The organism is Permianibacter fluminis (genome assembly GCF_013179735.1).
Lineage (GTDB): Bacteria > Pseudomonadota > Gammaproteobacteria > Enterobacterales > Permianibacteraceae > Permianibacter > Permianibacter fluminis.
The window spans coordinates 1-56,332 of the sequence record NZ_JABMEG010000001.1 but is presented as its reverse complement, the minus strand read 5'-3'; the positions used below and the strand labels follow the sequence as shown (position 1 = coordinate 56,332).

Here is a 56,332-nt window from a genome sequence, read left to right as displayed (position 1 = left end):
GCAGCGGTCGGCACAGGCGGCGTTGATCAGCGTGGTGACATCGCGATCCTTGGCCGAACCGAACAGCCACACCTGCCAGCCCTGATCCAGATAATGGTTGGCGACAGCCGCGTAATGCCGATCCGGCCAGCGCTTGGCGGGGCCAAATTCGGCGCCGGGGCACAGTGCCAGCACCGGCGTTGTTGGGCGGTCAATCTGCATGGCGGCCAAGGCGCTGTCGATGTCATCGGCACGCACGCTGAATTGCGGCCACGGCAGTTTGTCCGGCAGCGCGCTGTCACGGGCAAAGGCCAGCGCGGCAAAGCGCTCGATCATCAATGGATAACGGGTTTTGTCGAGCGGACGAAGATCGTTGAGCAGGCCATAACGCATTTCACCGCGCCAACCGGTCCGCTGCGGAATATCGGCGAAGTAGGAAACGAGTCCGGATTTCCAGGAGTTCGGCAGCACAATCGCCTGATCGTAGCCGGTATCGGCCAGTTGTTTGCCGAGTGCGCGGCGTTTGCCAAAAGCAAATTCGCCGTGGCCAAACGGCAGATCGATTGCGCGGCGAACTTCCGGCATGCGGACCAGAATCGGCCGGCTCCAGGTCGGTGCCAGCACATCGATGCCGGCATCCGGATGTTGCTGCCGCAGCAATTTGAACAGCACCTGCGCCATCACCATGTCGCCGACCCAGGACGGACCGACAATCAGGATCTGTTTTGCTGCCGCTGTGGCGTCGGTGAGCGGTTGGCGCAAATCAGCCGACCAGCTTGTATTGCGCGCCGCAGTACGGGCAGGCAGCGTGACCGGTTCTTTCGATCGGCAGATAGACTTTCGGGTGCATGTTCCACAGCGTCATGAACTTGCCCGGGCAGGACAGCGGCAGATCGCTTTTGGTCACTTCATAGGTCTTGACGGCGGGGTTGCTGCTGGCAGAGGAAGAGTGCGACACGGCGGGCCTCGGTTGGCAATGGGTGGGTGTCAGTGATCAGTATTCAGTTGTGAGCGTTCGGTGTTAAGCGTGCAGTTTTCAGCGTGCTGCTGCCAGCGGTCAGTTGGCAACGTGGCCGCACGGCGCTCCGGGCCGCAATTATACCAGCCCGCCGGCGCTCCGTGCCGCGCTCTCAGCTCGGCGTGGTCAACGCCGCCGGCCGGTTGCTGCCGAGGTGGCGCTGCCAGATGGCGCTGACCGTGGCACGCTCCTCCGGATAACTGTCGGCTGCGGCACGCGCCGGCCGATCCTGCAGTGCCAGCCGGTTCACGTCTTCCCGATAACGACGATAAATCTGGCGCAACTGCGCCGATTCCTGCTCGCTGATCTGATCCCGCTCGGCCAGCGCCTGCAACAGGCTGGCGCTGTGGCTGTGCTGCAAGGCCCGGCCGAGCCCGGCACCGGCGGCCAGCACCCAGTACTGGACCAGAAACTCGATGTCGACGATGCCGCCGGCGCCGTGTTTCAGATCCCATTCGGTGGCGGTGCTTTTGTCGAGCACTTGCCGCATGCGCTGCCGCATGTTGCCGACCTCGGCGGCCAGCAGCGCGACATCCCGCGGTCGGCGCAGCACCTGCTCGCGCAACGCGGCATACGTGCGCATCAGCGCCGCCGAGCCGGCCACGGCGCGGGCGCGCACCAGCGCCTGATGTTCCCAGACCCAGGCTTCACCGTCCTGGTATTGCTGGTAGGCCTCCAGCGTGCAAACCAGCAAACCGGAATTGCCCGATGGCCGCAAACGGGTGTCGACCTCGTACAGCACGCCGCTGCCGGTGCGCGTGCTCAGCATATGGACAATGCGCTGCGCCAGCCGGCTGTAGAACTGATCGACGCCGATGGCTTTGTCGCCATCGGTCTGGCTATGCAGATCGCCGGTGTAGATGAAAACCAGATCCAGATCGGAGCTGAAACTGAGCTCACTGCCGCCAAACTTGCCGTAACCGACGATCAGGAATTGCTTGTCGGTCAAGGTATCGGGCGGCCGGCCGTGCTTGGCTACTAAGTGCTCCCAGGCCAGCTCCAGCACTTCGTTCAAAATGGCTTCGGCCAACGCCGTCAGATGGGTGCTGACCTTGCCGACATCGAGCGCGCCGGCCAGCGTCGCGGCCGCAATGCGCAGCATGTGGCTGTGGCGGAATTCGCGCAGGGCATCCAGCAATTGTTCCTGATCGGTGCGTTCGATGCGGAGCAGCGCCAGCTGCAATTCGGCACGCAGCGATTCCGGTGCCGGCGGCGTGTACAGGGTTTTGGCGTCGAGCAGATCATCGAGCAGTATTGGATACTGGCTGAGCTGTTCGGCAATGAACCGGCTATCGGCCATCAAGCGGGTCAGCTGGCCGAGCGTGGCCGGATTTTCCGCCAGCAATTCCAGATAGGCCGTGCGCTTGCAGACCGCCCGCAGCAGTTGCAGTACGCGCCGCAGCGTTTCATCCGGATTGGTCTGCACCTTTTCGGCTTTGTGATCGCCGCCAACGGCATCGGCACAGCGCTCCAGCAGCAAGGGCATCAGAATATCCAGCCGCAAGCGACCGCGCTCGCTCAGGCTTTTGACGGTGCCGGCATCGCGAAACTGATGCAGAAACGCCAGCGTGCCAGCGGCATCGGTGAAGCCGTGCTGCTGCAACAAGCCAAGGCTTTCCTCGTCGCTCAGTTGGCGCAGCCACAAGGCCCGGAATGGCGATGGCGGCGGCGCCGCTTCGGTCAGTGGCGTCGGTTCACCGAACACCGAACGGAACAGGGCGTGAACGCCGTCGCGGTGATGATCAAGCTGTGCCTTGAATGCGTGGTAATCGGTAAAGCCGAGTGCTGCTGCCAATTGATTGCGCCGTTCCGGTTCCGTCGGCAGCGACTGTGTTTGTTCGTCGCGCTGGGCCTGCAGCACGTTTTCGGTTTTGCGCAAAAAGAAATAACTGTCGCGCAGCTGGCCGGCCTCGGCTTCGCTGAGCAGGCCAAGTCCCGGCAGCGCCGCAAGCGTTTGCAACAAACTGCGGCCACGCAGGCTGGCTTCGCGGCCGCCGCGGATCAGCTGAAACGCTTGGACAATGAATTCGACTTCGCGAATGCCACCGGCACCGAGCTTGATGTTGTCGCTCTGCTGTTTGCGGCGCTGGTCTTGATTGATTAGCGCTTTCAAGCGCCGAATCGCTTCGAGCACGCCGTAGTCGATGTAGCGGCGGAACACGAACGGTTTGATCAGCGCTTCCATGCGGGCGCGGGCGCGGGCATCGCCGTGCAGCACGCGCGCCTTGACCATGGCAAAGCGTTCCCATTCGCGGCCCTGATCCTGGTAATAATCTTCCAGCGCATCCAGCGACAGCACCAGCGGACCGCTGTCACCATAGGGCCGCAAACGCATGTCGGTACGGAACACAAAACCGTCTTCGGTCGCGGCGGAGAGCAAATGGATCAGCCGCTGGCCGAGCCGGGTGAAGTATTCGACGTACTCGAGTTTGCGCGGCCCCGCTGTTTCATGGCTGCCGTTGCCATCGTCGCCGTAGGCAAAGATCAAATCGATGTCGGAGGAAAAATTCAGTTCGCCACCACCGAGTTTGCCCATGCCGAGCACCAGCATCTGCTGCGGCTCGGCCTGTCCGGCGCCGGTAGCGTTGCTGTCGGGGTAAACCGGTGTGCCAAACCGTTTGCCAAAATCGCGCTCAAGAAAATGCAGCGCGCTGCTGACGCTGGCGTCAGCCAGCGCAGTCAAATGGCGCAGGGTTTCTTCGACTTCGGCCAGACCGCAGAGATCGCGCCAGGCAATGGCCAGCATCACACTGGTGCGCAGGCGGCGCAGCCGGGCCATGAACTCGGCTTCATTGTCGGTGTCGGCGGCGGTCATGAATGCCGCCTGGATCGCGGCCACCCGGTCGGCGCTGCGCAGCACGCCGCTGTCGTGCAGCTCGTGCAACCAGAGCGGTCGACGCAGCAGCTGGTCGGCGACAAAATCGCTCAGTGCCAATGCGGTAACAGCTTGTGTCCGCAGCATGCTGTCGAACGGCGGTTCCTGCTGCGCGCACAGCGCCTGCCAATGGCGCTCGCCGCGCGCCAGCAGGCTGTCATCAAGGCTGGGGCTGAAATGACCGGGATTCATGATGGACGGGCAAACTCAATACGCTCTGATACAAACGCAACTATAGCAGCGCTTGCACTCCTGCCGGTCTTTCCCTTTAATGCCAGCAGTCGTTCCCTCGTGGACGTCGTCGGCTGACTGTCAGCCGTACCGTCTTTGCAACAGCCTCAAGGAGTGTGCTTCATGACGACCTGGATTGTGCTCGCCATTATCGCCGTGGTGGTGGTGTGGGCCATCGGCATCTACAACAGTCTGGTTGCGTTGCGGAACCGGTTCAAGAACAGCTATGCCCAGATCGACGTGCAGCTGAACCGTCGCTACGACCTGATCCCGAATCTGGTCGAAACCGCCAAGGCCTATCTGAAGCACGAGCGGGAAACGCTCGAAGCCGTGGTTGCCGCCCGCAACTCGGCGCTGTCGGCCAGCAAGCTTGCAGCCGCCCATCCGGAAGATGCCGGTGCGGTGCAGAACGTCATGCAGGCCGATGGTGCACTGACCGGCGCGCTGACCAAGTTTTTCGCCGTCGCGGAAAGCTATCCGGATCTGAAAGCCAACAGCACCATGAACACGGTGATGGAAGAGCTGAGCTCCACCGAAAACAAAGTGGCGTTCGCCCGTCAGGCATACAACGACGCGGTCATGGGCTACAACACCTACCGTGAGCAGTTCCCGAAAAATCTGATCGCGAACAATTTCGGCTTCCAGGCGGCGGCGTTGTTCGAAGTTGACAACCCGGAAGTGCGCAAGGCCGTGAAGGTGTCGTTCAGCTGAGATTGTTGCGGCACACGCGTCGTGCAACGTTGCTGGTTTGGGCGTTGAACGGAGTGGCCTCGTTCGCTGCGCGAACCCGGATTACGCCTACGGCTAATCCGGGCTACGTTTTTTCAATGGCAGGGTAACGCTCGGATGGATTTCTTCGGTCGTCAGGACTGGGCTCGGCGGCGCAGCAAATGGCTGGTGGGCTATTTCATATTGGCCGTGGTGATGATCGTCGTCGCCGTCAATGCCGCGACCTATTTTGCCTTTCGCATTTCCGGCGTCACCAAATTGCCACCGGCCGAATGGTTTGGCTCGGCGGCGTTTGGCTGGTTATCACTGATTACCCTGATCGTGATCGCGCTGGGCAGTCTGCTGAAAATGGCCCAGCTGTCTGGTGGCGGGCAGGCGGTCGCCGACATGGTCGGCGCCCGTCGGGTGTTGCCGGAAACCAGTGATCCGCTTGAGCGGCGACTGATCAATGTGGTCGAGGAAATGGCGATCGCCTCCGGTACACCGCTGCCGCGCATTTATGTCATGGATGAAGAGCAGGGCATCAATGCTTTTGTCGCCGGGCTGAAAGCGGAAGAAACCGTGCTGGTGGTGACCCGCGGCGCATTGCAGCAACTGAATCGACAGGAGTTGCAGGGCGTGATTGGCCACGAATACAGCCACATCATGCACAGCGACATGCGCCTCAATGTCAAATTGATGGGCGTACTGGCCGGCATTCTGCTGCTCGGCCAGTTCGGCGAATTTCTGCTGCGCAGCCTGCGCCATGTCGGTGGTGGCCGGTCAAAAAAAGACAGCGGCAATATAGTACTGGCGATGATCATTCTGGCGATCGCGCTGCTGGTCATCGGTTACGTCGGGCTGTTTTTCGGTCGCCTGATCAAATCAGCAATTTCCCGTCAGCGCGAATTTCTGGCCGATGCCAGCTCGGTGCAATACACCCGTGACAACAGCGGCATTGCCGGTGCGCTGACCAAGATCAAGCTGGCCAGCGGCAGCTCGTTGCTGCAAAGCGCGCACGCGGAAGAAATGAGCCATATGTGTTTTGGCGAATCGGTGCATGTCGCGATGTCGGGACTGCTGTCGACCCATCCCCCGCTGGACGATCGCATCAGCGCGCTGGGCTTTACGCCAGCGGTGCTGGCGCGCCGGGTCAGTCAGGCTGCGAGCAATGTTGTTGCGGGGAACGATGTTGCAGGCAACGAGGTGGCGGTTGAATCCGCAGCAAGCAGTGCGCTTGCCAGCGCCGGCGTCAGTGCGCTGAGCGGCCACGCGGCCGCGCGCCAGGCTGTGGCCAGTGTTGGTACCGTGACGCCATCGCATCTGGATTACGCCCAGCAATTGCTGGAGCGCTTGCCGGCGCCGCTGCGCGAAGCGAGTCATGATCGGCAGCGGGCCGGTGCCCTGATGCTGGCGCTGATGCTGACCGAAAGTGCCGGACAGCAAGTGGCCGCGCTGAACCTGATCGAACAGCAACGCGGCCCGGCCGAACGGGCGCAAGTCACGGCGCTGCTGTTCGCGGCCCGGGCACTGCCGGCTGACGGTCGGCTGGCGCTCATCACCAGCGCCCGACCGGCGCTGGAAATGCTGCGCGAGCCTGAACGCCAGCAACTGCTGAGCACCCTGTTGGCCCTGGCCCGGCTCGACCAGACCATCACGCCATTCGAATACGTGCTCAGCGCCCTGCTCCGGCACTGGCTGCAACCGGCCGCCAGCCGCTCGGCCACGACTGCCATCACCCGGTTTGCCGCCGTCGCGGACGAGCTGGCGCTGGTGATTGGGTTGGTGACGCAGGCATCCGGCAGTCGCGCCGACGAAATGAGTGCTCACTACAAGCAGACGCTCAGCAGTTTCGGCATCAGCGCGGCCGATTTACCGGTGGAGTTTGATGCGGTCAAACTGGATCAGGCGCTGCTGACGCTGGATCGGCTGACCCCGTTGCTGAAAAAACCACTGCTCAGCACGCTGGCCGAGCTGGCGCTTGCCGACCAGGAAGTCACCGTCAACGAACGGGAATTGCTGCGAGTGATCGCCGAGCGGCTGAACTGTCCGATGCCGCCGCTGCTGGCTCGCTGAGCCCGGCAGTGTGGCTTGTGCGCCCGTCCGGCCGCGCGGGTGCGCGGGTGCGCGGCGCGCCAGCAGATATTTTCGTGCGCTGACCGCGGTGCCATCTTGCCAGCGCCGGTCGCTGCACTCACACTCTTCCGGCCCCGATTTCAGGGAGGAGGCGACAAACATGAAAGCAATTTGGGTAATGACTGCATTGGTGATGGCCGGCGCCGCACAAGCCGACGTTACGGTCTGCAAAATGGGTGACTCTGTGCGCAAGGTGTCCGTGGTGCACATGGACAATGACAGCAGCAAACCCTGCGACGTTCAGTACAGCAAAGATACCGAACAACCGGGTGAGCCGGCCAAAACACTGTGGCATTACGGTGTTGAAGTCGACCAGTGCGCGATCAAGGCCCAAGGCTTTGTCGAGAAGCTGAGTGGCATGGGCTGGAGCTGCGCCAAAGAAGGTGCTGACGCAGCGCCGGAAGCGGCCAGCAACTAAGCCGCACGTCCGCAGTAAAAACAACAACGCCCCGACTTCGGGGCGTTGTTGTTTTATCGGCTGCTTGCTTTTGATGAAGCGAGTGTTGCGCCAAATCACAGCAGTTAAACGATTGCGTTTTGCCGCCGCCGAATCACTTACTCATTCAATCTTTCAATCTTTCAATCTTTCAATCTTTCAATCACTCAATCACTCAATCACTCAATCACTCAATCACTCAATCACTCAATCACTCAATCACTCAATCACTCAATCACTCAATCACTCAATCACAAATCCCGCAGCCGATTTGCCGTGCGGCCCCGGTCAACCGTTTTCCAGCGTTTCCGGTTCGGCGCGCAAGGCGAATTCGCGGGTCATTTGCAGGGCGCTCCACAGCGTTTCGCGTTGGGCAAACAGCCAGCCGGTGAAATCACGGTATTCCGCATCGGACAATTCCCGGCCCAGGTGATCCAGGCTGGCGAGAGTCTGGTTGTCCTGAATGCCGGCCAGCAGATCGCGGCAGGGGTTGATGAACAGCGCGCGCTGACGGTCGTCGAACAGTTCGCCGAAGATCAGACAGGACCACAGCGCCCGGCGCAGCAGCCGTTTTTGCCGGTCATAAAAACCGAAGTCCTGCGAATGGGGCGCGCTGTCCCAGATTTTTTGCAACGCCTCCCATTGCCGGATCACCAGCTCGGTGGCGCGTTCATCGGCAGGCAGCAACAAGGCCGGCGCAATATCGCTCGGCGCCTGCGCCAGAAACTGGCCCATGTTGATGGCAAACAGCGCGTAGCGACGGCTGTCGAGCAGATTTTCCACGGCAATGATGCCGCTGGCAAAATCGCGCTCATCCGGCAGCAGCTCGACCAATTCATCGTGATGCGGCAGAAAATTTTCGCCTTGGCTGGACCAGACGATATCGTCGGCGGCGAGCTGGGCACGCGCCGTGCCGACCCAGCGAAACGCTTTCAGCATGTGGGTCAGTTGCCGGCGCCAGCCGTGCATGGCGAGCGGTAGCGGCAGACCGCTGTAACAGACCAGAGCATGTCGAAACAGACCGAGCGCGCGGCGCATTTGTTCGGCGGCAGCAACCGACGGTTTGCTGACAAATTCCTTTTCGTAAAGCTGCCAGTGCGACCAAGCGTTGGTGACGGTGTCGAACAGAATCTGCCAGAGCGTGGCGCCTTCCTTGATCAGAATCGGTTGCAGTCGCGTAGTCGGCATGTCGTGCCAGCCGAGCAGCCGGTAGCCGCGTTCGGCTTTGCTGCGACTGTCCGGGTGCAGCGGATGGTGGGCGATGAGTTGGCGCGCCAGTTCGAACAGCGGCTCGATGTCGCCAGCCAGCAGTTCCATTTCCACTTCGCTGATCGGATCGTGTTCTTCATCGGCGTGAACGGCGCCGTGGTCCAGCGCAAATTCAATTACGGTACCGCTGTCGTGACGCAGTTCGCGTGAGCGCCGCTCAAAATCGGTGCTGAACACGGTCAGCAATTTTTGCTGGCGCCACAAGCTGGTCAGCCACGGTGTCCATTCGGTTTCCGGCAAGCGCACCGGATCGAGTTCGGGACCGGCGACATTGACGTTCCATTCGTTGCGCCGGTGCAGGCCACCGACACTGCTGCCGGCGGTCTTGATGGTCTGGGTGAATTGCTCGTTGGCCTGGCGCAGCCGCAGGCCGATACCGCGATCGCGCAGCTCGTGATCGTCGGTGTCGTAATAGCGATTGCCGAGCCGCTGCGTCTGCCAGGGGCCGGCTTGCCAGCCGGCTGGCAACCGGGTCGCCACCAGCGCGGCGAGGGTGTCCGGGTCGGTGGCCAGTTTCAATTCAAGTTCGCGGGCCATGGCAGGGGCGGGATCCGGTGAGCGCATCGAGGTCGGCATTGTAGTGGATGGCTGGCGCCTGCGAGCAAGCAATCGGCAAACTGCCAGTGTCCGCAGTGGCGCTGTTACAATTGGTCGGCGGACTCAGACGCTCACAGATGCTCGCAGATGCTTGCAGAAGAACGACAACAACGCAGGAGGAGTGCAACGGTGGCAGTAATCCAACAGGGACTGGGCTTGCTGATGGCCCTCAGTGTTGCCAGCGCGGTGCTGGCCGCTGAACCGGCGCCGACGCCGACACCGAGCCATTACATCACCGACCAGCTGACGGCCTCGCTGCGTGCCGGCGCCGCCAAGGAACAAAAAGCTATCAACCAGATCCGGGCCGGCGAGCCGGTGCAGATCATGGAAAAAGCGCCGGGCACCGGCTTTGTCCGGGTCCGCGCCGCGAGCGGGCCGGAGGGCTGGATTGAAGCGGAACGGGTGGTCACCACGCCGCCGGCCGTCGCCCGTTTTGCCGAACTGGAAACCCGGTTCAATGCCGCGGTCAGCGAGCTTGAAGGCATGAAAGCCTCTTTGCCCGAACGCGAAGTGTTGCAGCGGCAAAGTCACGAACTGCAGGTGCGGGTGGTCGAGCTGGAAAACCAGCTGGAAACACTGACCGAACAAAACGCGGTGCTGGAGCGCCGTTTTCAGAGCGAGGTGATGTACGCCGGCGCGCTGATCGTGCTGGTGGGGCTGGTGCTCGGCTGGGGTGTCAGTGCCATGCGCGGCCGTCGCCGCGATGGCTGGCACTGAGTTGTCCGCCAGGAGTCCGGTGATGACCACCACCAACGTGCAGTGGCAGTGCCGCCGCTTTGCCGAACTGGATACCGCGACGCTGCACGCCATATTGCAGCTGCGTCAGCAGGTGTTCGTGATCGAGCAAATGTGTCCTTATCCGGACATCGATGGTCGCGATCCGGATTGTCTGCACGTTTACGCGCAGGACGCGGACGGTTTGCTGGCCTATCTGCGGGTGGTGCCGGCAGCGCGCACCGATTCCGGCTGCCCGGCGCTTGGCCGTGTCTGCACGGCAGCGCGTGCGCGTAGCGGCGGCTTTGGCCGCGAGCTGGTCAACCGCGGATTGCAGGCGCTGGCCCAGCACTATCCCGGTCAGGCCTGCGTAATTGGCGCGCAGGCCTATCTGCGCCGGTTCTATGAAGGCTGCGGTTTTGCCGTGTTTGATCAACCCTATCAGGAAGATGGCATTCCGCATTTCCATATGCGCCGGCCAGCCGATTGATGCCGCGGAAAAAAAAAGAGAGTGGCAGATAGTTGCCAACGTGATCGACAGGAGTAATCCATGAGTTTTCAGCGCATCAGTGCCGAGCAGGCGCAACAGCAATTGGCGGCGGGCGCCACCCTGGTCGACATTCGCGATCCGGTTGCCTTCGCCGCTGGTCATGTTGATGGTGCGATCCGAGTCGGCAATGAAAATCTGGCCGAGTTTCTGGCCAAGGCCAATCCGGACGCGCCGCTGCTGGTGATGTGCTATCACGGCCACAGCTCGCAGAACGCCGCGCAATTTTTTGCCAGTCAGGGCTTTCAGTCCGTTGCCAGTGTCGACGGTGGTTTTGAAGGCTGGAAACGGCAGTTGCCGTTTGTCAGCGGCTGAGGCCGGCGGCTGGCATCGCAATCATCGTCGCGGCAAACCGCATACCAGCAACGGCTTTGCTGACGGTCATGATAAAAATGGCCGACAAAAAAAGGCTATCTGCCCCATCATTATTAGTGCCGCCTAAAATCGTCGCCAGGTGAACGCCTTGGCAACAATGTCCGTATCAGTGGCGAAGGCAATAACGCCAACGGATGCGGGGAACTGTCATGGCGAATATTTTGGTGATCGGCGGAAGCCGGGGCATCGGTCGGGCGCTGGTTGAGCAGTTGCTGCTGCAACATCACGCCGTCTGGCTGGCCTGTCGCGAGCCGGAACATGCCAATGATTTGCATGCGGCCGTGCGCTTTCGCTGGGATGCCTTGACCGAACCGTTTCCGCGGGAGCAACTGCCGGAGCGTTTGCACGGTCTGGCTTACTGCCCGGGCAGCATCAATCTGAAACCATTCAGCCGACTCAATGAACAAGATTTTTTACGTGACTGGGAATTGAATTGCCTCGGCGCGGTGCGGGCGGTGCAGGCGTGTTTGCCGGCGCTGAAAGCGGCCGATCAGGCCGCGATTGTTTTTTTCAGTTCTGTTGCGGCTCAAACCGGGTTGCCTTTTCATGCCTCGATCGCGGCGGCAAAAGGCGCCATCGAAGGACTGACGCGCGCGCTGGCCGCCGAGCTGGCGCCAGCGATCACAGTCAATGCGATCGCGCCGGCACTGATCGACACGCCGCTGGCGCAGCCGTTGCTCAGCAGCGATAGCAAACGGCAACAGATTGCGGATCGCAATCCGATGAAAACCATTGGCGCCGCCGCGACCGTGGCGGCGCTGGCCAGCGGATTGTTGACCGCAGCGCAGCCATTCATGACCGGCCAGGTGCTGGCGCTGGATGGTGGCCTGTCGCGGCTGCGTTGACCGGCACCAGCCTGTGCTGACCTGTGTAGGTGTAGGTGAGGTGAGGTTGAACCTGTTTGCGTGGGCAAAAAAAATGCGACCGGTGGTCGCATTTTTTTCATCAGGGCCTGCTCACTGCCAGACATATTTCGTAAACAGCACGTCCTGAATGATTTCTTTTTGCTTGGTTTCGGCTTCGAGCCGGGTTTGCAGTTCGGTCAGTGTTTGTTGCCGCAGGGTCTCACGCTGGGCCAAATCCTTGACCGCCGTTTCGCTCTGGGCCCGCAACAGCCAGACCACCGCATCCTGCATCAACGGCAAATGCTGTTTGACCAACTCCACGCCGGCGCTGCCTTTGATTTTCAGTTGAATGCCAACTGAGAGGAAGCCGAGCTTGCCATCGGCTTTCTGATAATTGGTCACCAGATTCGGGTACAACTCAAAATACTTGGTGCCTTCTGGATCGGCATCCGCGCCGCCACCACTATTGGCAGTGGCCGGTTGGTTCAGCAGCAACAGGCCGATCAAGGCGACTGCTAGTTTCATTACCGCAAGAGCCTTCATCACTGCCAGCCGGTTGCGGATTTGCTGCGCCATGACACCACTCCTGAATTGCCGAGCGGGGATGCGGCCGCGCTCGGTTGAGGACAAGGTCAAAAGTATAGTCAGCGGCGTTGCGGCTGCCAGTCAGGCTCAGTCGACTTCGACCATTTCAAAATCGGCCTTGCCAATGCCGCAATCGGGGCACAGCCAGTCCGCGGGAACGTCAGCCCAGGCGGTACCCGCCGCGATGCCATCTTCCGGCCAGCCTTGCGCCTCGTCATAAACCAGGCCGCAGACCAGACATTGCCACTTCTTCATCATTTCACCTGCAGGACAGCTACGCGGCTGTCGCTCGTTACGGTTGCACCCATCGGAACCGGCCTGGCCGGTCGCGGCGACGTTATAGCGGTACGAGCAGTCGCCGGCAAGTCCGGCTGCGTATAATGTCGGCTTCTTTGTACCGTGATCCAAGACCTGCACGTGATGCCTTCATTCACTTTGCTGGCCAAGTCGGCTCAGCCACTTTGCGCGCCAAACAACGGCCGGCGGTCGCAATCATGCAACTGAACTGGCGCGAACAGGCGCCGGGCTGGCCGCCAGCATTGCAGCAACTGATGACCGAAACCGGTTCGTTCACCGAGGCGTTGATCGCGCGGCTCGGACCCATTACGGTTCGGCCTTTGCTGCAGCATTGGCAAACCGTTCGTGGCGAAGAGGCAAGCGCGCTGGGTTTCAACGCACCACAGCCTTGCTACGTGCGCGAAGTGGTGTTGTGCCGTGACGAACTGGCCGTCATTTTTGCGCGCACCGTGATCCCCGCCCGCAGCCTGCTCGGGCCCAATCGCGAACTGACCCAGCTTGGTGGTCGCGCCCTGGGCGCGCTACTGTTTGCCGGCGATGGCGTGCGCGAGACCTTGCAGTATCGCAGCCTCGATGGCCGCGAATTGCTGGCGCGCCGCCTGTTGCAATTGCAGCTGCCGTGGCAGCGCGGCATCCCGGCGCGGCGCTCGCGGTTTCTGCTGCGTGGTGCACCGTTGCTGGTGCATGAAGTGGCATTGCCGGCGCTGGCACGCTTGCTGTAGTTTTTTTGTGGTGGTTGTCGCAGTGTGTCGTGACCATCGCACGGCCTTGCTGTGGTGACGCGCTGCCATCTCGTGAACGCTTACGTTTGATCAGCGCCAAAAACCAACGACGTGGACATAGAGGTACGGATGACTGCTCCCGAACAGGATACCGCTGCCAGCGAGCTGCCAGCGAGGGCGATCGACAAAACCGTCGACACAGCCGTCGACAAGGCTGCTGACAATACCAACAGCAAGCCGAACAACAGCAGGCCTATCAACAGCAAAAGCAGCAAACAGTCGTCATCGGCCAGTTTGCTCAGTCAACTGCGGCCGTATATCGAGTTGATGCGCTGGCACAAACCGGTTGGCATTTTTCTGTTGCTGTGGCCGACGCTGTGGGCCTTGTGGCTTGCTGCCGGTGGCGTACCGCCGCTCGGCACCTTGTTGGTGTTTGTGCTCGGCACCGCGCTGATGCGCGCCTGCGGCTGTGTGATCAACGATTACGCTGATCGCAAATTTGATGGCGCCGTCGAGCGCACCAAAGGCCGGCCGCTGGCGACCGGCAAGGTCAGCGCCAAACAAGCGCTGCAATTGTTTCTGGTGCTGGCGCTGCTGAGCTTTGCCCTGGTGCTGAGCCAGAATCGTTTCACCGTGATGCTGTCGTTCGCGGCCATTGCCATTGCCAGTGTCTATCCGTTCATGAAACGGTACAGCTATTTCCCGCAGGTGGTGCTGGGTGCGGCGTTTGCGTGGGCGATTCCGATGGCGTTTGCCGCGGTCAAGAACGAACTGCCGACCATTACCTGGCTGCTGTACATGAGCACGCTGATGTGGGTGCTGGCCTACGACACGCTGTATGGCATGGTCGATCGCGACGACGACCGCAAAATTGGTATCAAATCGACCGCCATTTTGTTCGGCGATGCCGACATTCTGCTGGTCAGCCTGATTCACGGCTTTGCCTTGCTGGGCTTGTTCATGCTGGGACTGCGGGCGGAACTGGGCGCGCCGTATTTCGCCGGTTGGACGCTGGCAGCGCTGCTGGTGCTGGTGCAAATGCTGATCGCGCGAAGCCGCAAACCGGCGGATTGCTTCCGGGCTTTCCAGTTGAACAATCTGTATGGTTTGGTGCTGACGGCGGGGCTGGTTGCCGATTACAGCTTGCGCTGAACCCTAGCTGTGCCGATCAGCTGCTGCGCTGCGCCGGCACCTGATCGGGCTCGTTGCGACGGGCCAGTTCAACCCGGTTGCGGCCGCTTTCCTTGGCCCGGTACAGGGCGTTGTCCGCCTGATGGGACAGCTGCGAAATGTCGTCGAAACTGTTGTCCCATTCGCAGACGCCGAGACTTATGGTGACGTGCAGATCCGGATGCAGGTCGCGGCAATCAATTTCGTCAACCGCTTGCCGTAGCCGCTCAGCAACATCCATCGCGGCTACCGCTTTGGTGCCGGGCAAAATCACCAGAAACTCTTCGCCACCGGTGCGACCGAGCTTGTCGCCTTCGCGCAGCGCGGCATTGCAAACGTCCGAAATGCGCTGCAGCACCTTGTCGCCGGTCAGATGGCCGTAGCTGTCGTTGATGCGCTTGAAATAATCGACATCGAACACCAGCACGCTGAGCGCCGATTTGTTGTCGCGCGCCAGCGCAATCTGATCATTGGCATAAGTCAGGATATGACGCCGGTTCGGTAGCCGGGTCAGTTCATCGGTCAGCGCCAGCGCCTGCATGCGGCGAGTGGCTTTGACTTGTTTGTAGGCCAGATAGCCAATCACCACCAGCAGCAGTGCAGCCAGGCCAATTGCCACCGATTGCAACCAGCGGATGTGGTCGGCATCGGACAGCGCCTTGTCGGTCATGGCTTTTTCTTTTTGCAGCAGCCGGTTCTCCTGCTCCTTTTTTTCACTGTCGAATTGCACCCGCATCCGCGCGGTTTGCTCTTCGCGCAGTTGGCTATCCAACTCCAGATGGGTTTTCAGAAAGCCGTCCAGCGCCGTGTAGGCCTCGGGCCATTGCTTGTTGCTGGCCAGCAGTTGGGTGCGGGCTTTTTCGGCATCGGCGAGATAGCGCAGCATTTGATGTTCACGCAGTACCGGCACGGCGGCATCAAACTCGGCCAGCGCCTCGCGTTCGCGATGCAGACCTTGCAAGGCCTGACCGCGATAGACTTTGGTCAACGCAATCTGAATCGGATCGCCAATCTTCTGGTAGCGCGCGATCGAATCATCGAGCAGCGGCAGCGCCAGCTCAGGATGATTCAGCTCGACCTGACAGGCGCCCATCGATTGCTGCAACACGGCCAGCTGACCCGGAAAGTTCAGACCCTTGAAAATGTCCCAGGCTTGCTGGTAACGCTCCAGCGCCTGTTTCGGTTCGTGTTTGCGGCTGAGCGCATGACCAATGTTGATCAGCGTCGCGCCGATCACCGGCGGCTCGCCGGAGGCCTCCGCTGCCGTCAGCAACTGCTGAAAATATTCCAGCGCCCGCTCATGCTCACCGAGCCGGGAATACAGATTGGCGATGCCGCCGAGGACATAACGAATGTTGCGCGGCCGGTTGATTTCCAGAAACAGTGGATAGGATTCCTGATAGTCCGCCAGCGCCTTGGCAAAATTGCCGCGCAATGAATACAGATCGGCGCGTGAGCTGAGCGCATCGGACAGCAATTCGTGATTGTCGAGTCGGCGGCCTTCGCTGATGGCGAATTCGTAATCAGCGAGGGCTTCGTCATAGCGACTCTGACTTTCAAAGGCAAAGCCGCGACACATCTGCAGATCGGCATACCAGCGATCTTGTTTGGCGTCGCGGGCGAAGGCCATGCCGGCTTCGGCGAGCCGCATGGCGGCCGCAGCATCCTGCTCGCTGAAGGCCAGCCAGCACTCATAAGACAGCAAGTGCGCTTCGGCATCTTTTGCCGGTTGGCTGCGCACCAACGCCCGGGCCTGATCGGCCAGCGCTTTGGCTTTGGCTTTATCGAGGGAGTAGCTGTCGGATGCCTGGTCCAGCAGCGGTTTGATCTGCTGCTCAGTGGGCGAGGGTGACTCGGCGGCCCGCGCCAAGCCGGTCAGCGCTACGCCAGCCAGCACTACGCGGACAATCAGCCACAGCAGATACAGAGACTGGCGCAAGATGCCTCGGTGTCGACGAAAAGATGCGTAAGGCAAAAGTAGGTGCCAGCGTGCCAAAGCGCAACCGGCAACGACACGCGCCCTGACCGGGCGATCAGGGCGCGGTTCGTTGCTGCCGAAGCGGCGTGGTCTCAATCGTCCAGATGAAATTCCAGCGTCACGGTTTGGCTGATCGCGGCGCTGCCATGGGCGCGGTAACGCCATTTGCTGACCGCTTGCCGCGCGGCGGCCTCGAATGCTCCGCGTGGCGTGGCATTGACGACCCGGACATCGCTGACCGAGCCATCCGCCTGCACCAGAAATTGCAGTGTGACCTGGCCTTCGATGCCTTGTGCAGCTTGGGCGCGTGGGTAGAGCGGCTGAATTTGGCTCAGCGGAATCAACCCTTCGCTGGCCATGGCTTGGTCAAGGTCAGGGCCGACACGACCCGGAACGGGCTTGTCACCCGGCCAGCCGGGGTTGCCCTCGGGCACAAATGGCGGCAGCGCATCGCCTTTCCCGTCCACGTCCGGTGGCAGCCGGTCGATGCGGGGCCCGGACTGCTGGGCTGCCTGCTGCTGCGGCGCCTTTGGCAGAGTCCGTGGCCGCCGCTGCTTCTCGGTACTGGCCGGCAACAGCGCGGGTTCTGCCCAGATCGGCGCGCTGTGCGAGACGACCGGCGTCACTGCTGGGTCAACCAGTCGGGCCATCAGCGCCAGCAAGGCAAAACTGACCGTCATGGCCAGCAACAGCGTCAGTCCGGTGTGGCCGAGATCGGCACCGACGGTTTCGGTTCTGAGCATTTGGACAGACATCGTGGTTCTCCCTCCGGCCCTCAAGCGGGGCCTGCAGGCTCAGCATCGCGGCCGGCCGTACCGGACCCCAGTGCCATTTTTCGGGTTTTTCCTGTGCACAAATGCCGTTCCGGCCTACCCTGATTGCGGCCAAACTGCTGGAATCGCCCGGGTCCGTTTCATTCCGAAACGCGCTTTGTCGCACTGCAGCAAGGTCGTTATAATGCGCGCCCTTTTCCGGGTCAGCCGCCAGTGCTGGCCTTCCGTCTGCAGCAAGTCGCCAAAGCAGGTAACGACATGGCCCTGAAAGAAGTCCCGGCCGGCAAGAAAGTGCCGGACGAAATCAACGTCATCATCGAGATCTCGGCCCATTCCGAGCCGATCAAATACGAAGTGGACAAAGAAACCGGCGCCATTTTCGTCGACCGTTTCATGGCCACCGCCATGCACTATCCCTGCAACTACGGTTACATTCCCGGCACCATTTCCGATGACGGTGATCCGGCCGACGTGCTGGTGGTGACGCCGTTTGCGCTGCAAGCCGGCGTCGTGATCCGCTGCCGTCCGGTCGGCGTGCTGAAAATGGACGACGAAGCCGGTGGCGACGCCAAGTTGCTGGCGGTGCCGGTGTCGAAACTGACCCCGCTGTATGACGACGTCAAATCGCATGAAGATTTGCCGCTGTTGCTGCGCCAGCAAATCCAGCACTTCTTTGAGCACTACAAGGATCTGGAAAAAGGCAAATGGGTCAAGGTCACCGGCTGGGAAGGCGCCGACGCCGCCCGCGCCGAAATCGTCGCCAGCCTGAAGCGTTTTCAAGACAGCGAGAAGTAAAAAGCGCTGAGCATGGCCAAGCAACGCCAAGCAAAAACGCGGCAGTGAAAAAAGAGACAATAAAAAACGCGGCCACTGGCCGCGTTTTTTATTGGCAACTTGCTGACAGCAAGCCGGTTGCGCCCATCCGCTCAGTCCTGCTCGAACGCGGCGATTTCATCCAGAGTCGCTTTGGCCCGGTTCAGGCTGCGACCGGCGGCCGAGCGTTCGATACGGTTCGCCCAGCTCGGTCGCCGCATGGCCCAGCGATGGAGCAGCAGGGTCGCGACCAGACCCAGCACGCCCACCAGCAGCATCCAGTTGATCGCGCTGGGCATACGGGCATAGAAGTCGACGCCGGTAGCGGCCGCGCTGATCACCATCATGAACGGGATCCAGAGCAGCCACCACGGCAGGCCGACGCTCATGCCAGCCAGCACATAAAAGCGCCGCGCTTTCGCCAGCCGTTTCTGGTTGGTCAGCACCGATTCGCCGCGATCAAATTCACTGAGCAAACCCTGCATGATGCCGCCGGTCACGATCAGCATGACGCCGTAGACATGCATCACGATCCCGGCCCAGAACAGCGCGCTGCCATCGCGTAGCGACGACCACACCGTTACTGATGGCAAGATCAACGCGACGCCAAACAACATCTGCAGCGCCTGGCCAAAGCGCAGCGGCAGCAAGCGCCGGCGCAGGGTCTTGAACTGCGATTCGCGAGCCTGCAGCAACAGCAGACCGTTTTGCTGTTCCAGCTTGCGATCCATGGCCTGCCAGGCCGCTTTCAAATCATCCAGTTCCATCGGGTTGCTCATGTTCTGTCTCCCAGTGTTGCGGCTGGCTCAGGCCAGTTCGCTACGAATGCGTTGCTTCAAACGGCTCAGCTTGGTCGAGACATTGGTCTCGCTCAGGCCAAGCACTTCGCCAATTTCCCGGTTGCTGTATTCATCGAGATACAACAGCATCAGCGCCCGGTTCAGCGGATCGAGTGCGGCAATCACCCGGTGCAGCGTGCTCAGTTGTTGCGCCAGTTCCGGATCGCGGGCGTTGGGGTCGGCGGTGTCATGCAAGTCGGTATCCAGCGCTACCGTATTGGCGCGCCGCTCGCTGTGCTCACGGACGTAAGAAATGGCTACGTTCAGTGCAATGCGATACATCCAGGTCGAGAAGCGCCGGCTGGCATCGTAGTTGGGGTAGGCGCGCCACAGCTGCAAGGCAATTTCCTGCGCCAGCTCGGCGCGATCGTCTGGTTGCCAGGCATAACTATTGGCCACCTTGAAGACAATCTTGCGATGGCGCTCCAGCAGCGCGGCAAACGCCTGACGGGTATCAAGGCTCATCGTGGCACTGACTTCCGACATGATCGGGTTCCGGTAACGAGGGGATTCCACTCATGATTCGCTGGCTGCGGGGATTCGTCACAGGGACAGGTCATTTTTTTATCATCGCGCCAGACTTTGACGGGCTGCCAAGTGCGCTCGCTGTGTGCGAGTCTGCGGAAAGGACGAGATGTTGCCGCCGGTTTGGCAACGATAAACCTATTTACCGCTGCCGCGGTCTTGGTCCGGCAGCAATTTTTGTCGAGCCAAAAAGGCCCAGATTGCTTGGTAGGCGTTCGTTACCGCCTCGTTGGAAAACTCACCGTGATTGGCGCCGGGCACGGTGATCAATTGCTCGGTGACACCGAGTTTGCGCAGCGCTTCGTGCAGTCGCAGGCTGTGACTGTACGGCACCACGGTATCGGCATCGCCATGGATGCTCAGGGTTGGTGGCACATCCTTGCGTAGGTAGCTCAGCGGCGAAACTTTTTTGGCCAGCGCAACCGGGTCCGGCGGATTGCCGATCCACTGCACTGCGTAGGCGTGCTGGTGCGGGCCGCTGAGCAAGTCGGCGACATCGGTGATGCCATACCAGTTGATCACTGCGGCCACTTTCGGCCCGTCGCCGTTCCAGCATTGTCGATCAAACAGTCCGCTGTCGGTGGCATAGCCCGTCATCAGCGCCAGATGGCCGCCAGCGGAATGGCCGGAGACGACGATACGGTTCAGATCAAAATGAAAGCGGTCGGCATTGAGCGCGATCCAGTTCAGCGCGCAGCGGGCATCGTCGACCGCGCCGGGGGCTGTGGCGACATCGACTTTGCGGTAATCGGCATTGACCACCGCAAACCCTTCGGCGAGCCAGGGCAGCAGCCACATGTCGGCGTGGTTTTTATTGTTGTAGGCCCAGCCGCCGCCATGAAAGAACAACAAGACCGGGCGGGCGCGGTTGTCGTCGGGGCGGGTGACATCGAGCAGCAGCTCTTGGTGGTTGACGGTGTTGAAGACCAGATCGGGCTGGTGCAGGTAACGGAAGGCGGCAACGGTATCGAAAGCAGAATCGAACGACGCCGGCTCGGCGGCGCTGGCCGTTGCATTGAACAGTGATGCGATCAGCAAACAGACAACCGAACTGATAACCCCGGCAGCGTTGCGCATGCCCGACTCCTTTTTCGTTGACGACGGCGTTCGACCAGTCGGCAACGAAAAAGTGTAGCTCGAGGTGAAAATGTTGATTGAGGTGAAACTGTTGTTCGATGGAAAACGGTTGTTAGATGGAAAAATACGGCCGAGCGAAAGCAGTCCCGGCTTAGCTGGCGGTCTCACCAATGCTGCTGAGCAGACGCGGCAGCAGACGCAGCAGCGTCAGCGACCAGAGCTGGTATTCGGCATCGAGGTTTTCGAACTTGTCGCCACTGAACTGGCTGTCGAGTTCGCCGCTGAGTCGCTCGGACAGTTTCATGTTGGCGAGCCGGGCATCCGGCAGCAAGGTAAAGCTCAGCGAGTCTTCGAAGGTCAGCGCCAGCTTGCGCACTTCCCGGCCGAGTTCCAGATGCTTGCGGATTTCGTCGCTGACCAGATCGATGCCCTTGCAGCGCACGGTGCCTTCTTCATCGGCAATTTCGCAGGCGTCTTCCAAGGTGAAACCGGCCGGCATTTCGCGCTCGCCTTGCAGCCAGGCAGTCAAAAAGGCCGGGATCGGCGCCGAGAACGCCGGCCGCGCCACCGGCAACGAGCCCAGCGCCAGCCGCAATGCGTTCAGCAGCAATTCGCCTTTGGTCAGGCTGCCGGCGCCGACCAGAATCAGCCCGGCTTCCGGCGCGATCAAGGCCAGCGTGTCGCCGGTCTTGGTGAACGCGCGTGGCAGCAGCGTGAACATCAGCTCGTCTTTGAGCCGGACAATTTCTTTCTTGCCGAGCTTGCGACCTTCCTTGTCCTGAATCTGCCGCACCTGATCTTCCAGCTGCTCGCGGATCACCCCGGCCGGCAGCAGCCGGCGCTGTTCGCGCAGCCGGACCAGCCAGGTGCCAGTACCGCTGCCGCTGTGGACGTAGGCGGTGCTTTCGTCATCCAGTGCCGGTACCCAGCCGACCCGCTGCGGCTCGGTCGCGCCACACGGGGCAAACGGCTGCTCGCGCAGCGCCGCCTCCAGGGTTTCCAGATTCGGCAGGGCTTCGGGGCGGATGCGATACAGGCAGAGGTGGCGGAACTGCATGGGACGGACGACCGGCAACAGAAAAAGGGCGCGCATGGTAGCACTGCTGAGCGGCCGATCGGAGACCGGCGAAAGCCGGCTGATGACAGCCACCGCCAGCGCTCACTGGCTGCCAACGGGGTCCGGCGTGCCGGTTGTACGTGGGCGATACCGGAGGACGCTCGCGGTCCCGCGCGCCATGGCTGGTCTTGGCCGGGCGGGTCCAGCCAGGCGGGTCTAGCCCGAACCACCGCATGACCGGCAGTGACGGCCCTGCTCAGCTAGAATGCCCGGCCCTGCGGCGCCGTCGGCGCCGGATTCGGATGCCCAGCAATGACCAGCCTGACAGACAGCGACCGCCAGCGCGCCCAGCGCGAACGCCGGCGCGGCATCATCGCCATGCTGTGTGCGATTGCCCTGTTTTCCGGCATGGATGCGTTCCTGAAAATGCTGGTCGTGCATTACCCGCCGATGCAAGTCAGCGCCCTGCGCGGGCTGACCGCGACGCCGTTTGTCCTGCTGTCACTGCTATGGCGGCAACGCTGGTCGGCGATGTGGCCGGCGCGGCTTCCTTTGCATGCGCTGCGCGCCGGGATTGGCGTGCTGATGCTGGCGGCGTTCATTTACGGCGTGCATTCGCTCAGCCTGACCGATGCCTATTCGATCTTTTTCGTCGCGCCACTGCTGATCACGGCTTTCTCGGTGCCGCTGCTGAAAGAGCATGTCGAATGGCAGCGCTGGCTGGCGATTGTGATCGGTTTTATCGGCGTGCTGATCATGCTGCGGCCGAGCGGCACCGGCTTTTTCAGTCTGGGTGCGCTGGCGGTGTTGTTCGCCGCTGCCTGTTACGCGTTCTCGGCCATTCTGACCCGCATCATCGGTCGCACCGACAGCACCGCCGCGATGATGTTCTGGTTCACCATTTTTCTGTCGCTCGGCGCGACCAGTCTGGCGGCACCAAACTGGACGCCGATCAACTGGCAGCACTGGCCGTGGTTCATCGGCGTTGGCCTGACCGGCGCACTCGGTCAATATTTCATTACCGAAGCGTTTCGCCGGGCGCCGGCCGGTGTGGTGGCGCCGTTTGAATACACCGCCATCATCTGGGGCGTGCTGCTCGATTTTCTGGTCTGGCAGGCCGTGCCGCGCGCCAGCATGCTGGCCGGCGCGTCGGTGGTGATCGCCTGCGGTCTGTATCTGCTGTACCGCGAGCAGCAACTGCACCGGGCGCCGTAACCGCAGCGGCCAAACGCCGCTGCCGGCTGCCGCTCCCGCGTGATGCTGATTACTGCGGCAAGCTCAGCGCCTGCACGGTCGCGACGATCACCGCCGCGATGCGGGCGCTCGACTGGATCGCCAGTTTGCTGGCGCCTTGCTTGCTGACCTCATGCACGTGTGACTCGATGCACATGCCGCAGCCATTGACGGCCGATACCGCCAGCGCCATCAATTCAAAATCAAGTTTGGCAATACCGTGATTGGCCAAACCGTTCATCCGCAGCCGGGCCGGCAATTTGCTCAGCTCGCTGTCACCGGCAAGATGCAGAAAACGGTAGTAGACATTGTTCATCGCCATCACCGTGGCAGCGGTGCGGGCGGCATTGACGTGCACGTCATCGAGATGCAAACGGGCGTCGGCCTCGACGGCGGTGGCAACGCGATCATGCTTGGTTGAGTAGGCAACGGCGAGCGCAATGCTCCAGATCTGCTGGTCGTTCAGATCCGGCGCGCCGTCGGTGGTCAGCACCGTGCCGAGGTTCAGTTTGATGTCGCGCGCCGAGTCAGGCAGGGCGGCGCGCAGCGTTTCAATGGCGGAAGTGCCGGCGACATTTTCGGTGGACATGACTCGCTCCTGCGCACGTGGTTCACACGCGCGCTCGATAAGGGTTCAGTGAAATATTCAGTGTGGTTCGCAGCGGCTCGGTCACGAGCCGCTGCGACCAGTTCAGATCCGATCAGGCTCAGGCGACTTTCAGCGTGTCCTGGCCTTTTTGCCAGTTGCACGGGCACAGTTCGTCGGTTTGCAGTGCATCGAGCACCCGCAGCACTTCCTTGACGTTACGGCCGACATTCAGATCGGTCACCATGACAAACCGAATCACGCCTTCCGGATCAACGATGAAGGTCGCGCGCTGGGCAACGCCTTCTTCGGCATCGAGAATGCCAAGCGCATCCGACAACTCGCGCTTGATGTCGGCCAGCATCGGGAACGGCAGCTTGTTCAGCTCTTCCTTGTGCTGGCGCCAGGCCAGGTGGACAAACTCCGAGTCAGTCGACAGACCCAGCACTTGCGCACCGCGATCGGCAAATTCGCCATTCAATTTGCCAAACTCGGCAATCTCGGTCGGGCAGACAAAGGTGAAATCCTTCGGCCAGGCAAACAGCACCAGCCATTTGCCAGCAAATTGATCGTTGCGGACATCAACGAAGGCGGTGTTGATGTCGCTGCTGACGACGGCTTTCAGGTTAAACGCTGGCAGTTTTTTACCTACGGACAACATGGGTGCAACTCCTGCTAAGGGAAAAAATGTATTCGGTTAATTCAGACCCGCGTCACGCTAGCGGCGCTGAGACGGCGCAAGCGGGCGATGTGTTCAGTGCCTGCTGTGGTTGCCAGCCCGGCGGTTGCCAAAACACGACCATCATCGGCAATGGCGTATCACTGCTGACGATGGTGTCTTCGTTTTGGCGACGCCATCTTCGGGGAAAGCGCTTGCCAAGCCCATTCGAATGGTTTAATCAGTCTGATAGGCATTGCCTATGATTGCGCCGGCCGGTGGCCGCGGCGCGCATGGCTGGAGAACCCGCAATGAATTTGCGTGATTTGCAGTACCTGGTAGCGGTGGCGGAATACAAGCATTTCGGCAAGGCGGCCGAGGCCTGCCATGTCTCGCAGCCGACCTTGAGTCAGCAGCTGAAAAAGCTGGAGGAATATCTGGGCGCGCAGTTGATTGAACGCGACAGCCGGCGAGTGCAATTGACCACGCTCGGCGCCGACATTGCCGCGCGTGCGCGCCGGGTCGTCTCGGAAGCCGATGCGCTGGTGCAGCTGGCGCGCTCGGCGTCGGATCCGCTGGTCGGCGAATTGCGGCTGGGCGCCTTTCCGACGCTGGCGCCGTATTACCTGCCACAGGTGCTGCCATTGCTGCGGCAGAAATTGCCGGATCTGAAATTGTTTCTGGTCGAAGACAAAACGCCGCATCTGGTGCAATTGGTGCTGCGTGGTGAGCTCGATGCTGCGCTGCTGGCTCTGCCGGTTCCGCATGAGGGCCTGGAAGCCATTTCGCTGTTTCATGAGCCATTCATGCTGGCGGTGCCAAAGCAACATGCGCTGGCCAAACGCAAGCAGGTCGAGCTGGAGGATTTGCAGGGCCAGTCGCTGCTGCTGCTCGAAGACGGCCACTGCCTGCGTGATCAGGCGCTGGAAGTCTGTCATCTGGCCGGCGCCGGCGAGAACGCCACCTTTCGCGCCAGCAGTCTGGAAACGCTGCGGCAGATGGTGGCCGGTGGCATCGGCATTACCCTGATGCCGAAAATGGCGGTGCGCGAGCAGGAGGACGGCGTCCGTTATTTGCCGCTGAAAGCCAGCACCGAGCGCAATGTCGGGCTGGTGTTTCGGGCCAGCACCTCGCGGCGGCGGACGTTGATCCATTTGGTGCAGTTGCTGCGCGCGCACCAGGGCCTGCCGACCGCCGGCAAGGCCATGCGAGCGGCGCATTGAGGCGACATTACAACGACTACGTGGCGTGTAGATGAGCCGTCAGGCGGGCACGCCAGCGCTGACCCGACGATCTCGGGTCGGCATCATGGACTAGACTTCAGCCAGTTCAGCTGGGCAGACACAGTGATGGTGGGGCCGGGAATGGCAAAAATGGGACGGGTTCTGGTTGTCGATGACAACAGCACCAATCTGGCGGTAGTGGGTGAGATGCTGGAGCGACAGGGCTTTGATGTGTTCGCCGCCAACAGCGGTGAAATGGCCTTGCAGATTGCACCGCAGGCGACGCCGGAAATCATTTTGCTGGATGTCATGATGCCCGGTGGCATGGATGGTTACGAAGCTTGCACCCGGCTGCGCTTGCTGCCGGGTCTGGGCAAAGTCCCGGTGCTGTTCTTGTCGGCGGACAGCACACCGCAAAGCAAGATCCGCGGCTTTCAGGTCGGCGGCATGGATTACGTCAGCAAGCCGTTTCAGGCCGATGAATTGCTGGCCCGGCTGAACACGCATCTGGAGCTGTATCGGCTGCGCGAGCATCTGGAAGACGAGGTCGATCGCAAGACCAAGACCGTGCACATGCTGGTCGACGAGTTGAATGATTCCTACGAGCAAGCACTGGCGTTGTTGGCGCGGGCCGGTGAATTTCGCGACCGCGATACCGGCAACCACACCCGCCGGATCGGTGAATACGCCAGCCGATTGGCCCAGCTGGCCGGTTGTGACGCCGATTTTTGCCGGCGCATTCATCACGCAGCGCCGTTGCACGACATCGGCAAGGTGTCGATTCCGGATCGCATCCTGCTCAAGGCCGGGCCGCTTGACGATGACGAATGGGTAATCATGCGCACCCATGCCGAAGCCGGCGCAAAAATCCTGCGCAAATATTCCCAACCGCTGTTTCAGATGGCAGCCGAAATCGCCAGCTGCCACCACGAGCGTTTTGATGGCAGCGGCTATCCCAATGGTCTGCGCGGTGAAGACATTCCGCTGGCCGCCCGGATCACGACCGTGGTCGACACTTATGACGCGCTGCGTTCGCGGCGGCCGTACAAGCAACCGATTGCGCACGAACAAACCATCCGCATTTTGCTCGAAGGTGATGGCCGCACCCGGCCGGAACATTTCGATCCGAATCTGCTGCAATTGCTGGTCCGCAATCAGGAATTGCTGCGGCCGGTATTTGATCTCGACAGTCACCATGCAGCGGCCAACGAGGTGTTGTCATGACGCAAGCGGCAACGCGTCGGGTTCGGTTGCAGTGGCAGCTGTTTGTTCGGGTCGCCGTGCTGGTGCTGGTGCTGATCCCGCTGTTCGGCTACATCCGTTTCCAGTCGATGAAATCGACCTACGAGCAGGAATTCGATCAACGCATGGCCGGGGCGACCGAGGTGCTGTCGGTGGCGCTGCGCGAGCCACTCTGGGAATTCGATGAAAGCCAGATCGCCGAAGCGGTCAAGGCGCTGTCGTACCTCGATGAACTGGCCAGCGTTCGGGTCACCGATCTGAGCGCAGCCCGCTATGAGTGGTGGTTTGATCGGCGCGGCAACAGCAAGCTGCTGGAGCAGGCGGAAATGCCGGCGCAGCTCGATTCCGGCGGCGTTATCGAACGCAAGTTCACCATTCAGACCCGCGGTGCCGAACTGGCCGCCGTCAGTCTGCGGTTCAACGACAGTGAGCTGCGCAATCTGCTGAGCGAATCGCTGGTCAGCATGGTCACGCTGGTCGGCGGCTTTACCCTGGCGGTGCTGCTGCTGATGTATATCCTGGTGGAGCGCTACGTTGGCCGACCGCTGTGTGATTTGCAGGATGCCTTGATCGACACCGGCAATGTCGAAGCGCTGCCGAAAGTCGTCGCCGAATTGCCACCCAACGAATTGCAGGCGCTGGCCCAGCGTTACCTGGAAGTGTTCAGCGAGTTGCGTACGCACCAGCAGCATCTGACCGAAATGGTCGACCAGCGCACGCACGCACTCAGTGACACCAATCAGCAGTTGGAAGCCGAAATTCTGCGCCGCAACAGCATCGAGCAGGAGCTCATTGCGGCGCGCGAACAAGCTGAACAGGCGAACGAAGCCAAGACCTATTTTCTGGCGCACATGAGCCATGAATTGCGGACGCCGTTGAACGGCATCATCGGTTACGCCCAGCTGCTCAGTCACGGCACCCGTGATGAAAGCGAAGCCCGTGAATTTGTCGCCAACATCAACCGCTGTGCTGATCATTTGCTGGAACTCATCAACCGCATTCTGGATCTGTCCAAAATCGAACAGGGCCGGATGGAGCGTCTGGACGCGCCGTTTGCCTTGATCCGGTTGATCGATGATGTGCTGACCGTGGTGCGGCCGCGCGCCGAGGCCAAAGGCCTGCAGTTGCTCAGCATCCGCGAGCCCGGCTTGCCCTTGGCGGTGGTTGGCGATTCGGCGAAATTGAAACAGGTGCTGATCAATCTGCTCGGCAATGCGGTCAAATTTACCGAGCGTGGCCAGATCGAATTGTCGGTGCGCTATGTCCAGCCGGGGCAACTGCAATTTGCCGTGCGCGATACCGGTGTCGGCATTTCCGAACGCGATCAGGCCCGCATTTTCGAGCCGTTCCAACAGGCCGGCACCACTGCCCAGCAATGGCGTCAGGAAGGCACCGGACTGGGCCTGTCGATCGCCCGCCGGCTGGTCGAAATGCTCGGCGGCGAATTGAAAGTGGAAAGCGTACCGAACCAGGGTTCCTGTTTCCGCTTTACCGTCGCCATGCCGATCAGCGATGCCCCGGTGGAAGATGGTGTGGTCGCGACGCCGCTGGCCTTGCTCGACAGCACGCCGCCGAGCTTGCTGATCGTCGATGATGTCGCCCACAACCGCGACACCCTGGCGCTGCAGTTGCGCCAGATTGGTTTTCGGGTCAGCACCGTCGAGTCGGCCGAGGCGGCGCTGGCCAGTATTGCCGCAGCGCGTCCGGATCTGGTGTTCATGGATATCCGGATGCCGGGCATGGACGGCATTGAGTGCGCGCGTCGGCTGCGCCGTGACTATCCGGGTCTGCCGGTGCTGGCGTTCACCGCCAGCGTATTCGACGCCCAGGTCAATGCTGACATTCGTGACTATTTCGACGGGCTGGTATTGAAACCGGTCGATCTGGCGCAGACCTGCGCGACCATCGCCAAATGCCTGCCGGTGCAATACCGCTACAGCCATTCCGCGCCGACGCCGGTGCCGGAATTGCTGTCGCTCAGTGAAACGCTGTCCGCCAGCGAGCTGGCGCATTTGCGGGCTTGGCTGACCGCTGGTGCGCTGGCCCGGATCCGCGACTTTGGCACCGAGCTGCTCGACCGCGAACCGGAGCAGGCCAAGCTGGGCGAGCAGCTGCAACGTTATGCCCGGGCCTACGATATCGATGCCCTGCGCCGGCTGATTGGCTAGCGGCGCGGGCCGCAGCGGCGGAATGGGCCGGCGCCGACACCACCCCGATGCCGGCTGACGGGTTGGCTGACACCATCGGTCGGATCGCTGGCACTGCGGTTCCGCTGCAGCCTGCTACCATAAGCAACATTATTGGCTGTTTGATTCAGACGAGGGCCTTATGCGGCAGCTGCTGTGCCTGTCGTTAGTATTGTTGGCGGCCTGCCAACCAACTGTCGACAACAGCGACACGGACGCGCTGGCTGAAAGTGTGGGCGAAATGGCCGAGTCGCGCCCGGCCGCCGATCGGGCGGTCTTGGCCGATGCGCTCGCGGTCATTGCGCTGTCGGAAACCGGCTATCTCGGTACCCCGCCGACCGATCCGGTCGAAATTGCCAAGGACGCCACGCTCGGCCCGGCCCTGCTCGGCGTGCTGGACGGCGATGATTACGAAGACATCATTGAAAAGGCGGCGGTACTGCGCAAGAGCCGGGAAGAACGCGCGGTCCAGGCGGCGCAGCTGGCGCAGCAGGAAGTCAAAGCCAAGCTCGAGCAAGCCAAGGCCGAGCTGGCCCAGCTGCGCGATGTCGGTATCCAGAATGCCCAATACAGCTGGACCACCGGCGATTACATGCCGCAGGCGGTGGTCGAGTTTGAATTGATCAACCGCACCGATCAGGCCGTTACCGGCGTCAAGCTGCGCGGCACCCTGGTCAGCTCGGAACGCAGTGAGCCGTGGGTGCATGAAGTGCTGACCCACGAACTGATCCGGCCGTTGCCGGGCCAGAGTCTGGAACATTACCGCTTGGTGCCGAACCAATTCTCGGCCTGGGGCAATCGCCAGCTGCAGCGCCGCCGCGATTTGCGGCTCAGCTTTGAAGTGATCAATGTTCGCAAGGGTGACGACTGGCTGGTCTCGGCCGATCCGGAACAGCTGGCCGCGGAACTGCGCCACTATGAAGACGCCGAATTGCAGGCCCGGGCCGCGTTGACGGCCATCAAGGGGCAGCAGCTGGAGAAATGACGGCCGCAGCGAAATAAAAAAACGGCGGACCGAAGTCCGCCGTTTTTTTTTGCTCATTGCCAGTCCGGGTAGGGCACGAGGGGGCGCGCCTGCGGCGTGGCAATCCGCCGAAAAGAGAACAGGGCGCAGTTGCCTGCGCCCTGGACAGACCCGACGTGAGGAACCCTCATTACCCACATCGGATTTGCTCGTCTAGCAAACGCGATTCCGTCCGCAATTGCAGTGCACAATTACCCTTGTCAGGGCCCTGCAATTACCCGCCGACAGTTGTCATCACGGTCGCCGGTTCGCGCCTTACCAGTCGCCCAGAATCGCGCCGATCACGATGCCGGCAGCAATGGCGTCACCAAAGTGGTGGTAATGGCAACCGGCGTGAATATGCACACCGCCGTGGAAATAGAACGGGTCGTAAAAGTGGCTGTAATAATCGCCGCGCAGCCGGTAGTGACGGTAATGGCCGTAGCCGTCATTGAAGTAAATCACCCGGCGCGGTGCTGACGAGTAGTAGTAATAGGTGTCGCGGCTGTCGTAGTCGCGGTAGTGGTGGTGATCGCGATCGTTCCAGTCGCGGTTGTCACGCCAGTCCCGGCGATCATCCCAGTCGCGGCCGCGGTGATCATGATCGGCATGGCGATCCCGGTCATTGCGCTCCCGGCTGTTGCTGTCGCGCCAGTTGCGCTGATCGGCATCGGTGTCGCGCCAATTGCCCAAGGCATCACGACCGCGGTCGCGGTTATCGCTGTAGTTGTGATCGTTATTGCGGTCACCTGTGCGGTCACCACTGTCGCGGCGGCCGTCGTCCCGGTATTGCCGGTCCGAGGCGCCGCTGTTGCGGCCTTGTTCGCTATAGACGGCATTGCCACGACCGCGCTCATCTTGCCGGTCGCGGGCGTCAGCGAGGCCGGCGTTGACCAGCAGCAGGGCGGCCAGTGTCAGGGTCAGGGTGCGCATGATTCAGACTCCTTGTGATTGCCGGGCGAACCTGAGTTCGCACCGTTGCCGCCATGCTGAGCCCGGGCAACTGAATCCGGCCTGAATCGTGCCGCACCGGCCAAGGCGCTATTTCTTCCAGTCCTTCAGCCCGTATTTGCCGAGAATCGTGGCCAGCTTGCCGCTGCTGCGCAGTTGCCGGATGCCGTCAGTCAGCAGCTTGGCGTAATCCTTGGAGCTGGGCTTGGCCGGGCTGCAGGCGATGTACATTTCAGTCGGTTCGCCAAACAGGCCGGCTTGCTCGATTTGGCCGGTCAGGCCCATTTCCTTGATTTTGGCTTCGGCCACATAGACCGACTCCAGTGTGGTCACGGCGCGCCCGGCCAGCAGTTTCTTCAGATTCTGCTCCAGCGCATTGTCGCCGCTGACCGACTGAATACCGGTCGGATTGGCTTTGGCAAAGGCTTCGAACTCGTCGCCATAGGCATACCCGCCGATGACCGCAACGCTGGTGCCCTTGAGGCTGTCGAGACTGCCGCCGTAATGCCAGGCCTGACCTTTCTTGACGAAAAAGGCCTGCACATCCATGCCGTAGGGCTCATCGGGGAAAACAAAGTCCGGGGTGTCGTCTTTGTAGGCACCAATCACGCAGTCAAATTTGCCGGCCCGGGTTTCTGCCACCGCCCGCTCCCAGGGCAGGGTCTGGTAGTTGACGGTGTGGCCGCCGGCTTTCAGTGCCTCTTGGGCGATTTCGACCATGAAGCCGGGGTTGGCGGCGCCCGGCTCACCGTTCATCGGATACCAGACATCGGCGCGCAAGCTGACCTCGGCGGCGTGACTGGCCCCGGCCAGCGCCACCGCGGACAGGAAAATGACAAGACGAGACATGGGCAAACTCCTGACGTTCAGGGAGAGCCTTAAGCGTAGTCGGGCTGACGTCGACGGCAAGTGCGGAGTGTTAAACCCGGGCGGCGGCGGCTGCTACAATCCCGGGCCATTGTTCAAGCTCTGCAGGAGAAGCTGGTAGTGGAACGTTTGATTGAGCGCAGCATGTATGCCAGTCGCTGGTTGCTGGCACCGATCTATCTGGGCCTGTCGCTGGCGTTGATAGCGCTGGCCGTGAAATTTTTTCAGGAGCTGATCCACGTCGCCCCGGAACTGCTGAGCAAAAGCGAAAGTGATCTGGTGCTGATTGTCCTGGCCCTGGTCGACATGGCGCTGATTGGCGGCTTGCTGGTCATGGTGATGTTTTCCGGATATGAGAATTTTGTTTCGAAGCTCGAAACCGAAGGCTCGGAGAAGCTGGAATGGATGGGCAAGCTCGATGCCAGCACGCTGAAGCAGAAAGTGGCGGCCTCCATTGTGGCGATTTCCTCCATTCATCTGCTGCAGAAATTTATCGGCGTTGAAAGTGTCTATGCCCAGCGGGTCAAATCGCTGCGCGACCAAGGCATCGAACTGACGCCTGAAATCCTCAAACAAGCCTCCGAGCAATCCAGCGACATGCTGATGTGGTTTGTCATCATCCACATGACCTTTGTGGCGTCGGCTTTCGGTATGGGTTATCTGGACAAGATGACCAAATCGGCACATTGAGCTGGCGGCAGTGGATGGGGCATCGGGGTTGTTGCCCGCTACGGACAGATTCGATGTGCATCACCGTATCATCGCATCACAGCATGGCAGGCCGTACTGATACGGCCTGCCGCAGTTTTCGTTAAACCGTTTTCGTTGCTGCTCTTCATGAGCGTTGCTCCAGCCTGACAACCGTCTGACCTGAAAACAGATCAGCCTGAGAACAGGAGTTGCCATCGTGGAACACACGCTCATCGCGACCATTGCGCTCAGCTTTCTGTTCGCTTTTGTTGCCGGTCTGCTGGCAGTACGGATCGGTTTGCCGCCATTGGTCGGTTATCTACTGGCCGGGGTCGCGGTCGGTCCGCACACGCCTGGCTTTGTTGCCGACATTTCGCTGGCCCAGCAATTGTCCGAAATTGGCGTCATCCTGCTGATGTTCGGCGTTGGCCTGCATTTCTCTTTTCGCGATCTGCTGAAGATGCGTCACATCGCGCTGCCGGGCGCGGTGCTGCAAATCCTGGCGGCAACGGCAATGGGCGCGGCCTTGGCGCATTGGTGGGGCTGGGATACGCCGGCGGCCATCTTGTTCGGTTTGTCGCTGTCGGTGGCCAGCACGGTGGTGCTGCTGCGCGGGCTGGAAGAGCACAAAGTTCTCAACACGGTGCACGGCCGCATCGCGGTCGGTTGGCTGGTGGTTGAAGATCTGGTCATGGTGCTGGCGCTGGTGATGTTGCCGGCGCTCGATGCGCTGAAAGGTGGCGACAATCTGCTCAGCAACAGCGGCTTCTGGTTGTCGCTGGGTTTGGTGCTGGTCAAGGTCAGCGTCTTTTCGGCCGTGATGATCGTCGCTGGCGCCAAGGTGGTGCCGTGGCTGTTGCAACTGGTGGTCAAAACCGATTCGCGCGAATTGTTCACGCTGGCGGTCATCGCGGTCGCGCTCGGCATTGCCTACGCGGCCGCAACGCTGTTTGGGGTGTCATTCGCGCTGGGGGCGTTTCTGGCCGGCGTTGTGATCAACGGTTCGCACATCAGTCACCGTGCTGCGGCCAACGCCTTGCCGTTTCAGGATGCCTTCGCGGTGTTGTTCTTTGTTGCTGTCGGCATGCTGTTCGACCCCAGCGTGCTGCTGAACAGTCCCTGGCATGTGCTGGCGGCAGTGGCCATCATTCTGATCGGCAAGTCGCTGGTGGCGTTTGTGATTGTGCTGGCGTTCAAATATCCGCTGGTTACCGCGTTGACGGTGTCGGCGGGTCTGGCCCAGATCGGCGAGTTTTCGTTCATACTCGCCAGCCTTGGCATGCTGCATGGATTGCTGCCGGTTGAAGGCCAGAACATCATTCTGGCCAGCGCGCTGATTTCCATCACACTCAATCCGCTGACCTTCCGTTCGATCAAACCGATTCTGGCCGTGATCGAAAAAAATCCGCGCTGGGCAGCGCGCTTCAATCGCAATCAGGACAAGCTTGCTGCACCCGCCACCGAACTCGGCCAGCAGCACATGCATGATCATGTGGTGCTGATTGGCTTTGGCCGGGTTGGTCGGCGCATCGGCGCCCAGCTCGATGCGATGCAGTTGCCGTATCTGGTCATCGAACACGACCGTCATTTTGTCGAGACGCTGCGCAAACGGCAGCTGCCGGTCATTTACGGTGACGCTTCGTTGCCAGGCATACTCGAACATGCCGAATTATCCCAAGCCCGCATTCTGGTGATTACCACGCCGGAGCGGTTCCAGACCCGGCGGGTGATTGAGCTGGCCCGGCAACTGAATCCGGACATCGACATCATTGTCCGGACGCACCATGACGACGAGTATCAGCACCTGAAAGACATGGGCATCGACAGCGTGGTGATGGGCGAGCGCGAACTGGCACAGCGAATGGGCGAAGAGATCGGCCGGCGTTTGCACGTCTTGCCAACGGCGAGTGCTGAGCAAATGAGTGAATCGGCTTAAGCGCAGTGGCCAGGTGTTGAGAGAAGAGTTGAGAGAGCCGTTGAGCTAGCCGTTGAGAAAGACACGGTGCGGCGTTGAACAGCCAACTCAACCATCGGCTTGGCAGCTGTCCCGAATGGCGTCACACTGCACGCGCAGCATGCTGATTTGGCCGGCAAAGTAACTGTCGCCGCCAAACCACGGGAAATGACGCGGAAAGGTCGGATCGCCCCAACGCTGGGCCAGCCAGCCACCGTATTGCACCAATCGCAAACCGCGGAACACTTCTGCCAATTGCCATTCGCGCCAATCGAAGTCGCAGAAGTTTTCATATTCGGCAATCAACAAGGCGCGTTCACTGGCCGTGTGCGCCAGCATCCACAAATCCTGCACCGCCGGCGCTGTCCGGCAATCATCAAAGTCGATCAGCAGCACGCCATCGCCGGTCCACAGAATATTGCCCGGATGCAGATCGCCGTGGCAGCGTTGCCAGTTGACATCGTGCAGGCGCTGCAACTGCTGTTCACACGCGGCCAACACCTGTTCGGCGGCCGTTTGATAGGACTGCGCGAGATGGCCGGGCAGCAGCGGACTGGCCATCGTTGCCGCCAACGCCGGTCGGGCAAACTGGAGCACATCCAAACGTTCGCGGCAGCGGAATTGTTTTTGCTGGGCGACGGCATGCAGACGACCGGCAGTACGGCCCATGATCGCCAGCTGCTCTTCGTTGCCGGTTTCAAACGGTCGACCGCCGCGCTGCGGAAACACGGCGAAGGAAAAACCGTTGGCGGTGAACAGGCTGATGCCATCGCGTTTGATCGGCGCGATGACCGGGATATCGGTGTCGGCGAGCTCGAACAGAAAATCATGCTCTTCCTGAATCTGCTCGGGGCGCCAGCGCTGCGGTCGATAGAATTTGACCACGAACCGGTTGTTGCTCGAACCCGATACCGTTGCCGACGCCGACTCATCGCGAAAACTGTAGACCCGGTTTTCGAAACTGTTCAGCGGTTGCAGCGCGGCTTCCGGCAGCCAGCCAGCCGCCTCCAGGGCCGATAAAATGGCATCCGGTGTCAGCGCAGCGTAGGCGTGCGTGTGCTCGCCGTCGTCGTTCAATTCAGTTTGATCGTGGTCCATCGCTTGCGCCGCCAGAGCCAGATGAACACGCCGGTCTGGAAGGCGCGGTAACCAACATAAATGGACCAGATCATCAGCAGCCCCATGCCGAGCACCGGGCCGCTCCAGTAAGCCAGCGGCAAAAACACCAGCCATTGCAAACCGAGCGTCACCGCCATGGTGCTGAGCGTGGCGCCAGCACCTTGCATGCTGTTGAACAGCACGGTGCCGACCGCATCGAGAAACAAACCGACGGCGACCAGCCGCAGCGGCATCACCCCGAGTTCGGCGATGGCCGGATCCGCAATGAACAGGTGCATGATCATCGGCGCGAAGATGAACATCGGCACCGCAATGATGAACACGACGATCAGCGCCAGCTTGGCGACATCCCAGCCCCAGCGATAAGCATCATCACAATCCTTGCGGCCGAGTGCCTGGCCAACCAGTGTTGCCGCTGACAAACCAAACGCCAGACAAGGCAGAAATGCGACCAGCAGTGTGTTGGTCAGCACGTTGGCGACGGCAAGCTCGCCGGTGCCAACCTGACCGACAATCCAGAACAGCACGGTGAAGCCGAGCGAAAAGAAAAATTGCTGGGCGCAGGCAGGCACCGACACCTTGATGATCATGCCGACCGTTTCCCAGCGCGGCAGCGAGGCGAGGAAACCGTATTGGCGGGTATGCGTCCAGGCGTAGGCGAAATACATCAGCGTGCCGAGATAGAGCGAGATGGTGGTGCCAAGACCGGCACCGAAGGTGCCCAGCGCCGGCAAACCGAAGTGACCGAAAATCAGCACATAGTTGATGCCGATGTTGATCGTGTGCATGACCAGCAAGGTCATGAAATAAAACCGGGTGAGTTTGATCGCGCTCCAGTAAGCGCGGAAGGAAAAGTTCATGCCCATCGCCGCGATGCCGGCGATACGCGCCTGCAGATACGGCGTGCCTTGTTCGGCAACGGCCGGATCCTTGGTCAGCAACGAGACGATCCACGGTGCGCACAAAATCAGGATGATCGCCAGCGGAATGGCCGACATGGCAATCATCAGCAGCGAACCGTTCAGTGGCCGCGCCGCGATATCGTGCCGGCCTTCGCCCATCCGGCGCGCGACCATGGCCTGCACACCGGCCGACAGGCCAATGAACGCCGCCGCCAGCAGCCAGTTGACGTAACTGGTGATGCCAATCGCCGCGACGGCGGTCGGGCCGAGTCGCCCCACCATGTACATGTCGACCAGATTCAGCACGTTTTGGGAAATCATGCCGCCCATCACAGGCAGGGTCAGATGCAGGATTTGCTGCGAACGGTCGCGATTCAGCACGGTGGTTCTGCGCTACTCAAAAGTGTGGCGGTCACCGGAATGAACGCCAAAAAAGACCGGCCATGCAGACCGGTCGGCTGGACGGATTCTAGCACTGTGGCCGCGCTGGCTGCGGGCTATTGCGGCCGCTTGAAGCGCAGCACAAAGCGGTCGGTCTGGAACCGGATGCGCGGGTCGAAACTGGACAGGCTGCGATCATCCTGCGGATTGCGCAGGGCGTCACTGGCACCGTCAAAGCGGAAGCCGACTTGTTCCAGATCCCGGCGCAGTGTGCTTTCCTCGATGCGGTGCAGCGGTTTGCTGTCCTGGCTGCCGCGGTTCGTGCTGGCGCTGTGATCGATCACGGCCAGCACGCCACCCGGTTTCAGCGCCTGAAACAGTTTTTTGAACAGCGCGGGCCGATCCATGGCGGGCCAGCCCTCTTCGGGATTGGCGTAATAAGTGTCGTGCAGGGCCATGCTGGTCAGGATCAGGTCATAGTGGTTGCTGGCCAATTGCAGTTCGTCGACTTCGACATCGATTCGCTGGACATTGGCCAGCCGGTTGTTGTGCAGCCGCGCGGCCAGTTGATCGCCGACCCAGTCGAGATAGGCTTTGTTATTGAAGGCATCGACGCGGCCACTGGCGCCGACCGTGTGCGCCAGCAGCTCGCTGTAATAGCCACCACCGGCGAAGACATCGAGCACGATCTGGCCCGGCTTGACCTGAAAAAATTCCAGCATCGCTTCCGGCTTGCGATAGAGATCGGCTTTGCGGTCGGCATCACTGCGCAGCGGATTGGCAATTGCTTGGGTGATCGTCGGTGCCGGAGTGATCGCCGGAGCGATGACAGGCGGAACCACAGCCGGATGCGTGCTGCTGTCGGCCGCCAGACTGCGCGGGCTGGTTAGGGCAACGGCAACCACGGCAACTAGGACAAACACCAGACTGGATCGGATCGGTTTCGGCAGCAGACGATTCAGAACACGGTGCATGGCGCGCCTCCCTGGCAAGTGACGGCCGAGTATAGCGAGCACCGATGTTGCGACGGCAGCGGCAAAATTACCGCCATCCGGCGGCGACATTTCACGGTGCAAGCGCTCACGCTGGCGTGTGCAACTCAAACGGTGCGGGCCAAGCACCAGACCGTGATCTCGCTGACGCCGGCGGCGCGCAAACATTTCGCCAGGGTCAGCACCGTGGCGCCGGTGGTCAGCACATCGTCGACAATCGCGACGTGCGCCGGCAGCGGCGCCCGCACCGCAAACGCCTTGCGCAGATTGCGCCGACGCTGCAGCGCCGACAGGCCAATCTGATCGGCGGTGTCCAGACAGCGTTCAACGGCATGACTGAGCAGTGGCCGCGCCAACAGCCGGGCCAGCGGCTTGGCCAGCTCAGCCGCCTGGTTGTAGCCGCGCTGGCGCAGCCGGCGTGGATGCAGCGGCACCGGCACGATGGCATCGGGCAGCGAGAAGGCTCTGGTGTCGGTCCCGGTGTCGGTATCGGCGTGAGTCATGGGTGTTTGGCGAAAGACGGTCTGGCTAATTCCTGTCTGATCAAGGACCGTTTGGGCGAGCAGATCGGCCAATGCCGCGCCGGCGGCCAAATCGCGATGAAACTTGAAGGCGCTGACCAACCCTCCGACCGGCGCCTGATAGCGCAGTGCACAGAGGCTGCGATCAACCGGCGATGGCCGCCGCAGACAGGGGCCGCAAAGCGCGCCAGCGGCGATCGGCAAGGGCAGGGCGCAGCGCCGGCAGGCATGGCCGAGCCAAGGCAGATCCGCCCGGCAGACCGCGCACAGACCGGCGGTATCGCCAACCGGGCAGCGACACAGCGGACACAGGGCTTCCAGCCACTTGTAAACCATATGACTCCATTCCGGTTGACAGCTATCCTTGGCCGGCTATGATGCCGCCAGCTTTTGTGGGGGCTTTGGCCGGAGCCGATCGGAGCCGCCACCCCGCCGACTTTACCCGGAGACATCCCATGGGCCAACTTATCGACCGGCTGTTGACCGGCGCCATCCGTCACGACTGGTCGCTGGCCGAGGTCGAGCAGGTGTTCAACCTGCCATTCAACGATCTGCTGTTCGTTGCCCAGAGCCTGCATCGCCGTCATTTCAATCCGAATCAGGTGCAGACCTCGACGCTGTTGTCGATCAAGACCGGCGCCTGCCCGGAAGACTGCGCCTACTGCCCGCAAAGCGGCCACTACGACACCAGCCTGTCGAAAGAACAGCTGATGGCCATTGAAGACGTGATCACCCGCGCCAAAGAAGCCAAAGAAACCGGCGCCACCCGCTTTTGCATGGGTGCTGCCTGGCGCAGCCCGCGCGAAAAAGATTTCGTCGTCGTGCTGGAAATGATCAAGGCAGTGAAATCGCTTGGTCTGGAAAGCTGCGTTACGCTCGGCATGCTCAGCGATGATCAGGCTCAGCGCCTGAAAGAAGCCGGCCTCGATTACTACAACCACAATCTCGATACCTCGCCGGAGTACTACGGCAAGATCATCACCACCCGCACCTACGAAGATCGGCTGAACACGCTGCAGCACGTGCGCGATGCCGGCATTAACGTTTGCGCTGGCGGCATTGTCGGCATGGGCGAAACCCAAAACGATCGGCTCGGCCTGCTGCGCGAGCTGGCCAACCTGCCCGAGCATCCGCAAAGTGTGCCGATCAACATGCTGGTTGCCGTCAAAGGCACGCCACTGGAACACACCGACAAACTCGACTGGCTCGAATTCGTCCGCACCATCGCCACTGCCCGCATCATGATGCCAAGCTCGTACGTGCGCCTGTCCGCTGGCCGCGAAGCGATGAGCGAAGAAATGCAGTCGCTCTGTTTCAATGCCGGCGCCAACTCGATTTTCTACGGCGAAAAACTGCTGACCACCGGCAACCCGGAAGCGGATCGGGATCGGGCGCTGTTCGCCAAGCTCGGTATTCAGCAAGAGCAGCGAGAGTTCGTGGAAGACGAGCACTTTGAACTGCCGAAGGCCAAAGACGAATCAGCGCTCTATCACGACGCTTGTTCAACGCACTGATAGCGTTTTGGTGTCATCCCCGCAAAAGCGGGGATCTCCCTAGGTAACGTTTGGTTCCATGGAGATTCCCGCTTTCGCGGGAATGACGGTGATATGCAAGATAGTCCAGTCGAGTTCGACAACATCAGCTCCCTCCCCTGCGAGGGGGGTGAGGATGGGGTTTCAAATTCGTCACAGTTGACGAATTTGCCATACGAACGCCACCAATTCTGTTGGTGGCTGGACGGGCCGGGGTGGGGAATCGCCGCTCCGACCTAGAATTTCTCGCTGGAGCTGAAATCATGAAATCCTTCCTCTCCAGTGCCCTCACCGAACGCCGCCAAAACGATCTGCTGCGCGTGCGCCGCATCATCGATTCGCCGACTGGCGTCAAAGTCCGACTCGGTGCTCGTGAACTCGTCAACTTCAGCAGCAACGATTATCTCGGCCACAGCAATCACCCGGCGGTCGTGGCGGCCACCCGGGCGGCGCTCGACAAATACGGTCTCGGCAGCGGCGCTTCGCATTTGATCACCGGCCACAGTCGCGAACACGAGGCGCTCGAAGAAGAACTGGCAGCATTTACCGGCCGCGAAGCCGCGCTGTGTTTTTCCACCGGGTTCATGGCCAATCTTGGCATCATCACGGCACTGGTCGGTGATGGCGACGCCGTGTTCGAAGACAAGCTCAATCATGCCTCGCTGCTCGATGGTGGCCTGGCATCCGGCGCGCATTTTGTCCGCTATCGGCACAAAAACTGTGATGCGCTCAATGACAAGCTCAGTGGCTCGCTGGCGGCGCACAAACTGGTGGTCACCGACGCGGTATTCAGCATGGATGGCGATCTGGCGCCATTGCCGGAGCTGGTGCGCATCAGCGCCGAGCAAAATGCCTGGCTGATGGTCGATGATGCGCACGGTTTTGGTGTGCTCGGTGAGCGTGGCGCCGGCGCGCTGGAACATTTCGGTTTGCCTGCCGAGCAGGTGCCGATTTACATGGCGACGCTGGGCAAGGCGCTCGGCACCTTCGGCGCGTTTGTCGCCGGCAGCCGCGATCTGATCGAATACCTGATCCAGTTTTCCCGGCCCTATATCTACACCACGGCCATGCCGGCCGCTGTCGCGGCCGCCACCCGCGCCAGCCTCACGCTGCTGCAAAGCGAAAGCTGGCGGCGCGAGCGTTTGCGTCAGCATATTGCACTGTTCAAGGCCTGCGCCCGCGCACACGAACTGAATCTGATGCCGTCGGACACCGCCATTCAACCGCTGCTGGTGGGTGATGCCGGTCAGGCGTTGGCGCTGAGCCGGGCGCTGGAAGCTCGCGGCTTTCTGGTCAGCGCGATTCGGCCACCAACGGTGCCACCGAATACCGCTCGGCTACGTATCACGCTCAGTGCCGCGCACGACGAGCGCGATATTCGCGAGCTGGTCGATGTGTTGGCGGAATTACTGACCAAACAGGACATGTAGGAGCGGCGGTGTGACCCGCATGGATGTGGGGAATCCCATGATGTGCAGGGAGCCACACACGGCGCCGCGATGTCACTTTTTAATGAGAGCGTAATGTCATTGCCGTTTGCTGAAACTGTCGGAGAAGGTCCGGAGCTGGTGCTGTTGCACGGCTGGGGTCTGCACGCCGGCATTTATGAACCGATCCGCGCCGAACTGACCGCGCAGTTTCGGGTGACCTTTGTCGATTTGCCCGGCTTCGGTCGCAGTGCGGCACCGACGGAGCCGTACAGCTTGACTATGTTGCGTGATCAGGTGCTTTCGGTGGCGCCAGCAAAAGCGCATTACCTCGGCTGGTCGCTCGGTGGTCTGGTCGCAACGCAGATAGCAATCGATGCCCCGGCACGAGTCAACAAACTGATTACCTTGTGCAGCAATCCGCGCTTTCTGCAGGGCGACGACTGGCCGCATGCCATGAAGCCGGAGGTGCTCGACACCTTCACCCGTTCGCTGGAACAGGATTATCAGGCAACACTGCTGCGCTTTCTGGCGATTTCGTCAATGGGCTCGGAAACCCAGAAAGACGATCTGAAACAGCTGAAAGAGCGGTTGTTTATTTACGGCACGCCATCGACCGACGCGCTGCGCGGCGGTCTGGCCTTGCTGCACGATGCCGATGTCCGTTCGCGCCTGCACGAGATCCAGTTGCCGTTCCTGCGTCTGTACGGTCAGCTTGATGCGCTGGTGCCAGCGAAAGTGGCGGCTGATGTCCAGGCCTTGTCGCCTCGAAGCGAACAGCATGTGTTCAGGCATGCCAGCCATGCGCCGTTTCTGTCGCATAAACGCGACTTTATTGATGTGGTAACCGGGTGGCTGCGTGACTAAATCGTCTTCATCAACGGCGCCAAATTTCAACGACAACGATCGATATGCGCTGCAGAAGCGCGCGATTGCGGCGTCGTTCAGTGCGGCAGCGGCCAGTTATGATGCCAATGCCTTTCTGCAGCAGGAGGTCGGCAAGCGTCTGCTGGAGCGGCTTGATTTCATGAAGCTGAGCCCGCAGCGAATTTTGGATATTGGCTCGGGCACCGGCGCGTGCACTCGCGCCTTGCAAAAACGTTATCCGAAAGCGCGGGTATTCGGCGTCGATTTGGCCTTTGGCATGGCCGCAGCAGCGCAGCGTCGGCGCGGCTGGTTTGCCAAAGAACAGTATCTGTGCGCTGACGCCGAAAGTTTGCCGTTTGCGTCCGACTCGATTGATCTGGTGGTGTCCAATCTGGCGTTTCAGTGGCTGGCCAACCCGGAGCCGGCATTTGCCGAAATTCAACGGGTATTGAAGCCGAGCGGCTTGCTGCTGTTCGCCAGTTTCGGGCCGGATACTTTGAAAGAATTGCGTGCCGCGTGGGCGCAGGTCGATGACCGCATTCACGTCAACCGGTTTATGGACATGCACGATGTCGGTGACGCCATGGTGCGGGCGCGCCTCGCCGATCCGGTCATGGACATGGAAAATCTGGTCCTGACCTACAAGGACGTGCCGGTATTGCTGCGCGAGCTGAAAGGCATCGGCGCGCACAATATCAATGCCGGTCGTTCACATGCCCTGACCACGCCGGCGCAATTGAAACAGATGATGGCGGCGTACGAAAGCTTCCGGCGCAATGATGGCCAGGTGCCGGCGACCTGGGAAGTGGTCTACGGCCATGCCTGGGGCACGGAAGTGCGCGCACGCCCGACCGGATTGGCGAACGAGTTCGCGATGCCGCTCAGCGAGATCCCGATTCGGCGCAAGCAACCGTAAGGTGTTGTCAGCGGTGCGTGTTGAACGCGTTTGCGCGAGTCGTTAGTGGGCAGTTAGTGAGAGCCGCATGCGAAAGCCTTTTGTGGGAGCGGCTTTAGCCGCGATAGCGATGCAGGCAAGAAAAATCTATCGCGGCTGAAGCCGCTCCCACATGAAATCAATCGACTCAATGTAGGAGCGAGCTTGCTCGCGATGTTGTTCTTGAATGGATAAAGACAATCGCGGGCAAGCCCGCTCCTACAAAAGACGTTCGAGCTGAGACCGATGCAGATGAAAACCTATTTTGTTACCGGCACTGACACCGAAGTCGGCAAAACCTACTGCACGGTTGCGCTGACGCGGGCGCTGCGCGCGGCCGGCCGAACGGTGTCGGTTTTGAAGCCGGTCGCATCCGGTTGTGAAGCTATCGACGGCGTCTGGCAAAACGACGATGCCCGCGCGTTGCGCGCGGCGGCGGAAAACGATCAGGATTACGCCAGCGTCAATCCGCTCGCACTGGTCCCGGCCATCGCGCCGCACATCGCCGCGCAGGAAGCCGGCGTCGAGTTGTCGGTGGCGCGTTTGCTGCAACTCACTGCGGACACCCGCCAGCGCCGCGATGATGTGTTGCTCATCGAAGGCGCCGGTGGTTTTCTGGTGCCGCTCAATGACCACGAAAGCTATGCCGATTTCGTTCAGGCGCTGCAGGTGCCGGTGATTTTGGTGGTCGGCATGCGGCTTGGCTGCATCAACCATGCGCTGCTGACTGCCGAGGCCATTCGCGCCCGCGGCCTGACCCTGACCGGCTGGATCGCCAACTCACCGCAGCCCGAGATGAACCGCTACCGGGAAAACCTGGCCAGTCTGCAACAACAGCTGCCAGCACCCTGTCTGGGCACGATTGCCTGGCTGGAGCCGTACCCGGCGAGGCAGCTGGTCGCTGACCGGCTGACCGGCTGACCGCTGGCGCCAGCTGACCGGCGGTAAGGCCGGGCTGAACTGCGGTAGCTGCGGTTGGTCAAAAAACGAGCTATCATGGCGCTGCCTGCGTCCTGTTGGTCGTTGGTCGTCATCCTCGACAGGCAAGTCGTCCCGTACCGTGTTCTGCTGAACACCTGGTTGTCGTCGTAAGGAGCTGCGTATGGAAATTTCATCATCACTTGCCCGGCCGGCATCCGCCTTTGCTTCTGGCGTGGAGGGTTTTCAGCGTGCCACCCAGCGCGCCGAAGAAGCGTCCGAGCAGATCGCCCAGGCGGGCACGACCAAACCGGAGCAGGATCTGGTCAAGCCGCTGGTCGAGCTCAAGCAAGCCGAACAGCAGGCCGGCGCCTCCGCCAAGGTCATCGAAACCGCGGACAAGGTCCTCGGCAGCCTGCTGGATGTTCGAGCCTGATATGGTCGCGCCGCCATGTTGACCGTTGCGGCTCCCCTGAATTCATTGCCGCCGGTGGCCCAGCCGCAGCTGGAAGCCATCCGGCGCGATAACGCCCGTTTCGAACCCATCCCCGAACCGACCGGCACCGGTGCCGGCAGTCGCAGTCGCGCCGAAGCCGACGATTACGACCGCAACCGCACTGGCATCGAAACCCGTGACGCCGCCCAGCGCAGCGACACCGGTCGGCCGGACGCCGCCCGTGCCGATACCGGCAGCCCGACCGCCGCCAACCGGCAGGACGCCGGTACCCGGGTCGACCCCGACGGCCGCAACAACCAGAACCCGCAAGGCTCGGCCCAGCAGGATGCACGCGAGCGCAGCCAGCAGCAGGAAATCCAGCAGGAAGTCGGCCAGCTGAAATCGCGCGACCGCGAGGTGCGGGCGCACGAAGCCGCGCACGCCTCGGTCGGCGGCCAGTACGCCGGCACGCCGTTCTTCCAGTATCAGAAAGGTCCGGATGGCCGCCGCTATGCCGTCGGTGGCGAAGTCAGCATTGATGTCAGCACGGTGCCGGACAACCCGCAGGCGACTATTCGCAAGCTGGAAACGGTCCGGGCCGCCGCCTTGGCGCCAGCCGACCCGTCGGCGCAAGACCGCCAAGTTGCAGCGCGGGCGACCGCGCTCATTGCCGAGGCGCGCCGTCAGCTGGCCATTCAGCTGCAGGCCGAATCGGGCAGTGGCGTTGACAGCAGCGGCAAAACCACGCTGGCCAGTGACAGCGCGACCAGCGCGGTGTTTGGTGATGACGCCGGCGCTGACTCATTGGCGAGCCCGGCCTCCGCGGCGGAGCCTAGCGGCCTGACGGTGTACCGCGATGCGCCGCTGCGCAGTCCCTGCCCGATATGCAGCAAGCCGCATCTGAGCCCGATCAGCAGCAGCGCCAACCTCGCCAGCAATTTCTCGTTGACCGATCGCCTGCGCACGCTCGGCGTTACCGATTATTTCGCCCGCGATTTCCGCGCCAGTGCCTGAACGGCGCCCATTGATCAAAGTTTGATCAATCAAGCGTCAGAACCGATCTGCCGTTGATCGGGCCGCTGCTGAATTTCCCGATCAACTCCCTTACACTGCCGGCGTTCCCTCTCGTCCGGTTGCCTGTGCCCGTGTCCGTCGTCCGCCTCGTTGTTGCTAATTCAGCAGCCAATCCGACTGCCAAGCCACTCGCCAAAGCGGCGCCGAAGCAGCGGCCGTTTCTGAAATGGGCCGGCGGCAAATTCCGGGTGCTGCCGCATATCCTGCTGGCCTTGCCGCCGGGCAAGCGCTTGATCGAGCCATTCGTCGGTTCCGGCGCGGTGTTTCTCAATACCGAATTCGATGCGTACCGGCTGGCCGATATCAATCCGGATCTGATCGGGCTGTATCAAACCTTGCAAAGCCAGGGCGATGCGTTCATCGACTACGCCCAGCGTTGGTTCACCGCCAGGAACAATTCCGCCGAACGCTATTACGCGCTGCGGGAAAAATTCAACAAGCTGGATATCGATAGAGAAAAAGATCGGCGGGAAAAAGCGGCGCTGTTTCTGTACCTGAACCGGCATGGCTACAACGGTCTATGCCGTTACAACAGTGACGGCGGCTTCAACGTGCCATTCGGCAAATTCAAGGCACCGTATTTTCCGGCCGACGAAATGCGGGCGTTTCACCAGAAAAGTCAGCGCGCCGAATTTGTCTGCGCCGATTTTCGCGCCGTGCTGAAAGCGGCCAAAAAAAGCGATGTCGTTTACTGTGATCCGCCGTACGTACCGCTGACTGCCACCGCCAGCTTCACCGCCTACGCCCGCTCGGCCTTCGGCCCAACCGAACAATTCGATCTCGCCGCCGCCGCCGACAGCCTGCGCCGCAAAAAGGTACCGGTGCTGATTTCCAATCACGACACCCCGATCACCCGGGAGCTGTATCAATCCGCCGAACTGACCGCCTTCCCGGTCCGCCGCTTCATCAGCTGCAACGGCACCCGCCGCAACAATGCCAGTGAGTTGTTGGCGCGGTACTAGTGCTCTGCCACGGTATTGTCATTTGACTGCGCTATAGCCATGACAGGTCCTTCATCGGGAGTCTGTCATGAGCATCGTGATGTGCCGTTTCAATCCCAGCAATCTGCAACATGTCACCATCGTCAACGCCGCGATTGCGCTGGCGGATGGCAAGCACCGTGGCCGGATAAGTAGCGCGCGGGCTGCGCTCAGTGATAACGGTATTGAATTGATGCGGCCTGAAGATGATGCCCGGCTGGAACGGCTGGTGATTGATTTGAGTGAGTGGCGGTGATCGTTCACGTAGTTGGCGTAGTCTCGTAAATTACCCCACCCCCAGCCCTCCCCTTGACAGGGGAGGGAGCCTAGAGCCCTGTAGGGGACCTCGCTCAGTACTTTACGGGGAAGGAGCTCATTATGGGGAGAGTGCGGCACTCCTTCCCCTGTGAAGGGGGAGGCCGGGAGGGGGTAGTGAATTACGCGACGTTGTCAGCTCTTTCGATCACACTTTCACTTTCACATAACTGCCCGGCGCCGGTTCCAGCGCTTGTTCAATTTGCCGTGCCGGCACCAGCTCTTTGCTGTCCTGCGTAACCCAGTCATGCCAGTCGCGCCACCATGAGCCGGAGTGCTGTTTTGCCTCGGCTTGCCAGAGCAGCGGGTCTTTCGGCAGTTCGTCGTTGGTTTGATAACCGTATTTGTCGCTGCCATCCGGATTGATCACGCCAGCGATATGGCCGGAGCCGCCGAGCACGAAGCGGACCGGGCCGCTGTGCAGCAGCGCGCCTTTGTAGGTCGCTGTCCACAGCGCGATGTGGTCCTGTTCGGTCGAGAGAAAATAGACCGGCGTCTTGATCTTGCGGATATCGATCGGGGTGTCGAGCAGGGTGATGCCGTTTGCATCCTTGAAGCGGTTGTGCAGATACATGTTGCGCAGATAAAAGCTGTGCATCTTGCTTGGCAGGTTGGTCGCGTCGCAGTTCCAGTACAGCAAGTCAAACGCCATCGGGCTCTTGCCGAGCAGGTAGTTGTTGACCCAGTAACTCCAGATCAAATCGTTTTCGCGCAGGGAATTGAACGCGGTCGCCATGTTGCGGCCGTTGAACACGCCTTCTTTTGCCATTTGCGCGTCGAGCAGATCGAGCTGTTGCTCGTCGATATAAACGCCGATCTCGCCCGGCTCGGAAAAATCGATCAGCGTTGCCATATAGGTGGCGCGAGCAATCGGGTTTTTCTTTTTCGGTTGCTGTTCGGCTTGGGCCGCGAAGTAGGCGAGCGTGCTGGCCAGCAGCGTACCGCCGAGGCAATAGCCCATGGCGTTCAGTTCTTTCTCGCCGGTGATTTTCTGCACTGCGGCGATGGCGGCCAGCGTGCCGTCGGTCAGGTAATCGTCAAAGCCTTTGTCCTTGTGCGCGGCGCCCGGATTGACCCAGGAGATCACAAACACGGTGTGGCCCTGGGCAACGGCCCAGCGCACCAACGAGTTCTGCGGCCGCAAATCCAGAATGTAGAACTTGTTGATTCACGGCGGAATGATCAGCAGCGGCCGCTTGTGCACTTTTTCGGTAGTCGGAGTGTATTGAATCAGCTGGATCAAATCGTTTTGATACACCACGGCGCCCGGCGTTGCCGCGACATTGACGCCCGGCGTGAAGGCATCGAGATCGGTCATTCTGATGTTCAGGCGGCCGCCGCCACGCACGGTGTCTTCCAGATAATGAGCTACGCCACGCAGCCAATTCTGCCAAAGAGTAGAGCTGGCTGCGATTTTGGTTGATATCTCGCATGTCCTGTGCAATCCATGGCTATGGATCTATATCATCCTTTTGTCGTTCAGAAAAAAGCCCTCGTTCGCCATCAAGGAAGTACTCCATCTTTGCTTCTTTAGAAAGTTGTGAAAATTTTAAAATTCCCCTTTCTTTTGAATAAGAAGCCATAATCGAGACGCCCCCTTTGCTGCAGGTAAATTCCGCCACTCTTTTAGAATCTTCAATTTCACCAATCAAGCGACAATCAATTCCTTTGAGATGCCACGAAGAGCTATTAAGGACTCTTGGCATAACAACATTGAAATACCCGAATACACAATGAAAATCGACATTTGAGCAACTTTGATTCGATCCACCTATATCTGTATACCGGCAGTCCCTATGTTTCAAATAGCTTTCGCCGACGATGCTGTAAAGTTCTAAGTTTCGGTTGAATACCAGCAACATATTCTCCCGACCTTTTTCTCTGTATATGCTTTCATCTTCCAAAGCATTGCAACTAATCGGAACTCCAGCTTGGTGTGTTTGCGGCGCCACCACTTCGAAGGCACAGCACCAAGCCGAATACGACACAACTGCGAGAAAAAAAAGACAGTGCTTCATGGTCTGCCACCTAATTTAAATTTGGATCGGCAAAAAGGGCATCTCCAGCACCTTTGTAGGGGGTCTGGTGATCGGTTTGGAACTCGCTCCAGTTTTGATTCCACTGTGGAAGCATAACGGCTTCATCGGGGAGCCCATGGAATCCTTCGTGGATAAATGTTTTGGTCAACTCACGGCTAATGTCGGTTTTGCCACCACTTCTGTTGAAGACCAAGGCATTGTCGAAAATCGTCATCTGAATGTTGCCCATATTGCCGTTGGTCTGAAGAGCGCCGCCACCTGTCTGTGCTCTAGTATCAGGAGTAGGTGGCTTGTTGGAGCCAGTAACATTTGCCTTTATCAGAACATTGGCGACCTGCCTTGCCGTCACCGTCATAGTTCCGCTTAAGCCTGTTTTATTGTTTGTTACTGTTATGGTTTGCTTCGCATTCGGATGATACATCAGCCGGTTCACCGCTCGCGTATAGGACCGTTCCATCGATCGGACCTGCTTTGGCGTCAATCCATTCACATTATCTACCGTGCAGGTGTAGCCCTGGTTTACTCCAGTCCCGACGCAGGTCTTACCGGTTGGGTCAACCCTATTAACTGGGTCATTCCCCACGTATGCATAGAGATTCATGTCATCTTTGTAGCCGACGGGGTCTGTTTGAAGGAAGCGGCCCAACTTTGGAGAATACATTCGCGCCTTGTAGTAATAGAGGTTCAATTCCTTAAGCCAAGCCTGGCCAGTAAACCCAAACCTATCCACATTTCCCGCTCCCGGATTGCCAAAGTTGTCGTAACTGAGTGAGGCAAGCAGCGAGCCATCGGAACTTGCATGAGCGACTATGCTCCCCTGATGGTTGGCATACAAAAAACGCCAATTCGTCTTTCCTGTAGCTGAACCATTGTATTGCAAAAGAGGCGTATCTACCCCGACGCCATGAACATACCGCTTAGTCATCGCCCCGCTACTGCCATATTCAGCAACTAATGCGCTGCCATCATACAGAAAACTGGTTTTAAGACCATTTACTATTGTTTCGTATAGACGGCCGAGCGGGTCGTACTTCAAGGTTGCACTCTGCAACCCACTTACACCTACCAGACGATTTTCAGCATCATATTGATAAGTCAGAGTGCCGTCATTCTTCAAATTCCCTGCTGAATCATAGGTGTAGATCTGACCAGCGATTGATGAGTACTGATTCAATCCATTTGACACATAAGCCGCATTCTGCACGACGGAATCATTGAAGTAGTACTTTCCGTTACTTAGTGTTTGCTGCGTAATTTGATTTGCCGGGTTATAGCTGAAGCCATATGACACATCAGATTCGAGGTTCTTCAAGTCGTGTGACAGTGAGGTCAGTCTGATAGCGTTTTCGTAATCAAACTGAGTCTTGCTGGAATACGTTTGATTCGCAGAATCATAGTTTCTGAAGATCGCGTCAGGCATGCCGGATTTTTTATATGTCATCTTCGCGATTACTGAAGATATCTCATCCACCTCATAAGGTCGATTCAGTTGGTCAAACCTATAAATAATTTGCAAAGAATCTCCGTGAACAATTTTCGTTCTATTTCCATTATTGTCATAACCGTAATTCAATACTCGATTAACGCCGCCCAATGACGAGGCTGTTGATATTACGCGTCCAAACCCGTCAACTGTGTTTGTCACCCCCTCACCTGTTTGGCTACCAAATCTAGCGTATAACGAATTTCCTCGAAGATCATAATCGTAATATGTATCGGGGATATACACGTTGCCGGCTGCGTCAAAATCCTTAAAAATTAGTCGGTTATTGTTATCATAGGTATAATTAATACTTGCACCGTTGCGCTTGCGTTCAAAGGCCAAATTCCCGTTTGCGTCGTAACTATAGTGTTCATAATCATTAGAATTGGCCGTACCCAGGACGGATGCGGATGGATAGTATCTGTCGCTAAGTCGATTAAAATCATCGTATTCCAGTTGAGTTCTGTTGCCATTTGCATCCGTTTGATAGTGCAAGATATTGGTGTAGTCAAAGTACTCATTAACCACATAGGTTTGCTCAATCGCCGTGCCAACCGCTCTTTTCTCGGTTAATATCTGGTCAAAGCCGTTGTAGGTATATTTGCTAACTCGATCTGGGCCATCTACGCCTTCAACACCCAGCAAGCATGCGTTAGGCAGATTCTTGAGCACCAAATTACTCTTATTCATTCGTACTGCTTTACAGAGAACTCGACTGTCTTGGTCATAGCTGTACTGTACCGCTGAAATGCCTACAGTTCCGTCAAATGATTTTTCAAATACCTTTCGTCCGAAGTCGTCATATGACGTTTGACTGGATCTACTAACCAGAAAAGCGTAGCCAAATGCTTCCCAGTCTTTTGGGGCAATTGACTCGCTGGGAAAACTGCTAAGAGTCCCCATCTCCACTTTCGAAAGAACGCCTGAATAATATGTATACCTTGTGGCCAGATACTCGAAAGGCGCCTGTCCGTCTGCATCCGGCATTATTTCCGCGGTCTTTTGCCCGCTAAGATCGTAACGGTATGCAAGCATGTTGTTTTGCGCGGTCTGTTCTGCATGTACATTTGCACAAGCGCATGCGAAGAGAGCTGCCGAAAATTTGGAGACATTCATTCTCTACACCTCAACCGGCTCAATTACAGACGCTTAAATTTGAATTCGGCGATGTTTCACCAATCCGATTCCCATAAATGTCGTATTGGTAGCAAATCGTAAGAGTTTTGTTCTCTCTCTGCGAATATACCGACTTTGACGTCATCAACAGATTGTCATTGTTGTACTCAAAGCTCGTCACCAATTCATCGTTTAATTCACAATTTGTCGAAGCGTAGTTACTATTTTCACATCTCCGCTCTGCAACGCGGAGCCATATGGGCGAGCCGCTGACTCTCGCTCCGTTTGTGGAGTAGTAATACGCTGGCTTTTGCTCATATTCGTATCGTATTTCGGCAATCTTGCCGTTTTTATCTGCTGGCGACTTTACCGACTCAACCTGTCCTGAGGGTTGATGGTATGTGTAGCTTGTAACGTTTCCTCTTGCATCACGCTGCCAGACAGGTTTATTACAATACTTGTAATTACTAGAGTCGCAAGCAACTGGGAATTGTGCCTGCATATAGACTTCGGTTGCTTTCCCTTTATTCAATATTATCTTTGTGAGATTTCCGCGTGTATATTCATAATCTTCAGAAGGCCCCTTATTTCTGCTAAACTTTTTTGGTGCGTTGAAAAACGAACCCTCGTAGCTCATTGTTCCAGATGTAGTCGAGGCGCTAACAAGCGTAAATGGGAATATTGTCTTGGCCATTCGAACTTGCGTTATTTCCCCACCGCCGCTGTTTGTAACTGTGCCGTAGGTGTTTTCATAATTTACCGTGTAGTGATGCACGTCCGAATCATTTTTCTTGGCGCTATAAATTTGTCCAGCTTCCGCGACCAGCTGCATGGAACCAGCAACTCCGAGGTCGCTGCCATGACCAATGCCCATCATGTCAAAGAAGTCATCGCAGACATTTTTGTATTCGTACTTAAATGCCGCCTGACTAGCGTAGGGTGGCTTTATCTCGACCAGGCGCGGAGAGGTTCTTTCGTTTAGTGCGTAAGTGTGATTTGACCCAGCACCTTGCAAGCCACAGTAGTGAAGATCATAGGCTTTGAATTTGTACTCCGTTACTTCCCCAAGCCCGTTTGCAACGGAAAATATATTTGTCCCGAAATACATGGCTCTAGGCATTCCAGCCGGCCAATTGAATGTGGCTCTAGGCCAATCTTTCGTCAGGAAGCACCCGCCAGAATTCAGATTACAATTCTCAATTGCAGCATTAATGGCATACACATATTTCGGATTGTAGTACGACCAAGTTTCAGGTTGCGCGAGCGGAGCATAAACCGGCATCACGCCCGGGTCTGAATACGGGCGAGTGTCGATTTCATACTTATACAGCAGCTCAAAGCCGGTATTTGTTGTTACCGCGCGATAACTAACGTTGCCAAATTCCTTACGAGCGCCTATGTCGTAACGAAGGCCCGTCGGGAATATCACGCTCTCCAGCTCTGCTCCAAGCATAGGATAAAACTTATATCTAGACTTCGTTCCATTTGGCTTCGTCCATTCCAGATAGGTATTGTTGTCGGTAAATTTCAGAGAATTTCGTGGGTCTGACAGCGCCTCAAACGCATAAGTTGGCTTCAGCTCCGAAAATCGCGTGACAACATTTCCATTTTCTCTAACGATAAAATCCGTACTCCCTTCGAAATCGCTGAAGCGCATTGCATCTAAAACGTAGCCGTATCCCTGAATATAGACATTTTGATTACTGCCCTGACTGCCTATGTATACGTAGCTCGCTTTTGTATTTAGGAACTTGTCCCGGTATCCGCGATATCCAGTTATTTCGAAATTGTTTGTGGCTGTGGAAATGCTGTGTGATATTCCGTTTTCTCCACCAATCGAAACGGTGTTAAGTGATTGAACGACTTGTGTGCTAGCTACATTAACTCCGTACTCGTCTTGCATGATTATCTTTTGCGCAGCAAATTCGGCTGCATTCGCTGACGCGCAGGACAGCAAAACGCCTGGGATAAGCATTCTAGCCTTCATAATCTAATTGCCCCGAAATAAAGTTAAGTGTTGAAAATGCCGATCGTTGATTCAACGATCGTCTAGCAGCTTCTTACCATTTTCTACTGCGAAACGGATTGGCTTGTTCGATTTCCGACTGCGTCATAGGTGACGCCTTGCGTCCGCCCTGTCGTTTCTTGAGAGGATGTCAGTCGACCCAATGCATCATATGAGAGTGTTTGTGTGACCGGGCCTGTTGGCGGATTGGGTCTGACATTGACTGTAACTGATGAGCTGGCAGAGGCGCCGGCGTTGCTACACGTAAGCGTGTATTTGGTTGTATTGACAATATTTGAGTATGTTTTTGATCCGCTTGGCAGCGAAACCCCAGCGCCATTGATTGAGCAAGCGGTTGCATTACTGCTGATGTAATTTAAAGTAACAGACGCGCCAGGATCGATTTGTGTCGCATTTGCTGAGAGCGATAAGGTTGGCGGTACCGATATTGAGACGACAATTGCAGTACCTGCTCTGTAGGCGCTGCACACGTCAACACAGGCTCGAACCCGATAGTAATAGGTCCCACTTGCCTTTCCTGAAAACGATTTTTGCTGCAAGCTACCCGACCAAATTGTTGCAATCAGCGTGTAGCCTGCACTTCCAACTTGCTCGTACAACTCATAGTAATCAGCAGGGGAGCCTGCCTCCCAACTAACCGTATAATTCCCACTGGATGACGTTGCAGGATAGGAAATTGACGATGGTATTCCGCCGCGGATTGGCTCCTCCGGATCGATAATAATGGCTGCGAATGCAGCCAAACCAAAACAGAGCAGTACGGCGAGGTATTTCACGTTTCTTTGTGGCATGGAATCAACACCCTAAATTTGACATGGCATGGTGAAAGTCATTTTTTTAAAAGTAGCCGACGAATTCCCCGCGTTTGTTATCTCATTTCCGCATTCTGAAGTGATGAGGTAAAGCTCGCTGTCGACTGACTGGCTTCATCAATTACTTTCTCACTTCGGCGGGCATTTCGAGTGTTATGTTTAAAGTTGGAAATGCCTTGAACACCAACATATTCGTTCAGACTTTTGGTCATCATGCTTGTCTGCTGGTGAGACCTCGAATTCTCTTGGGAAAGTCTGAAGGTCGGTCGCGCCCAGGTTGAAAGAAGGGTGAAAACCAATCCGCGGACCACGGCAGGTAGAAAATCTTTGTATTCTGCGTTGTCGACCGGTTCGGTTCTTTATTCGGCCAGAAGCGCGCTCTGTCACCGCAGGGGAGGCATTTCTACCATGTGTCGCAAAGTAAAGTGCCGGATAAATGAACAATATATATACCGGACTCATCGATTGCATCCTTTCCATAAGCCATGCATTGCGTCATAGCCTCTTTCCCATCCCTGATAGTTGCCGTGTTAGTAGTGGTCACGGCTATTCAGGCGATGCACTACATGCGCATCAGGTTTGGTCAATTGGTATCATCTAACTGACTACGTCGTCAAGCTTTCCGCGCTGCGACATTAATTTCACCTGCTTGTAGAGGAAATGAGTTATATATTCCTGAATCTCGCTTTTGCTAAGAAAATCGCCTGACTCAACTCTCTCAACTAGTTCTATGCCTTTGGATTTGAAGTATTCAAAATGGTATTTCGCTTGGTAGGCGTAAGTCAGTGCCGTTCTGAACGTCGAGAAGTCACGCAAATGCGCGGAAAGCCACAAGCATCGCGGCAATCCGTAATTCGTTTCTGTCAAATCACAACACAGTTCGTTGTTGAAATTTCGGTAGCTTTCAACGCTGCAGTACATTTCGAGGTTGTACTTGTATAGTGAGATGGTTTCCGGCGTATGGCATTTAAAAATTTTGGCGAGCAATAGCTTCGCTTCAAAATATGAATGCTTTATAGTCAAAAAGCCTCGCTGCATTGAGGCGGTTAGGTAATGCATTACAGATAATATGTCCGTTCTAATACTGTGATCCGCCGTACGTACCGCTGACTGCCACCGCCAGCTTCACCGCCTACGCCCGCTCGGCCTTCGGCCCAACCGAACAATTCGATCTCGCCGCCGCCGCCGACAGCCTGCGCCGCAAAAAGGTACCGGTGCTGATTTCCAATCACGACACCCCGATCACCCGGGAGCTGTATCAATCCGCCGAACTGACCGCCTTCCCGGTCCGCCGCTTCATCAGCTGCAACGGCACCCGCCGCAACAATGCCAGTGAGTTGTTGGCGCGGTACTAGCAAATGGCCATGAGCAGTTTATAAAAAAAGGAAGTTCTGTAATGGAAAATACTGCTGACCACAAATTTTGGCGAGATGGTCCCACGACACGGCAGCGGCTGATATTTGCATTGATGTGGATGATCGTCATTGTGGGACTTATCAGCTGGGGAATATTCGCAATTTACAAGAAAACGCAGCAACTTCCGGAAGAACTTGCCAAGGCGGCAGCTGACATTAATCGCGATCTACCTCAAGTAATCTCCGAAGGTTTGGAGTTTACTTCCGCTTCGGCCAGTGACCGTGAGCTGACCTTACTCTTCACAATGAATGCTTCTGATACTGAAGCCATCGAGAGTTTGGCTAGTCTTTCGGAGGATGATGTAGCGGCTGGGTTCTGCGACGAACAGATGAGCAAATCGCTGATGATGTTTGGGGGCAGTATTCGCGCCACATACAAATCGACTGATGGCGAGCTTATCAGCTCTGTCTTGATAGATAGAGACGGATGTGAACGTTATAGAAAGAAAGTGAAGCTGAAAGCGCCAGTGTAATCCTGCTGTCATCAAGTTGCGCTATTTGACTCTCACAGGCTATGTGGCTTTGGGAGTACGAGCGTGAACAATTTGACCCGTTTCAACCCCAGCAATTTGCAACATGTCACCATCGTCAACGCCGCGATTGCGCTGGCGGATGGCAAGCACCGTGGCCGGATAAGTAGCGCGCGGGCTGCGCTCAGTGATAACGGTATTGAATTGATGCGGCCGGAAGATGATGCCCGGCTGGAACGGCTGGTGATTGATTTGAGTGAGTGGCGGTGATCGTTCACGTAGTTGGCGTAGTCTCGTAAATTACCCCACCCCCAGCCCTCCCCTTGACAGGGGAGGGAGCCTAGAGCCCTGTAGGGGACCTCGCTCAGTACTTTACGGGGAAGGAGCTCATTATGGGGAGAGTGCGGCACTCCT

Annotated in this window: 54 protein-coding genes and 1 pseudogene (1 of these 55 cut by a window edge); 29 read left to right on the top strand and 26 right to left on the bottom strand. The window is 58.9% G+C overall.

The window, feature by feature from the left end:
* The 3 genes from waaF to glnE all read right to left on the bottom strand — a co-directional run.
* Positions 1-666 carry the 5' portion of a lipopolysaccharide heptosyltransferase II gene (gene waaF, locus HPT27_RS00270; protein WP_211197987.1) on the bottom strand. It extends 315 nt beyond the left edge of the window, so only the first 666 of its 981 coding nucleotides appear in the window; the start codon lies at positions 664-666; the stop codon falls past the left edge of the window.
* A 76-nt stretch (positions 667-742) separates the two neighbouring features.
* Positions 743-937, bottom strand: coding sequence for a zinc-finger domain-containing protein (locus tag HPT27_RS19535; RefSeq protein ID WP_172237251.1), 195 nt, complete (start codon positions 935-937; stop codon positions 743-745).
* A 172-nt stretch (positions 938-1,109) separates the two neighbouring features.
* The gene (gene glnE / locus HPT27_RS00260; protein WP_172237248.1) at positions 1,110-4,064 is read right to left on the bottom strand and encodes a bifunctional [glutamate--ammonia ligase]-adenylyl-L-tyrosine phosphorylase/[glutamate--ammonia-ligase] adenylyltransferase; all 2,955 of its coding nucleotides are present in this window, start codon (positions 4,062-4,064) and stop codon (positions 1,110-1,112) included.
* A gap of 162 nt (positions 4,065-4,226) precedes the next feature.
* Between glnE and HPT27_RS00255 the strand changes: the two genes are divergently transcribed.
* The 3 genes from HPT27_RS00255 to HPT27_RS00245 all read left to right on the top strand — a co-directional run bounded on the left by HPT27_RS00255 (position 4,227) and on the right by HPT27_RS00245 (position 7,365).
* Positions 4,227-4,814 carry a LemA family protein gene (locus tag HPT27_RS00255; protein WP_172237245.1) on the top strand — a complete coding sequence of 196 codons (588 nt, stop codon included), beginning with the start codon at positions 4,227-4,229 and terminating at the stop codon, positions 4,812-4,814.
* Positions 4,815-4,949: 135 nt separating this feature from the next.
* Positions 4,950-6,887 carry a M48 family metallopeptidase gene (locus HPT27_RS00250; protein WP_172237242.1) on the top strand — a complete coding sequence of 646 codons (1,938 nt, stop codon included), beginning with the start codon at positions 4,950-4,952 and terminating at the stop codon, positions 6,885-6,887.
* Between the two features lie 160 nt (positions 6,888-7,047).
* Entirely contained in the window at positions 7,048-7,365 is a 318-nt protein-coding gene (locus HPT27_RS00245; RefSeq protein WP_172237239.1) for a hypothetical protein, read from the top strand.
* A 306-nt stretch (positions 7,366-7,671) separates the two neighbouring features.
* On the opposite strand, the gene HPT27_RS00240 is transcribed toward HPT27_RS00245, so the two are convergent.
* The gene (locus HPT27_RS00240; RefSeq protein WP_172237237.1) at positions 7,672-9,189 is read right to left on the bottom strand and encodes a CYTH and CHAD domain-containing protein; all 1,518 of its coding nucleotides are present in this window, start codon (positions 9,187-9,189) and stop codon (positions 7,672-7,674) included.
* Between the two features lie 189 nt (positions 9,190-9,378).
* On the opposite strand from HPT27_RS00240, the gene HPT27_RS00235 reads away from it, so the two are divergent.
* From HPT27_RS00235 to HPT27_RS00220, 4 genes are all read left to right on the top strand, one after another.
* Positions 9,379-9,966 carry a TIGR04211 family SH3 domain-containing protein gene (locus tag HPT27_RS00235; RefSeq protein ID WP_172237235.1) on the top strand — a complete coding sequence of 196 codons (588 nt, stop codon included), beginning with the start codon at positions 9,379-9,381 and terminating at the stop codon, positions 9,964-9,966.
* A 22-nt stretch (positions 9,967-9,988) separates the two neighbouring features.
* Positions 9,989-10,453, top strand: a complete 465-nt coding sequence (locus HPT27_RS00230; RefSeq protein WP_172237233.1) for a GNAT family N-acetyltransferase — start codon at positions 9,989-9,991, stop codon at positions 10,451-10,453.
* Between the two features lie 60 nt (positions 10,454-10,513).
* A complete protein-coding gene (gene glpE, locus HPT27_RS00225) occupies positions 10,514-10,825 on the top strand; it encodes a thiosulfate sulfurtransferase GlpE (RefSeq protein WP_172237231.1) in 312 nt (103 codons plus the stop codon).
* A 209-nt stretch (positions 10,826-11,034) separates the two neighbouring features.
* Positions 11,035-11,730 (top strand): SDR family NAD(P)-dependent oxidoreductase, encoded by a 696-nt coding sequence (locus HPT27_RS00220; RefSeq protein ID WP_172237229.1) that lies wholly within the window; start codon positions 11,035-11,037, stop codon positions 11,728-11,730.
* Positions 11,731-11,841: 111 nt separating this feature from the next.
* Here the strand turns inward: HPT27_RS00220 and HPT27_RS00215 are convergent, their stop codons facing one another.
* Together HPT27_RS00215 and HPT27_RS00210 are read right to left on the bottom strand one after the other, a co-directional pair.
* The gene (locus tag HPT27_RS00215; protein ID WP_172237227.1) at positions 11,842-12,306 is read right to left on the bottom strand and encodes a flagellar basal body-associated FliL family protein; all 465 of its coding nucleotides are present in this window, start codon (positions 12,304-12,306) and stop codon (positions 11,842-11,844) included.
* 96 nt (positions 12,307-12,402) lie between these two features.
* Positions 12,403-12,570, bottom strand: a complete 168-nt coding sequence (locus HPT27_RS00210) for a rubredoxin (RefSeq protein WP_172244968.1) — start codon at positions 12,568-12,570, stop codon at positions 12,403-12,405.
* A 239-nt stretch (positions 12,571-12,809) separates the two neighbouring features.
* Here HPT27_RS00210 and HPT27_RS00205 point away from each other — a divergent pair, with 239 nt between their 5' ends.
* Both HPT27_RS00205 and ubiA read left to right on the top strand, forming a co-directional pair.
* Positions 12,810-13,334: a chorismate--pyruvate lyase family protein gene (locus HPT27_RS00205; RefSeq protein WP_172237225.1), complete on the top strand. Its 525-nt coding sequence runs from the start codon at positions 12,810-12,812 to the stop codon at positions 13,332-13,334.
* A 129-nt stretch (positions 13,335-13,463) separates the two neighbouring features.
* On the top strand, positions 13,464-14,486 hold the full coding sequence (ubiA, locus tag HPT27_RS00200) for a 4-hydroxybenzoate octaprenyltransferase (RefSeq protein WP_172237223.1): 1,023 nt from the start codon (positions 13,464-13,466) through the stop codon (positions 14,484-14,486).
* A gap of 16 nt (positions 14,487-14,502) precedes the next feature.
* Here ubiA and HPT27_RS00195 read toward each other — a convergent pair whose 3' ends face one another.
* On the bottom strand, positions 14,503-16,443 hold the full coding sequence (locus HPT27_RS00195; RefSeq protein ID WP_172237221.1) for a diguanylate cyclase: 1,941 nt from the start codon (positions 16,441-16,443) through the stop codon (positions 14,503-14,505).
* Positions 16,444-16,574: 131 nt separating this feature from the next.
* Positions 16,575-17,237, bottom strand: coding sequence for an energy transducer TonB (locus tag HPT27_RS00190; protein ID WP_172237219.1), 663 nt, complete (start codon positions 17,235-17,237; stop codon positions 16,575-16,577).
* Between the two features lie 276 nt (positions 17,238-17,513).
* On the opposite strand from HPT27_RS00190, the gene ppa reads away from it, so the two are divergent.
* Complete coding sequence (gene ppa, locus HPT27_RS00185; RefSeq protein ID WP_172244967.1) at positions 17,514-18,050, top strand: inorganic diphosphatase; 537 nt, start codon at positions 17,514-17,516, stop codon at positions 18,048-18,050.
* A 131-nt stretch (positions 18,051-18,181) separates the two neighbouring features.
* Here ppa and HPT27_RS00180 read toward each other — a convergent pair whose 3' ends face one another.
* The 4 genes from HPT27_RS00180 to HPT27_RS00165 form a co-directional block, all read right to left on the bottom strand.
* Entirely contained in the window at positions 18,182-18,847 is a 666-nt protein-coding gene (locus tag HPT27_RS00180; protein ID WP_172237217.1) for a hypothetical protein, read from the bottom strand.
* A gap of 27 nt (positions 18,848-18,874) precedes the next feature.
* Complete coding sequence (locus HPT27_RS00175) at positions 18,875-19,393, bottom strand: RNA polymerase sigma factor (RefSeq protein WP_211197791.1); 519 nt, start codon at positions 19,391-19,393, stop codon at positions 18,875-18,877.
* A gap of 177 nt (positions 19,394-19,570) precedes the next feature.
* On the bottom strand, positions 19,571-20,509 hold the full coding sequence (locus tag HPT27_RS00170; protein WP_172237215.1) for an alpha/beta hydrolase: 939 nt from the start codon (positions 20,507-20,509) through the stop codon (positions 19,571-19,573).
* Between the two features lie 151 nt (positions 20,510-20,660).
* Entirely contained in the window at positions 20,661-21,602 is a 942-nt protein-coding gene (locus HPT27_RS00165) for a recombination-associated protein RdgC (protein WP_172237213.1), read from the bottom strand.
* 276 nt (positions 21,603-21,878) lie between these two features.
* Between HPT27_RS00165 and HPT27_RS00160 the strand changes: the two genes are divergently transcribed.
* Positions 21,879-22,781 carry a DMT family transporter gene (locus HPT27_RS00160; protein ID WP_172237211.1) on the top strand — a complete coding sequence of 301 codons (903 nt, stop codon included), beginning with the start codon at positions 21,879-21,881 and terminating at the stop codon, positions 22,779-22,781.
* Between the two features lie 49 nt (positions 22,782-22,830).
* Here the strand turns inward: HPT27_RS00160 and HPT27_RS00155 are convergent, their stop codons facing one another.
* Both HPT27_RS00155 and HPT27_RS00150 read right to left on the bottom strand, forming a co-directional pair.
* On the bottom strand, positions 22,831-23,388 hold the full coding sequence (locus HPT27_RS00155; RefSeq protein WP_172237209.1) for a carboxymuconolactone decarboxylase family protein: 558 nt from the start codon (positions 23,386-23,388) through the stop codon (positions 22,831-22,833).
* A gap of 118 nt (positions 23,389-23,506) precedes the next feature.
* A complete protein-coding gene (locus HPT27_RS00150; RefSeq protein ID WP_172237207.1) occupies positions 23,507-24,046 on the bottom strand; it encodes a peroxiredoxin in 540 nt (179 codons plus the stop codon).
* Between the two features lie 308 nt (positions 24,047-24,354).
* On the opposite strand from HPT27_RS00150, the gene HPT27_RS00145 reads away from it, so the two are divergent.
* The 4 genes from HPT27_RS00145 to HPT27_RS00130 all read left to right on the top strand — a co-directional run bounded on the left by HPT27_RS00145 (position 24,355) and on the right by HPT27_RS00130 (position 29,679).
* The gene (locus tag HPT27_RS00145) at positions 24,355-25,266 is read left to right on the top strand and encodes a LysR substrate-binding domain-containing protein (protein ID WP_172237204.1); all 912 of its coding nucleotides are present in this window, start codon (positions 24,355-24,357) and stop codon (positions 25,264-25,266) included.
* Positions 25,267-25,416: 150 nt separating this feature from the next.
* Positions 25,417-26,490 (top strand): HD-GYP domain-containing protein, encoded by a 1,074-nt coding sequence (locus tag HPT27_RS00140; RefSeq protein ID WP_172237202.1) that lies wholly within the window; start codon positions 25,417-25,419, stop codon positions 26,488-26,490.
* Entirely contained in the window at positions 26,487-28,676 is a 2,190-nt protein-coding gene (locus HPT27_RS00135; protein WP_172237200.1) for an ATP-binding protein, read from the top strand. The genes HPT27_RS00140 and HPT27_RS00135 overlap by 4 nt, the downstream gene beginning before the upstream one ends.
* 160 nt (positions 28,677-28,836) lie before the next feature.
* Positions 28,837-29,679, top strand: a complete 843-nt coding sequence (locus tag HPT27_RS00130) for a hypothetical protein (RefSeq protein WP_172237198.1) — start codon at positions 28,837-28,839, stop codon at positions 29,677-29,679.
* A 294-nt stretch (positions 29,680-29,973) separates the two neighbouring features.
* Here the strand turns inward: HPT27_RS00130 and HPT27_RS00125 are convergent, their stop codons facing one another.
* Both HPT27_RS00125 and HPT27_RS00120 read right to left on the bottom strand, forming a co-directional pair.
* Positions 29,974-30,630 carry a hypothetical protein gene (locus HPT27_RS00125; RefSeq protein ID WP_172237196.1) on the bottom strand — a complete coding sequence of 219 codons (657 nt, stop codon included), beginning with the start codon at positions 30,628-30,630 and terminating at the stop codon, positions 29,974-29,976.
* 108 nt (positions 30,631-30,738) lie between these two features.
* The gene (locus HPT27_RS00120) at positions 30,739-31,497 is read right to left on the bottom strand and encodes a substrate-binding periplasmic protein (protein WP_172237194.1); all 759 of its coding nucleotides are present in this window, start codon (positions 31,495-31,497) and stop codon (positions 30,739-30,741) included.
* Between the two features lie 138 nt (positions 31,498-31,635).
* On the opposite strand from HPT27_RS00120, the gene HPT27_RS00115 reads away from it, so the two are divergent.
* Both HPT27_RS00115 and HPT27_RS00110 read left to right on the top strand, forming a co-directional pair.
* Positions 31,636-32,205 (top strand): TIGR00645 family protein, encoded by a 570-nt coding sequence (locus tag HPT27_RS00115; protein WP_172237192.1) that lies wholly within the window; start codon positions 31,636-31,638, stop codon positions 32,203-32,205.
* A gap of 217 nt (positions 32,206-32,422) precedes the next feature.
* Positions 32,423-34,141, top strand: coding sequence for a cation:proton antiporter domain-containing protein (locus tag HPT27_RS00110; RefSeq protein ID WP_328819739.1), 1,719 nt, complete (start codon positions 32,423-32,425; stop codon positions 34,139-34,141).
* A gap of 87 nt (positions 34,142-34,228) precedes the next feature.
* On the opposite strand, the gene HPT27_RS00105 is transcribed toward HPT27_RS00110, so the two are convergent.
* From HPT27_RS00105 to HPT27_RS00090, 4 genes are all read right to left on the bottom strand, one after another.
* A complete protein-coding gene (locus HPT27_RS00105) occupies positions 34,229-35,257 on the bottom strand; it encodes a serine/threonine protein kinase (RefSeq protein WP_172237190.1) in 1,029 nt (342 codons plus the stop codon).
* Complete coding sequence (locus HPT27_RS00100) at positions 35,233-36,561, bottom strand: MATE family efflux transporter (protein WP_172237188.1); 1,329 nt, start codon at positions 36,559-36,561, stop codon at positions 35,233-35,235. The genes HPT27_RS00105 and HPT27_RS00100 overlap by 25 nt, the downstream gene beginning before the upstream one ends.
* Positions 36,562-36,677: 116 nt before the next feature.
* Positions 36,678-37,535 (bottom strand): class I SAM-dependent methyltransferase, encoded by an 858-nt coding sequence (locus tag HPT27_RS00095; protein WP_172237186.1) that lies wholly within the window; start codon positions 37,533-37,535, stop codon positions 36,678-36,680.
* Positions 37,536-37,660: 125 nt separating this feature from the next.
* Entirely contained in the window at positions 37,661-38,410 is a 750-nt protein-coding gene (locus tag HPT27_RS00090; RefSeq protein ID WP_172237184.1) for a ComF family protein, read from the bottom strand.
* Positions 38,411-38,529: 119 nt separating this feature from the next.
* On the opposite strand from HPT27_RS00090, the gene bioB reads away from it, so the two are divergent.
* The 9 genes from bioB (at position 38,530) to HPT27_RS00045 (ending at position 46,498) form a co-directional block, all read left to right on the top strand.
* Positions 38,530-39,588, top strand: coding sequence for a biotin synthase BioB (gene bioB, locus HPT27_RS00085; protein WP_172237182.1), 1,059 nt, complete (start codon positions 38,530-38,532; stop codon positions 39,586-39,588).
* Between the two features lie 281 nt (positions 39,589-39,869).
* Positions 39,870-41,036 (top strand): 8-amino-7-oxononanoate synthase, encoded by a 1,167-nt coding sequence (gene bioF / locus HPT27_RS00080; RefSeq protein WP_172237181.1) that lies wholly within the window; start codon positions 39,870-39,872, stop codon positions 41,034-41,036.
* Positions 41,037-41,129: 93 nt separating this feature from the next.
* The gene (bioH, locus tag HPT27_RS00075; RefSeq protein WP_172237179.1) at positions 41,130-41,900 is read left to right on the top strand and encodes a pimeloyl-ACP methyl ester esterase BioH; all 771 of its coding nucleotides are present in this window, start codon (positions 41,130-41,132) and stop codon (positions 41,898-41,900) included.
* Positions 41,893-42,816 carry a malonyl-ACP O-methyltransferase BioC gene (gene bioC, locus HPT27_RS00070; protein WP_172237178.1) on the top strand — a complete coding sequence of 308 codons (924 nt, stop codon included), beginning with the start codon at positions 41,893-41,895 and terminating at the stop codon, positions 42,814-42,816. The genes bioH and bioC overlap by 8 nt, the downstream gene beginning before the upstream one ends.
* Before the next feature lie 264 nt (positions 42,817-43,080).
* Entirely contained in the window at positions 43,081-43,755 is a 675-nt protein-coding gene (gene bioD, locus HPT27_RS00065) for a dethiobiotin synthase (RefSeq protein ID WP_172237177.1), read from the top strand.
* 181 nt (positions 43,756-43,936) lie between these two features.
* Positions 43,937-44,188, top strand: a complete 252-nt coding sequence (locus tag HPT27_RS00060; protein WP_172237176.1) for a flagellar biosynthesis protein FlgE — start codon at positions 43,937-43,939, stop codon at positions 44,186-44,188.
* A gap of 15 nt (positions 44,189-44,203) precedes the next feature.
* On the top strand, positions 44,204-45,202 hold the full coding sequence (locus HPT27_RS00055) for a putative metalloprotease CJM1_0395 family protein (protein WP_172237175.1): 999 nt from the start codon (positions 44,204-44,206) through the stop codon (positions 45,200-45,202).
* A 131-nt stretch (positions 45,203-45,333) separates the two neighbouring features.
* Complete coding sequence (locus HPT27_RS00050; protein ID WP_172237174.1) at positions 45,334-46,224, top strand: Dam family site-specific DNA-(adenine-N6)-methyltransferase; 891 nt, start codon at positions 45,334-45,336, stop codon at positions 46,222-46,224.
* A 67-nt stretch (positions 46,225-46,291) separates the two neighbouring features.
* On the top strand, positions 46,292-46,498 hold the full coding sequence (locus tag HPT27_RS00045; RefSeq protein ID WP_172237173.1) for a hypothetical protein: 207 nt from the start codon (positions 46,292-46,294) through the stop codon (positions 46,496-46,498).
* Positions 46,499-46,705: 207 nt separating this feature from the next.
* Here HPT27_RS00045 and HPT27_RS00040 read toward each other — a convergent pair whose 3' ends face one another.
* The 6 genes from HPT27_RS00040 to HPT27_RS00020 form a co-directional block, all read right to left on the bottom strand.
* Positions 46,706-47,680, bottom strand: coding sequence for a PHA/PHB synthase family protein (locus tag HPT27_RS00040; RefSeq protein ID WP_328820704.1), 975 nt, complete (start codon positions 47,678-47,680; stop codon positions 46,706-46,708).
* 45 nt (positions 47,681-47,725) lie between these two features.
* Positions 47,726-48,001 (bottom strand): hypothetical protein, encoded by a 276-nt coding sequence (locus HPT27_RS19040; RefSeq protein ID WP_211197788.1) that lies wholly within the window; start codon positions 47,999-48,001, stop codon positions 47,726-47,728.
* Between the two features lie 7 nt (positions 48,002-48,008).
* The gene (locus HPT27_RS00035; protein WP_172237172.1) at positions 48,009-48,575 is read right to left on the bottom strand and encodes a hypothetical protein; all 567 of its coding nucleotides are present in this window, start codon (positions 48,573-48,575) and stop codon (positions 48,009-48,011) included.
* 10 nt (positions 48,576-48,585) lie between these two features.
* Complete coding sequence (locus HPT27_RS00030) at positions 48,586-51,195, bottom strand: RHS repeat domain-containing protein (protein WP_172237170.1); 2,610 nt, start codon at positions 51,193-51,195, stop codon at positions 48,586-48,588.
* 19 nt (positions 51,196-51,214) lie between these two features.
* Positions 51,215-53,170 (bottom strand): hypothetical protein, encoded by a 1,956-nt coding sequence (locus tag HPT27_RS00025; RefSeq protein WP_172237168.1) that lies wholly within the window; start codon positions 53,168-53,170, stop codon positions 51,215-51,217.
* Between the two features lie 95 nt (positions 53,171-53,265).
* Positions 53,266-54,012, bottom strand: coding sequence for an RHS repeat domain-containing protein (locus tag HPT27_RS00020; RefSeq protein ID WP_172237166.1), 747 nt, complete (start codon positions 54,010-54,012; stop codon positions 53,266-53,268).
* Between the two features lie 1,115 nt (positions 54,013-55,127).
* Between HPT27_RS00020 and HPT27_RS19435 the strand changes: the two are divergent.
* From HPT27_RS19435 to HPT27_RS00005, 3 genes and pseudogenes are all read left to right on the top strand, one after another.
* Positions 55,128-55,388: pseudogene (locus HPT27_RS19435) on the top strand (DNA adenine methylase); the annotation flags it as partial.
* Between the two features lie 41 nt (positions 55,389-55,429).
* A complete protein-coding gene (locus tag HPT27_RS00010) occupies positions 55,430-55,921 on the top strand; it encodes a hypothetical protein (RefSeq protein ID WP_172237164.1) in 492 nt (163 codons plus the stop codon).
* A gap of 63 nt (positions 55,922-55,984) precedes the next feature.
* Positions 55,985-56,188, top strand: a complete 204-nt coding sequence (locus tag HPT27_RS00005) for a hypothetical protein (protein ID WP_172237162.1) — start codon at positions 55,985-55,987, stop codon at positions 56,186-56,188.
* Positions 56,189-56,332: the final 144 nt, after the last annotated feature.

Excerpts from the sequence above, each read along its gene's own strand:
- glnE (WP_172237248.1), bottom strand. The coding sequence starts at position 4,064 with ATGAATCCCGGTCATTTCAGCCCCAGCCTTGATGACAGCCTGCTGGCG.
- HPT27_RS00255 (WP_172237245.1), top strand. The coding sequence starts at position 4,227 with ATGACGACCTGGATTGTGCTCGCCATTATCGCCGTGGTGGTGGTGTGG.
- HPT27_RS00250 (WP_172237242.1), top strand. The coding sequence starts at position 4,950 with ATGGATTTCTTCGGTCGTCAGGACTGGGCTCGGCGGCGCAGCAAATGG.
- HPT27_RS00245 (WP_172237239.1), top strand. The coding sequence starts at position 7,048 with ATGAAAGCAATTTGGGTAATGACTGCATTGGTGATGGCCGGCGCCGCA.
- HPT27_RS00240 (WP_172237237.1), bottom strand. The coding sequence starts at position 9,189 with ATGGCCCGCGAACTTGAATTGAAACTGGCCACCGACCCGGACACCCTC.
- HPT27_RS00230 (WP_172237233.1), top strand. The coding sequence starts at position 9,989 with ATGACCACCACCAACGTGCAGTGGCAGTGCCGCCGCTTTGCCGAACTG.
- glpE (WP_172237231.1), top strand. The coding sequence starts at position 10,514 with ATGAGTTTTCAGCGCATCAGTGCCGAGCAGGCGCAACAGCAATTGGCG.
- HPT27_RS00220 (WP_172237229.1), top strand. The coding sequence starts at position 11,035 with ATGGCGAATATTTTGGTGATCGGCGGAAGCCGGGGCATCGGTCGGGCG.
- HPT27_RS00215 (WP_172237227.1), bottom strand. The coding sequence starts at position 12,306 with ATGGCGCAGCAAATCCGCAACCGGCTGGCAGTGATGAAGGCTCTTGCG.
- HPT27_RS00210 (WP_172244968.1), bottom strand. The coding sequence starts at position 12,570 with ATGAAGAAGTGGCAATGTCTGGTCTGCGGCCTGGTTTATGACGAGGCG.
- HPT27_RS00205 (WP_172237225.1), top strand. The coding sequence starts at position 12,810 with ATGCAACTGAACTGGCGCGAACAGGCGCCGGGCTGGCCGCCAGCATTG.
- ubiA (WP_172237223.1), top strand. The coding sequence starts at position 13,464 with ATGACTGCTCCCGAACAGGATACCGCTGCCAGCGAGCTGCCAGCGAGG.
- HPT27_RS00190 (WP_172237219.1), bottom strand. The coding sequence starts at position 17,237 with ATGTCTGTCCAAATGCTCAGAACCGAAACCGTCGGTGCCGATCTCGGC.
- ppa (WP_172244967.1), top strand. The coding sequence starts at position 17,514 with ATGGCCCTGAAAGAAGTCCCGGCCGGCAAGAAAGTGCCGGACGAAATC.
- HPT27_RS00180 (WP_172237217.1), bottom strand. The coding sequence starts at position 18,847 with ATGAGCAACCCGATGGAACTGGATGATTTGAAAGCGGCCTGGCAGGCC.
- HPT27_RS00175 (WP_211197791.1), bottom strand. The coding sequence starts at position 19,393 with ATGTCGGAAGTCAGTGCCACGATGAGCCTTGATACCCGTCAGGCGTTT.
- HPT27_RS00170 (WP_172237215.1), bottom strand. The coding sequence starts at position 20,509 with ATGCGCAACGCTGCCGGGGTTATCAGTTCGGTTGTCTGTTTGCTGATC.
- HPT27_RS00165 (WP_172237213.1), bottom strand. The coding sequence starts at position 21,602 with ATGCGCGCCCTTTTTCTGTTGCCGGTCGTCCGTCCCATGCAGTTCCGC.
- HPT27_RS00160 (WP_172237211.1), top strand. The coding sequence starts at position 21,879 with ATGACCAGCCTGACAGACAGCGACCGCCAGCGCGCCCAGCGCGAACGC.
- HPT27_RS00155 (WP_172237209.1), bottom strand. The coding sequence starts at position 23,388 with ATGTCCACCGAAAATGTCGCCGGCACTTCCGCCATTGAAACGCTGCGC.
- HPT27_RS00150 (WP_172237207.1), bottom strand. The coding sequence starts at position 24,046 with ATGTTGTCCGTAGGTAAAAAACTGCCAGCGTTTAACCTGAAAGCCGTC.
- HPT27_RS00145 (WP_172237204.1), top strand. The coding sequence starts at position 24,355 with ATGAATTTGCGTGATTTGCAGTACCTGGTAGCGGTGGCGGAATACAAG.
- HPT27_RS00140 (WP_172237202.1), top strand. The coding sequence starts at position 25,417 with ATGGGACGGGTTCTGGTTGTCGATGACAACAGCACCAATCTGGCGGTA.
- HPT27_RS00135 (WP_172237200.1), top strand. The coding sequence starts at position 26,487 with ATGACGCAAGCGGCAACGCGTCGGGTTCGGTTGCAGTGGCAGCTGTTT.
- HPT27_RS00130 (WP_172237198.1), top strand. The coding sequence starts at position 28,837 with ATGCGGCAGCTGCTGTGCCTGTCGTTAGTATTGTTGGCGGCCTGCCAA.
- HPT27_RS00125 (WP_172237196.1), bottom strand. The coding sequence starts at position 30,630 with ATGCGCACCCTGACCCTGACACTGGCCGCCCTGCTGCTGGTCAACGCC.
- HPT27_RS00120 (WP_172237194.1), bottom strand. The coding sequence starts at position 31,497 with ATGTCTCGTCTTGTCATTTTCCTGTCCGCGGTGGCGCTGGCCGGGGCC.
- HPT27_RS00105 (WP_172237190.1), bottom strand. The coding sequence starts at position 35,257 with ATGGACCACGATCAAACTGAATTGAACGACGACGGCGAGCACACGCAC.
- HPT27_RS00095 (WP_172237186.1), bottom strand. The coding sequence starts at position 37,535 with ATGCACCGTGTTCTGAATCGTCTGCTGCCGAAACCGATCCGATCCAGT.
- HPT27_RS00090 (WP_172237184.1), bottom strand. The coding sequence starts at position 38,410 with ATGGTTTACAAGTGGCTGGAAGCCCTGTGTCCGCTGTGTCGCTGCCCG.
- bioB (WP_172237182.1), top strand. The coding sequence starts at position 38,530 with ATGGGCCAACTTATCGACCGGCTGTTGACCGGCGCCATCCGTCACGAC.
- bioF (WP_172237181.1), top strand. The coding sequence starts at position 39,870 with ATGAAATCCTTCCTCTCCAGTGCCCTCACCGAACGCCGCCAAAACGAT.
- bioH (WP_172237179.1), top strand. The coding sequence starts at position 41,130 with ATGTCATTGCCGTTTGCTGAAACTGTCGGAGAAGGTCCGGAGCTGGTG.
- bioD (WP_172237177.1), top strand. The coding sequence starts at position 43,081 with ATGCAGATGAAAACCTATTTTGTTACCGGCACTGACACCGAAGTCGGC.
- HPT27_RS00060 (WP_172237176.1), top strand. The coding sequence starts at position 43,937 with ATGGAAATTTCATCATCACTTGCCCGGCCGGCATCCGCCTTTGCTTCT.
- HPT27_RS00055 (WP_172237175.1), top strand. The coding sequence starts at position 44,204 with ATGTTGACCGTTGCGGCTCCCCTGAATTCATTGCCGCCGGTGGCCCAG.
- HPT27_RS00045 (WP_172237173.1), top strand. The coding sequence starts at position 46,292 with ATGAGCATCGTGATGTGCCGTTTCAATCCCAGCAATCTGCAACATGTC.
- HPT27_RS00035 (WP_172237172.1), bottom strand. The coding sequence starts at position 48,575 with ATGAAGCACTGTCTTTTTTTTCTCGCAGTTGTGTCGTATTCGGCTTGG.
- HPT27_RS00030 (WP_172237170.1), bottom strand. The coding sequence starts at position 51,195 with ATGAATGTCTCCAAATTTTCGGCAGCTCTCTTCGCATGCGCTTGTGCA.
- HPT27_RS00025 (WP_172237168.1), bottom strand. The coding sequence starts at position 53,170 with ATGCTTATCCCAGGCGTTTTGCTGTCCTGCGCGTCAGCGAATGCAGCC.
- HPT27_RS00020 (WP_172237166.1), bottom strand. The coding sequence starts at position 54,012 with ATGCCACAAAGAAACGTGAAATACCTCGCCGTACTGCTCTGTTTTGGT.
- HPT27_RS00010 (WP_172237164.1), top strand. The coding sequence starts at position 55,430 with ATGGAAAATACTGCTGACCACAAATTTTGGCGAGATGGTCCCACGACA.